Raw genomic sequence first — 57,671 nt, 5'->3', positions numbered from 1 at the left:
TGATAGATATCTTCCCTGTCCTTCGTTTTCCGCAAATGATACAGATAAATATAAGCCCCGTTTCCAAGCGCATACAAAAAGTAAAACACATTCTTCTCCGCACCAAGCGCGAGAAGAATAAATCCATAGCAGATGCCCGAAGCAATGAGCGTAAACCAGACAAACAGCCTGGAGCCGAAGGACTTAGCAAACTTCCAATAAATCGGCAGACATACCAGACTTGTAATAGCACCCAGTACATACTTCCCGTCACCAGAAAAACTCAGCCAGCTGCCGAAAAGCTTAAAAAACCCTGCAGACAAGATCGTGATTGGCAGAAAGAGCGCAAAAAGCACAAAGAAAGCAAACGCCGTCTTTTTAATGTGCAGCACGCGTTGAGACAGAGCCCCCAATCCGCCAAACAAAGCGGCAATTCCGCCAACAAGCATCGTTTTGGCCAACGGCGTAAACACTTCCCATTGGCTGGTTGCCAATGTAAGACCGCCAATCAACAACAGAATGACACCTGCTGCCATAAGCAGTGTCAGATTGCGCTCGCGTTTTTGTTCAGCACTCAGCGCTGGTTTTGGTGGAGCTGTCGGAACAGGCCTTGGCCTTGACTTTGGCAAAGGCTGAGCAGCCGGCGCAGTACTGGAGAGAATGGGCTGTTGATCGGGTTGAACAAAATCCTTTTCTTTCTCAAACTGTGGCTCCTGTTCCTCCCTCGTCTGTATAGATGGTTCTTTTCCTTCAGCAATTCGCCGCTGGTCTTTTTCGTAGCGATTGATCCCTTCCACCACTTTTAAATAATCGTCATACTTTATATATCCCTTTTCTTTTAGTTCGAATAAGTCCTTAATGATTTCTGAACCCTTCATGTCACACCTCGCTTTGCCTCATCTCCAGCAGATGAATCCTTATTCATTTTATGTATCCTCAACATTATACATCACTTTTGGAAATTAAATGGGTAGAAACGAAGGTGAAATTAGAGAAAATTAAAAAGTCTTAGAGACACTCTTCCCTAAGACAACTTCTTGCTACCATTGCATTTTTTATTAATTACCCTCTGGTTACGATCCTGCCCACCCGGTTGACCGTACGATAGACCATGATGCTGCAGAGTTCCAGGACAACACCTAAAAAGGATCTCCCATATCAGTATCCTCCCACTTGGCATCAAACAGCCAGCCGATGATGTAACTTAAAATCATCCATATGAAAAACGCCTAGCCAAAATTGCCCCAGCTTCCGCCGAACAAAGCGGTAAAGAATGTATAAATAGATAAAAAGCCTGTCCACATTAAGGGAAGCAGACAGACCAGGAATAAGGTGAAGCGAAAAATTGACCCTAAACAACCCATGCTTGTTTTCCTTTCCTAACACCTATGTAGTAAATCAATAACCCCAGAACAAAATTTATCTAGGGCTATGGTTCTTTTTTGCTTCTTCCAGCTTTTTTGCTTCTTCCAGCTTTTCCTTCCTCTCCAATTCGCTTGCAAACTGCCTCAAGTGATTCGCTTCACGCTTCAAAGCTTCTTTCAACTGCTCTCCCGTACCTGCTGCTGAATAATGGGTGCTTCCTGCCTCCGACATAATCTGCTGGTAGGTTTTCTTGCTTTTACTCTCCCAGCTCTGAGCTTTCGCAAGAACGTTTGTCCGTTCTCTTCCCAACTGATCCAGCTGGTTCATGGATTCGGATACTTTTCCCGAATACCAATCGAGCATTTCTGCCTGCATTCTGTACTTTTGTTTATCAAATAACATCCGTTTCACCGCCTGCCTTTTCTCTATCTTACTATTGTAAAGAAGGAATATTGCCTTATGAACTAGTCATTTTTACTAATATCTTGCATCTTTTAGATATTTTTACCTGTTACGCATGACATTTCTCCCATTCCCGCTGGATGGGCATTATAATCCTTGAATGTTAAAAACCAAATGAACTATAGTGGGTGATAGGAAATATTCCCCTGAATTTCGGCAGTTTTTAGCAAAAACTTTTGTCGAAAATAGTAGAAACGGTTTGTTTCCATCCTCTCTAAAAAGCACTAAACTATTATGGGAGATTAAAAGACTTGCTTATTTGAAGGGAGAACGATGATGTTGATCACCAAGGGCTTTCCGCAAAAAATGAACAGCGTAAATATAGCGGAAGCAGCGTTTACATATAATCAAAACAACCTTTTTTTGGTTAGGGGGAAATTGCATGCCTGAACCTACCCAAAAAAGCAAAAGGTATATGCCCGGCATAGACGGGTTACGAGCATTGGCAGTGCTGGCGGTGATCGCCTATCACTTGAACCTTGGCTTTGCGCCTGGCGGTTTGCTGGGTGTGGGTATCTTTTTTGTTTTATCCGGCTACCTGATAACAGACATCATTGCAACCGAATACCTCAAGACTGGAAAAATAGATTTCAAGAAGTTCTGGATCAGAAGAGCACGAAGACTGCTGCCGGCTTTGCTGTCCATGCTGTTCATTGTTATAGTGTGGATCCTCATGTTTGAGCGTTCCTTTTTGCTGGACCTCTGGGGCAACGTGCTCTCTGTTCTTTTATATGTAAGCAACTGGTGGCTTATTTTTCATAAAGTCTCCTATTTTGCCCAATTCGGACCGCCGTCACCACTTAACCATCTCTGGTCCCTGGCGGTAGAGGAACAGTTCTACTTAATATGGCCGCTTCTGCTTCTAACTGGCTTGCGGTTTATTGGTAATCGAAAAATCATCCTGCGGTTCATTCTTGGAGCTGCAGTACTTTCTGCCGTTTTGATGGCAGTTCTTTATACACCCGGACAGGATCCAAGCCGTGTGTACTATGGAACCGATACGAGAGCTTTTTCACTGTTTATTGGTGCCGCACTGGCTCTGATCTGGCCAAGCCGAAAGCTTTCCATTCATCTGCCAAGAGAACCCAGGATTGCGTTGGACATTTCAGGAACCATTGGCCTTGTTGGTATTCTGCTGCTGATTATGCTGACCAGCCAGTTTGATTCCTTTTTGTACCGGGGCGGCATGGTGCTGCTATCCATATGTACGGCTCTTCTTGTCGCAGCACTTGCCCACCCCGCAAGCAAGCTTGGGGCTATCATGGGGTGGCAGCCGCTTCGCTGGATCGGTGTCCGTTCATACGGCATTTACTTATGGCACTTTCCGGTCATTGTGCTCACCCAACCATCACAGGCGGCAGAGCACTCCTCTTGGCTTGGATGGGTACAGTTTGGGATAATTATTCTTTTAGCAGCCATTTCCTGGCACTTTATTGAAGAGCCTGTGCGGCGAAGTGCATTAAATACGGGTCAGGAAAAACGGGAAGTAACAGGATTTTCATGGAAAAGGGCCACCCTATTTCAGAAATCCATTCTGGGATGTTCAGCCGTTGCTGTTCTGATCATGCTATATACGGTTGTTGTGCCCGGCATTCAAAAACTTGAAGCTTCGCAGGAAAAAAAAGAAGCTCAAAAATATGTTCATCCTGTACCAGAAACACCTAAGAAAAAACCATCACATAATGAAAAGGAGCACCCTGAAAAGGATCCGAAGCCTTCACCTGCTCCAAAGCAAGAAGACCACAGAATTACAGTTATTGGCGACTCCGTCATGGTCAATGTGGCTCCTTATCTGAAGAAAAAATTCCCGGACGCCACGGTGGATGCAAAAATCGGAAGGCAGCTGACAGACGCGCCAAAAGTCATTGATCAGATGAAGGCAAAGGGCAGTCTCGGTGATACCATTGTGATCGGACTCGGAACAAATGGCCCTTTTTCTAAACAACAGCTGATCAGTGTACTGAATGATGCAGGCAAGGATAAGAACATTGTCCTTATTAACAGCAAGGTGCCGCGTCCATGGGAAAAAGAAGTCAACCAAACCATTCAGGAAGTGGCTTCCCATCATCCGCACACGAAGCTTGTCAATTGGAACCAGGCGAGCAACGGTCAATCATCTTATTTTTATGAAGACGGAGTGCATCTTAAACCAGAAGGTGCACTCGCCTACGCAAGACTGGTGGAACGGGCAGTAAATTAAAGTTTCAATTTTTAACAAACATGGAAGAAACTATCTATAGGAGGGATACAATGTTACCGAAAAAACGAGCAAATTTACTGATGACAGCTTCACTGCTCACAGGCTCCGTTTTAGGAACAGGCATGATCTCCTTTTACGACACAGCACATGCTGCATCTGCCACAGCGTCCGATCAGAGCACAGCGAAAAAGGAGGCTGCAGAAAAACTGAACACCATCTATTACAGTGCTTACTGTGAAAATGCTCGGTGATGAAATTGGTAGCGCGGACCACATCCGTCATCTTCCAAACACGGGAGAAACGAGCTACATTTATGAAACCGGTGATTTTGAACTGGAATTTATCATCGGCAAAGATGGAAAAGCAGATCATGTGAACCTGGTAAACCACCAATAAGAGAAAGAGCAACGGCCATTGAGGTCGTTGCTCTTTTTTTCATGTTCAATTCTTTTTATCAAAAAACATCCCGTCATCCGAAACCGAGGCATACGGATTGGCATAGTGCGCCGACTGGGTTTTCTTTTGGTTCATCAGCACAATATCTCGTTTAATTTCATTCAGCTGACGATCAAGTTCTGGTTCAAAGCCTTCATTCAATTGAAGAATGACGAGCCCGAGACGCTTTTCTTCCTCTGTAAAATGGGCCGGAATATTCTCCAGCAAGGCTTCCCGCTGATCAAGAAGTTCATTCACACGCTGGATATAAGGCTCGCGGTCGTCTTTCGGGAGTCCTTTCATCACATGAGCGCTCAACTGCTGGGTGATTTCAAGAAGATGTGAAATGGTTCCCATCAGACACGACCACCCTGTCCATATTGCTGGCGTCGGTTGATCTGGATAACTTCCTTCCACGTATCACGCAATTCCTTCACTAAACCTTCCACCTCATCCAAAATCTCTAAATTGCTTTGAATGTTGGCTTCGATCAGCCGGCGGTTCAAATAATCATACATCGGCAAAAGTATGCCGGAGACCGAAGAATCCATGTTCAGGGTGACCATCAGCTCCTGAATGATTTTTTGTGCTTTCAGGCAGTTGGTATTCTTTTCTTGGATGTTTTTATGTTGAATGGCTTGCTTTGATAGTTGTATAAACTTCAAACAGCCGTTATACAGCATCAGCGTCAGTTCACCGGGCGATGCCGTTTGAACTGAGTTGTTCTGATACGACTGATACGGATTGGGTAAACTCATGATCTTACTCCTTTATTGGGTGTTAGAATCAGCTGCTAAAAAACTGGGAGAGGTACGTGCTCTGCTGGTTCGAACGCTGAATCGCCTGCTCCATGGCCGTGAACTGGCTGTAATATCGGTCCTCAATTTGAGTCAGCCGCTTATTGAAGGCATCGATTCTTGTGTTCAAATCATTTAATTCCTTACCGATGACAAACTGATTGTTTACAAGCAAAGACGATCCCGCTTTATCCTTTATGCTGTTCATCGAATTATTTAGTGTATCGTACAAACGCTGCACCAAGCCGTTTTCACTGCTGACAGAGCTTGTTGCGGTAAACAGCTTTTCCACCGATGACGGATCATCCTCGATTGCTTTTTTCAATTTCGCTTCATCAAGGACGAGCTTTCCGCCTTCAAGATAATTGGCGCTTGTGGTAATCCCGATTTTCGCAAGCTGATTGTAGTTTGAACTGATCGAGCTGTCAGATACCGTTGCATACAGGTTTTGGCGCATGTCATTTAAGGCGGAATTAAGAACTGTATCGCCCTTAATTAAGCCACTCTTCGCCTTTTCATCCCAAAGCTCTGCCTGTTTGTCGGTCATTCCTTGCCGCTCTTCGTCAGAAAGCGGCTGGTAGCTTCTGTAGCGTTCTTCCGAGACTTTATCCTTGATCTTGGAAATCGTCTCATTGTACTTATCGACAAAGTTTTTGATATTTTTTACCACATCATCGGCATTATTTCCAACCGCAAGGGAAACCGTTCCTGTGTCAAAGGTTTGCTTCAAGGTAAAGGTAACGCCGTTCATGGCAAACGTATTGGCGTTTCTCTCCGTTCTGAGTCCATTGACCGTAAAAACGGCATTTTCTCCCCCGCTCTCTGTTGCCGTATCATCAAACCGGGCCGCAGACGTTAAAAATGCGCCTGATGTAATAATTTCATCACCAGCAGGATTGAAGTTCCCGGTTTGTGACCGGGTAAGTGTCATCCGGTCGGTCTGGGTATCATAAAACGCCGTTACCCCAACAGAGGTCGTATTTATTTGATTGATGACTGTATTTAAAGAGGTTGCTCCATTGACCGCAAAGGTTTGGTTGACAGCTTTTCCTTCGGTATTAAACGTTTGGAGACCAAAGGTAAAAAAGTTTTCTTTGTAGGTCGCGGATAGTTTTGCATCCTTTTCAATGTTGTCAGCAAATGAAAGCTTGCCAGTCTTTTCGTCTACATACACATTGTTGGAGCCACTCGTTAGAAGGCTTTTATCCGTCACAATACTGTAGGAGTCTTTTGTTCCATCTGCTTTTTCTACGGTTACGGAAGTTAAAGATCCCTGGGCGATGGAGGACTTTGTCAGCTGAAAATCTTTTGTTTCCCCGGAGGCTGTAAAGGTATCCGTATGATCAGGTGTAAAATAGGTAACAGACACCGAGCTGATTGCTGCCAGCTGCTCGCTGAACGTCAGCTTGCCGTCCTGTCCAACCATGACCTGTCCCGGTGTTTTCGGATCGGTAAACGAATCCACCACCTGAAAGTCCTTGCCGTTTACTTTGATGATGCTGCTGGAGATCAGTGAACTGTCGAGATTGGCTTGTTTCAACTGCAGCGTGTCGGTTGCAGAAGTTACTGCAATCGATTCCTTTTCTATGCTTCCCTGCCTCCAGTCAAAGCCCGTGCTGGTGCTGTCGGCATAGCTTGCGAATTTCGCCATTTGATCATACAGTCCGGCGTTGGCATTAATATTGTCAGAAGCGGATTTGGAAAGAGAGCCACCGTTTACCTTGGTTGCTGCACTCGCCAGCTTTTCAATGGAAGATATGTTGTATGATGCCTGATTGGCTGCTGAAGTGGCGGTTGCTGTCACTTTGTTTTCGTCTGAGGAAGTGACGGTCCTTGCCCGGTAGGATGACGTCAGTTTCATGGAGAAGGTCAGATCCTTCAAGGTCGAAAGCAGTGTATTCATCGACCGGTAGTCATCCCGCTGCCATTCCAGGATCTGTTTCTTTTGATTCAATTTATCAAGCGGCAGGCGCTGAGCCTTCATCATCTCTTTCACCATGGAATCCACATCCATCCCACTGGCCAGGCCGCTGATGCGCAATGTACTCATTCACTTCACCTCGCTTTAAATTTTCCGATTCACGAATATCCCCATAAAATCTAGCATATCGGCATACATGTCCAAAAACTTCTTGGAGGGGATTTCTCGCACCACTTCATTCGTCTGGTCGTCCACCACCTGAACATAATAATCGTTCAGCTTTTCGTGGAAAACGAATTTGGATGAGGTATGTGAGGGAATCAGATTGTTTACTCCCTCAATGATTTTCTCTAGTCCTTTTCTATCTACTTTTTCTGAGTCTGTGATAAATTGTTTGCTTTCTTCATTGATCGTGTTTTTGTCATGTTTGATATAAGTATTAATGGTTGATCCTATTGTTCTTTGAACCTCCACAGAAAAGCCTCCTAGTGCTCTTTACTCAATTATTGTTAATATCGGTTTTATAAATAAAAACTTAATATCTCTCAAAATAACTGGACTAAACTCCCACAAAAAATTAAACTGAATACAGGAACGCTTGTTCTTATTCCCTGTTAGGAGGTTAGTATATGGATCAGTTTTTAGGAATAGATAAGGCCACCAGAAGTTTATTAATTGGGAGTATTCTAGGGGATGGAGAAATTACAATAAGGTATAAAAACTCACGAAGAAAAAACCATAGTTATAGAGAACACTATGGTAAGAATCAAAAGGAGTATAGATTATGGAAACAACAACTGGCACCCCAATTGTTGTACATGACACCTAAAAGCCAAACTCTACGCTCAAAATCTTCCGTTCTTTTTACTGAATTGTACCCTCACTTTTATGACAAACTAGGTCAAAAACATATCCCTTTTAAACTCTTGGAACACTGCAATATGTTAATTGTAAGTGCAATTATATATATGGATGATGGTTCTCTCTGTATATCAAAACGAATTAATCACAATCAAAAGAAAATTTTTCTATCTCCCCATATTTCACTTTACCTTCAGTGTTACAGCAAAGATGAACTCGAAGGGCTAAATAAAAAATTATGGAATAAGTTAGGGTTAAGCTTGCGTCTAAGTAAAAGAAAAGATGGATTAGGCTATATTATTAAAACAACAACTATCGAAAATTCATTGAATTTCTTAAATAAAGTCGAAATGATAACGAAGACATGTCCTCCAATGTTTTATAAAACCAACTGGAATTATCGTTTTTCAATAGAAGCTTTCAAGCTAAAACTCCAATACCCAGACTATGAAACACTTTCGTCTTGTTCAAATAGACACCGGAATTATTCTATTAAAGAAATTGAAAAACTCATTCTCCTTAAACAACAAAAAATGAGTGACCAGCTTATTGCTACTACACTCGGTAGATCTTATTGGTCAGTGGTTTATAAAATAGCCGAACTACGTAAAAATGGCCATCTCCAAAGAGATGACCATCAATAATATTAACGAAGAAGTTGAAGAACTCCTTGCGGTTGTTGGTTGGCTTGCTTTGCCGCTTGCCTTTCGGTCACAGAATAGACTATATCTTCACCCTTTTATATCAGGGGCTGGGCACTTCGAACGGTTGACCGCCCTACGGATCTCATGTCATAGCTATCGCCTTAGACAGTACATCCTAGTCGTTGAACCTTCTCCATCCTTTCGGAACAGGAGCTTGGCTGCTGATTATCCATTGTATATCCGTCTCATTTTCAAACCTGACGCCTACCGTTTCCAGTTACGCTGTGGTTGAGAAAGCTTTAGGAAGTCCCAGCAATTCACCCAGTGATACTCTAGCTCGTTACCAAGCTAGACGCCCTATGAATCATTATCTCAAGAGTTGAAGTACACCTTGAGGCATTTGATTCGATTGAGCCAGCATTGCTTGTGCTGCTTGAGAAAGAATAGAATTCTTTGTTTGGTTCATCATTTCTTTCGCCATCGTGCGAACATTTACTTTCATAAATGACCAGACTATATCTTCACCCTCTAGCAATCTAGTAAGGGGTCGGGCACTTCGGATTCCCAATGCTGATGATACATTGTTTCACCTACGGATTTCATCATCATAGCAGTTGCCTTAGATGGTCTATCCTAGTCGTTGAACCTTCTCCACTCTTTCGAGACAGGAGCTTGGCTGCTGATTGCCCAATCTTTTCTTTTTTTTAGCCCTCACGTCTGTTGTTTCCAACTACGTTGTGGCAAGAAAAGCTTAAGGGGTTTCCAGCAATTCACCCGATTATAATCACTGACCGTTACCAGCCAGGACGACTGTGCTTGTCACTGCCTAGGCAGCTAAAGCATAATCTACGTCACGGATACGAGATTCCGCAGCAGTTAGGTTTTCGGAAGATGTATTAAGGTTGTTAATAGTGTGTTCTAGACGGTTTTGAGTAGAGCCTAGTTTAGAGCGTTCAGCCGAAACCTTTTGAATTGCCTCGTCAATTGCTTTCACAGCAACATTTGCCTGTGATTGTGTCGTAGCCTGTAGGCCCGATACACCAAGAGCAGAACTGCTCATATCATTAATATCTAAGCTGATGTTTTGGCTAGTATTTGCCCCAATTTGGAAGGTTGCACTCCCATTTGTTCGATTATCTGCAGCTGCAGTAGTCTCTGTAAAGGATGATAATGCATTCGTGGCGGAATTACGAATATTACCATTACTATCTTTAACAGTAATTGTAATTCCGTGAATAGCATTACTTACGCCATCAGCGTCTGCTGTAATATCAATATTTTTAGTTCCTACTGTTGCAGTTAAATCACCATTATCAATATCTGCAATTGTGTCATCACCGTTTAAAGAAATATTTGTAGTTGTACCATTCTTAACATATGATACTTCAACTGTATCTGTAGCTTGAATTCCTAAGCTATTTCCATTAGCATCAGTCAACGTATTAAAAGCATCTGCTCCAAGTGCAGTTAAGTTAGCACCAGCTGCCGCACGGACACTAGTATTTGTATTAACATTGGCATCGGCAGTAGTCGCTTTTCCCATTGAACCATCTAGAAGGTTCTTAGTATTAAATTGAGTAGTACTAGAAATACGGTCAATTTCTTTTGTTAATTGAGTCATCTCATCTTGAATATTATTACGGTCTTGGTCAGTATTCGTATCATTACCAGACTGAACTGATAATTCACGCATACGTTGAAGAATGTCATGTGTTTCATTTAATGCACCTTCGGCTGTCTGTACTAAGGAAATAGCATCTTGTGAATTTCGAGAAGCCTGATCCAACCCACGAATTTGTCCACGCATTTTTTCAGAAATTGCTAGGCCTGCTGCATCATCTGCTGCATTATTAATACGAAGACCTGAAGATAATTTCTCCATAGATTTAGATTGTGCATTAGATGCGCTGTTTAATTTGTTGAATGTGTTCAACGCTGCAATATTATGATTGATTTGCATTTAAATTTCCTCCTTGAAATGTGTCCCGCCCACGTCCTTGTGGTTGGGTGTGTTTTCAAACAAAAAAGACGATTGCGGCCGTCAAACATCTTTCTCGTTTGCTCACCATTTATATCGTCTTTAGGGGTTAAATGTTTAATAGTTTTTTATTTTTTGAGTGCCTTTAATTGATCCATAATATTCACGCTGGTGTTGGCCGCATCGCTGTTTTCCTGTTTGATCGAAAGATAGATTTCCTTGCGGTGAATCTCCACCTGCTTGGGGGCATTGATCCCTAACTTCACCTGATCTCCTTCAATTCCAAGAATAGTAATCTCTATATCGTCACCAATTTTGATCGCTTCATCTGTTCTTCGTGTCAGTACAAGCATTTCTACACACCCCGCTCTGCCGCTGCTTCGGCAAATAGTTGATGCCTTGGAGTATAGTTTCGGTCGTTTAACACAACCTGTTTCCCCTGGTTGTTTACCTTATTGATCACAACCGGTGCCTGCAGGTTCGCCGTAGACTCTGACAGTTTGTCCCGGAGTGTTACAATCACCTGAACAAACACATCCTGTTGCTCCTTGATTTCCAAACCTTCCACGACTGCATCTGGAAGAGTAAAGTCATAGTCTCCGAAATACATAAAGGGATCGGCAGTCACAAACACAAGGCCTGCTTTTTTTACCGACTGTAAAATAGAAAACGGCGTGTCCTCAAAAGGAAGAATAATAAACTCCCTTTCCTCTTCAAATCCGGGAATGCCATGCTCAAAGGTAATGATGTTGCTTTGTTCCATTTCAATTTCTCCATGAAATTTTGTTTTCAGCTTCATTTTTTCACCACTTTATTTTAATTGATTATTTTTTGGTTCTGCTATTTGAATGGATAATGTTGGGTACTGCTTCATTTCCGTGTGGACCTCGCCTGGCTTGTAGCTGTGCTGCGGACGATTGATGGTCGCTTTTATCACCGGCTTATTGACCTGCCAGTCGATATTGATTTTCGCTGGTTCAAAGTTTGTTTTTACACTAAAAGGCGAGGGCACAAACCCGATATTGAATTCGAGCATCGGGTCTTCACTGTTTTCTTTGGCCTGATCAGCAATGGGCAGGCCGCCATCTTCAATCCTCATCAGCTGGTCTCCCTGCTCTGCCATTCGCGACAGGCCTTCCAGCCAATCGCTATAACCTTGTTGCGCAAACTCCTCGATCCGCTTGGAAATCGGTTTTAAGTCCATATCCGCCCATGCCTGAGACTGGTCAATGCTCAGCTTTCCGGGAATCGTTTCAATCCGAAGATCAGCCTTTGGCTGCTGAATGCTGAGATCTGCAGGTCGCTGCTGGATTTCCTGGACCGGTAGAGTGGTTGTAATGGAAATTTGCGCTTTTGTTGATTGCATCGTTAGCTGTGGAATGGCCATCAAATCTCCTCCTTCAACAAGAAAGAGCTATCAAAGAGATAGCTCCATTTTAGCGTAAAAAGTCCAGCAGCGAAGGCTGAATAATGCGCGATCCTACGCCAAGAGCGGCACGGTACACACTTTCCTGTGATTTCATATCAGTGATGACACGCTCAATATCGGCATCCTCATTATCAGAAAGAATGCGGCTAGCGATCACTTCCTGCTCGTCCACCCGGTCTTCCATCAGCTCCAGACGGTTGCTTTTCGCTCCGAGTTCTGCCCGCTCTGCCACCACGTTGGTAATATGCCCGTCAAGCAATCCTAGAAAATTAGCGATTTCCTTGGAATAGCCATCCGGCGTATCCTGGTTGTTCAGTGCCTTTTCCAACGCCGACAAATCGCTGAACAACCCTTTCCCTGGTTCATCACTCGTTATGAAGATTTCCGTTCCCTTTACGTTTACCCCGAGTTGGATGCCTTTAGATAGCTCTATTTTCACATCGTCTGTATTGCTGGAAACCTGTGTTACCTCTCCATCTGTTACAGTAACAGGAGCTTTCGACGTTTCATTTCCGTTAAAAATGTACTTTCCGGAGACCTGTGTGTTGGCGATTGTTGCCAGATGCTCCTTTAGCTGCTGAATTTCTTCACCAATGGCAGCCTTTTGATTTTCCTCATAGGTGCCATTGGATGCCTGAACAGTGAGCTCGCGAATCCGCTGCAGGGCGCTTGTTGCTTTATCAAGAGCTGCATCCGTGCTTTCCACCCAGTTGTAGGCTTCAGAAAAGTTTCGCTTGTATTGCTCGACCTGCGTGAGGTTTGTGCGGTAGCTCATCCCCTTCATGGCCACAACCGGATCCTGCGATGCCCTCGTAATCTTCTTTCCTGTGGAAAGCTGATCCTGCAATCGCCCCATCTTTTCATAGCTGCCGCTTAAGTTGCGCAGCATGTTTCCTGACAGCATGCTTTGTGTTACTCGCATTTATGTGTCACCTACCTTCCTGAAACCCCCATGCCGTTAATGATTTTATCGAGCATCTCATCGACCATTGTGATCATGCGGGCCGATGCGTTATAGGCATGCTGAAATTGGATCATGTTCGTCATCTCTTCATCCAGTGATACCCCGCTCACCGACTGGCGGCGCTGGTCAACCGAAGTCGCAAGCGTATCGGCGTTTGCACTCATCCGGTTCGCCTGCTCGGCATCAACAGCCATCTTCCCGATTGCACTGGCATATTTTGATTTTAATTGCATCGTATCCATGACATTGCCCAAATTCAGGGCGTTATTACCGTCGCCTGTCGCCTGTGTCGATGCCGCGGCGATATTTTTCAGATCATCCATAATAGAGGTGGAAACCTTAATCCCTTTGGCGGCCCCTTTTACATCACTGCCCACCGTAAAGAAATCAAGCTGGGTTTGCGTGCCGCTGTTGATATCATTCAGGCTCCAGCCGCTTTGATGAACCTCATTAATTTCCTCGGCAAAATCAAATGCCAATTGATCCAGCTGATTCAGCATCTCGGGGTAATCGTTGTTATAAGCGGACGTCATTCCTTCCAGCTTTCCGCCTACATTGGTTGAAGTTATCGGGGTACCACCCAAAGTAAAGCCGGCGATGCTGCCGTCACTTTCCGAGATTCCGAGTTTTTGAGCGGCCGTGTTGCTGTCCACCAGCTTTCCTAATGAGGCTCCGGATGAATCCATTAATTCAATGGTATAGTTTCCTTCCGCAAGCTTGGATGAAGTATCACTGCTTGGAGTCTTGGTGACTTTGATATTCACCAGCTGAGACAGACGGTCGACGAGCCGGTCTCTTTCGTCATACAGATCATTCGGCAGGTAGCCGTGGGGTTCGATCTCACTGATCTGCTGGTTAATGCCACTGATCTGTTCAGCAATCGAATTCACTTCATTGACCGAAACATCGACCTGGCTTTTTATATCATCGCGAATGGAAAAAAGTGAGTTTGATAGATAGTTGAACGTTTCTGCGACGGCCACACCGCGTTGGCGGACAACCGAGCGTGCTCCGTCATCTCCCGGGTTTGCCGAAAGATCCTGAAGCGATTGCCAGAATTGGTCCAGTGTCTTTGACAACCCGTTGTCGCTCGGCTCATTCATGATATCTTCCATTTTCTCGAGCGCGTCGCTTCGTGCTCCCCAGTAGCCGGATTTTGTATTCTCTCCCCTGAACTGTACATCCAAAAAGTCTTCCCTCACACGCTGGATGGAGCCGGCTTCGACACCGGTTCCCATTTGTCCGGGGATTTGCGGCCGGTTTCGGGATGGAGCAGGGTAAGGCTCAGTCTGGTTAAAGTTGACCCGCTGCCGTGTATAGCCCGTTGTATTGGCGTTGGCAATATTCTGTCCGGTCACTTGAAGGGCGTACGATTGAGCGGTCATACCCCGCCGGGCGGTTTCAAGTCCGTGAAATGTTGATACCATGCATGTTCCTCCGTTCTAGGTTTTTGAATCGAATAACGTAAAACTGTTTCCTGCATAACCGTTAGTCTTGGAAGAACTGTATGTTAGTTTCTCGGGCTCGGGAATCAACATGTTCATCGACATGTTCACAAATTGCAGGGATTGGTGCAGCAATTGTTGATTCAATTGATTTTGCTGCTTTAAGAACAGGTATTCTTTCTTCAGCTGCTCCTGAAGGTCTTGAAGCTGTTGTATTTCTGCTGGCGCTGCCTGCTCGATCAGCTCAGACATCGTAAGTGTGCTGATTTGGTTTCGCTCTTCTTCAAGCGCCCTCAGCGTTTTGACATGCTCATTTTCTTTTTCAAGCAAAGCATCAAGTGCAGCCACGTCCCCTTTTTTCAGGATTTCCGTTTTTTCTGAAGCAAGATGGTTTAATTCTTTATGGACATAAAGCAATTTTTGCAGCATGGGAATCATTTGTGCGGATGCCATGATTTCCTCCTAGTTTTTCCAGTACTCATAAAATTTGCGGGCCACTTCCATCGGATCAGCATGGTACTGACCGGCCTCGATTCTGACTTTAATGTCTTGAAGCTTTTCCTGCCTGCTGGGTGGAATTTGCTCTGAGGATTGAAGTTCCTTTGCTTCTATCGAGATTTGAAGTTCATCACTCTTGTTCATCATTTCCTCATTTTTCATGGAGGAAGGCTGGTTTTGCCTTGTATATGGATTCATATTGACGTGATTTATGCTGTTAATCTTCATAAGTTACACCTCTTCTGCAGGATAAAAACTTCTGCTTGACTATTCTTTATATCGGCTTAAAACGAGAGAGATGAAGTTTTCGGGCAAAAATAGGAAGCATTGATCACTTAATGTGGTACGACTTTCCCAGTTTTTCATAATTTTTTTCCGTTGGACGGGTTTCCAGTTTTGTTCTGATATCATTTTTGCAGGATTGGCACAACCGTCCTTCCTGGATGGGCTGTTCACACATCTCGCACTCATAATAAAAATGCGGAAGATGCGCCACCTGAATTCTCCCCTGCCGGATGAACCAGGTGATTTTCGCTTCAGGAACACCTGTGTTTTCCTGGACTTCATGCAATGATGCCTGCCGATTCTCCTTTTTCCGGATATAGGAGGCTACTTTTTCAAACATCGTTTCTTCATTTCTGAAACAGGTGTCACAAAGCGGACGGAGATGCTTAACGAACAGATTTCCGCAGTTGGGGCAGTTCTTTAACTCTTTCACTCAAGTTCACTCCTCTGTAGCTTCTATCTGTTATATCGGAGTTTAAGATCGAAATTTCATAGTTCGTTCGCACCCTTCCTTCCGGCCAAAGCGATCAATAAATAAAAAAGTGCCGATTTCTCGGCACTTTTCACCTATTTGGCATTGGGGCCACTATCTCCCCACCGTCATAGACGAAGCCTCACATGCCCCAGCTTCCAACATCACTTTCGCCGCCTGGCGAATGGTGGCACCTGTCGTATAGACATCATCGATCAGAAGAACGCTCTTTCCCCTGATTCTTTCCGCTTCCTTTGATGCTTGAAAGATGTTCTCCTTGATATCCATCCGTTCCTTTCTCGACTTTTTGCTTTGCTTTTTTTCATGAATGACCCGTTCCAAAGGAAATAGTAATTCGCCTCCCAGCAGCTCGGCCAGAAGCATGGCCTGGTTAAAGCCTCTCTCATAATGCCTTTCCTCGCTCAATGGAATTGGAACAATCAGCCTTCCTCTGAATTCCTTTTTGTACAGCTTACGAAATGGCGCCCTAAACCCTTGTGCGAGCTCCGCATCTCCTCTGTATTTCAGCGTGCTGATGATCTGTTTTAAAAAGTCATTGTAGACATACAATGAGCGATTTTTCGTCAGCAGTCCGCTCCATTCCTTGCTTTCTTCCCAACGAATGCAGTCCGTGCAGCAGTGTTTCTGTCGATATTGCTCGGGAAATAAGATAAACGACCTTCCACAAATTTCGCAGTATTCCCCGTTAATCCTCTCTAAGGATGAAGAGCACTCTTCACAGAAAAGCATCGCTTCCGAAAGTCCGGCTATAAATGACCAGCCCACCGGTTCATAAAACGCTTTGTGGCAGTATAAACAAAAATTCACAGACCCGCCTCCCTGTTCATTTGTTCGATATGCCATTTCGCCTGGACCATGGCATTGGTTTTGCCATAGTGAAAAAACAGCACTTCTCCGGCAGGGTCATCCTTGCTGCGGCCGGCACGGCCGGCAATTTGAACAAGCGCACTTTCACTGAAAATCTCTTCTTCGGCCCCAAGGACTGCCACATCAGTAAATGGGACTGTGACACCGCGCTCCAATATCGTGGTCGTTACCAGAATTGGCGTCTCGCCATTCCGAAACCTCATTACTTTTTCCTTTCGATCGGGGTCCTCTGCATGGACACCTTCAATTAAAGGGTTTACTTTCTTCAAGATCGCTACGATCTGTTCCAACGTCCGGACAGAAGGCACAAAAAGAAACCCTTGCCTGTTCCTCTCTATCTGATGGCTAATCCAGCTCATCACATTTTGAGGAAGCTTGTTCTTTTTCAATCGTTTTTTCCAATGGCCACACCAGAGAAAACGGGGAACAGGCAGCGGAAATCCGTGATACCGCTTCGGGATTTTTACAGATGAAAGCTCACCATGTTCTCCCCGTTTTTTCATTTTCCTGTCAGGTGTAGCACTTAAATAAACCATCAGTGCTTCTTCCCTTTTGGCTTGCTGTACGGCATGCGCCAGAGTTTTATCATAGGAAAAAGGAAAGGCATCCACCTCATCGACAATGATCAAATCAAAGGCCTTGCGGAAACGGAACAACTGATGCGTCGTTGAAAGGATAAGCTGGGCACCGTCCATTTTATCCTTACTGCCTCCATAGAGACCCGACAAAGTAACACCAGGAAACACTTTTCTTAAACGGGGAATCAATTCAAGAACCACATCGGTCCTTGGAGTAGCGATACAGACCCGCTGTCCATCCTTCAACGCTTTTTCGATTCCTTGAAAAAGCACCTCGGTTTTTCCCGCTCCACACACTGCCCAGATCAGCAGCTCGTCTCTTACACCAATCTTCCCGACCAGCTTCTTAGTAGCCCTCTCCTGGGCAGGTGACAGCATACCGTCCCACACCAGTTCGCTATTCCTGCTCTCCCAGTTCAGATCAGGGCCGGACCAGGCAACGAGCGGTGTACACTGGCTGACCCGGCCCATCATGATACAGTTTCGGCAGTACACACATTGCGGTTCCTTGCAGCGATAACAGGAAAAGGAGGCAAACATATGGGGTTCACAGTTCCCGCACCGGTTGCATTTCCAATTTCCCTGTTCATCGTCTATTCCTTTGTTGTACTGAATATAGCCATTATTATAGTGCTGTTGTATCTCTTCCAAAGAGGGAGAAAGTTCATCCAATAGAAGGAGTTTGCCGGCAAGTTCTGCTTGAAGGGTGGGGTTAAAAGCGAAGTCTTCGTTCAAAGGGGGTGGGTCAAAATCGGGTAGATTGTAAAAGGAAGCGGGAGGAGGATGGTGGTCGAGCCGTGCCAAAGGTTCAGGAGCTATTCTGGTTTTTCCATCAACAAAAAAGGAGACAAACCTCATGACATAGTCTCCTGTTGATAAGGAATTTTCATAAAAATCCCTCCGTATAATGATTTAGTTTTTCATCCACGTAATGCCGAGCGAGCCTTCACCGAGATGGGTACCGATAACCGGACCAAAATAATCGACAGCTACACTGGCGTTTGGGTATTTTGCCTGAATTTCTCCGGCGATTTCTCTCGCTTCTTCCTCACGCTGAGCATGGATGACACTGACATGGAACTTTTCATCGGGACTGACAGATTGCTCCATCAGCTGGTGAATCCGGCCAATCGCTTTTTTCTTTGTACGTATCTTTTCAAATGGAACGATCTTTTTATCCTGAAAATGAAGGACCGGCTTAATTTGAAGAAGGTTCCCTACCAAAAGCTGAGCTGTGTTCATACGTCCGCCCCGGTGCAGATGGTTCAGGTCATTCACTACAAAGTAAGCTGGAATTCCCTGCGATTTGATTTCGTTCAGCTTCTCCATGATCTGCGCTCCGTCCGCGCCTTCATTGGCCATATCTACTGCTGTATAAGCGTAATGGGCTTGGGGGGCACAGCTGATTTCGGAATCAAACACATAGAACTTTATGTTCTCAACCATATCCGCCAAGCTGAGTGCACTTTGATAGGTACCGCTTATGCCGCTGGATAACGTAATCATGACCGCTTCATCATATTCCTTGGATAAAGCTTCTAGCGTATCCGCTAATTCACCGATCGAAGGCTGTGACGTTTTCGGAAGATTTCCTCCCTTACCAACCATCTCATAAAAATCATCTTTTTTGAGTTCCACTTCTTCTTTGTACGTTTCATTGCCAAAAATAACGTTGAGCGGAATCATTACAATGTTTTTTTCTTTTCTGACGTGCTCTGGTATGTAGGCAGTGCTGTCTGTAATAATAGCTACCTTATTCATTGTAATTTCCTTTCCTGTCAGAGATTTTTTTCATCCTCTCTTCTACGATAGTAGTTTACACGAAACAGGCGCCGGTTTCATCAAAACGGCGCATTTCTTTGTTTTTATTTAATTTCTCTGACTCGTTAACCCTTTCCTGCCTTCACTTCTTCCTTATGCATCAGCTGGCAAAGCGCCAGTGCACCGTAAATCGCCGACTGATCCTCCAAACCTGCGAGCACCAGCTCCGTCGGACATGGAACAAACTCTTCCAGCATGCTTCTGATCTTTCCGATAAACGACTTACCCGATAACGCGACGCCTCCGCCCAGAACGATGATTTGCGGATTGAGAAGAGCGGCTGCGTTGACAATGGCCATCCCCATATGAACGATCCCTTCACGGATGATGCCTTTGGCGAGTTTATCCCCTTCATCCGCCAGCCTGAAAACGTCTGTTGTACTAATAGTTTTAAGCTGTTCTTCCGAAGAACCGCCCTTGAGCCGTTTGGCTTCCTGGTAATGATGGGCTATAGCGACGCCTCCCATCTTGCTGCTCAAAAATCCATAGCCTTCTCTAATAGGGGTAAATCCGCCAGAGGCTGCCTCGGGATCACTGATCATATGTCCTACTTCACCTGATGCCCAGTGAGCACCTCTGTAAATTTCTCCGTTCACCAGCATGCCAGCCCCGATGCTTGTTCCGATCATGAACAGCAGAACGTTTTCCTTACCTTTTGCAGCTCCGTAATAGACTTCTCCCAATAATCCTGTATTCACATCATTATCTACATAAACCGGAACACCGAATAAAGCCTCAGCTTCCTGTTTCAATTTATAATCCTTCCATTTCAGATTGGGTGCGTTAAATACGATTCCTTTAGCAGGATCGATTACACCCGGCGCTCCAATACCTGCAGCCACTATGGATTCCCATGGGATATTTTTTTCCTCTGCCATCTCTTTCGTCTGTTTGGCCAGTTCCTCGAGGACACCCGACTCCACAAATTCCTGTGTGTGAAATTCTCGGCCCGCAAGAATCATGCCATCCGGTGTAAAAAGGGCACTTTCCACATTTGTTCCCCCAATGTCCACACCGATATAATATTTTTCTCCCATTTATGCACTCTCCCATTTTATTAATTTTTTCATAGAGTTTACCCGCATACGCTGTTTAAGAAACTGATCATGCTGCCATCCAACTTAAACGGCAAAATTAAAAAAAGGTGGCAATTTGTCACAAAAGGAAGGAAAATATCGAACCTGTAAGAAATAGTAAAATATATTCATTTGGAGGAGGGACTTTCCTACCATGGAGCATCATCTATACATCTCAGCCTTATCCGTAATCACAGCCGTCATTTATTCCTTTGTAGCTTTAGATTTTGCCCGAAGAAGTAGCCGTAAAACCAATTCCTCCCGCCGACTTTGGCTTCTCAGTGCATCCATCACCATGGGGATCGGAATATGGGGCATGCATTTTGTCGGGATGATGTCGATCAATATGTCACTGAAAGTCCATCATGATCTGTCTTATCTCCTTTTGTGCATGATATTTGCGATCGGGGGTGCTTGGCTGGCCTTTTATTTCGCAAAGAAGAACCTGTTCATTTCTGCAGTGATTATGGGGACAAGCATGATCGGACTTCATTATTTCGGCATGATGGCCATTTTCCCCACTGCGGCCATTCGCTACGATCTATCTGTCTTTTCTCTTGCCGCTGCATGTGCGTATCTCTTTTCAGGACTGGCAATGTACCGCCACTTTAAGACGGGCCGCCCTTCCTTCTTATCCCATTTTTTCAGCAGTGTGCTGATGGCTGCTGCAATGGCAGGATTGCATTATACAGCTGAAAAAGCCATGAACATGAAATCCCAGCATGTTCACCATATGAGCCACGATCCATCCCTTGGAAGTCTGACCTTGATCGCTACTGCGATTGTCGCAGTAGCCACTCTCTTTATTTCCTTGCTTTATATGATGGGAAAATGGAGCGACCAGCAGCTTAAGCTTAAGTCTGCCCTGCTGAAAGAAAGCAAACAGCAGAATCATTCCTTAATTGAACTTAATCCTGACGGCGTTTACATTATTAACAAAGACCGTACATTGACTGTGGTGAACCGTTCCCTTGAGGAACTTACAGGATTTACGTCTGAGGAATTGATCGGAAAAGCGTATACATTTCTTTTAGCGAACACAAATGCCCCCCGGATGGAGTCGCTGTTTCAGCGTACACTTGGCGGAGAGTCCCTGCAGGTTGAAACCCGCATCAGGCAAAAGAATGGAAATGTGTTTGATGCAGAAGTAACCAACATTCCTTATTATGTGGACAACGAGATCCGGGGAATTGTTGGAACGATGAAAGATTTGACGGTCGTACGGCAGGTCGAACAAAGAATCCGTGAATCAGAAAAATTAGCGGTTGTCGGAGAACTGGCTGCAGGAGTCGCCCATGAAATCCGCAATCCGCTGACCACACTCAAAGGGTTTACCCAAACCATGATGAACGCGCCTTCTTCTCCTGAAATGAAGAACTATTTAATTATTATGCTGGACGAGATTGAGTCCATTAATCTCATCACCAACGAGTTTATGGTACTGGCCAAGCCACACATGACCATCACTGCCTCCATTAATGTGGTTCCCCTCATCAAGCAGGTGACAACCCTTTTGACCAGTCAGGCAAATCTTACTAATGTCATAATAAACAGCAAGTTTCTCATTGAATGTGGGGAGATCAGGGGCGAGAAGAACCAAATCAAAAAAATGCTTGTCAATCTGCTTAAAAATGCCATAGAAGCCATGCCCGAGGGAGGTAACGTTACTGTAACGGCAACGGCAGGTAATACAGGAAATGTGCTCATCTATATTAAGGACGAAGGAATTGGAATGTCTTCTGGCGAGCTGCAGCAGCTGGGCCATCCGTTTTACACCACCAAAAAGAGCGGAAAAGGCCTCGGTTTATTCGTCAGTAAAAAAATCATTGAAAACCATAATGGAAGTGTGCGATTTAAAAGCATTCCGGGAGAAGGAACAATCGTAGAAATCTCCTTGCCCGGACTTGAAGAGACAATGAAAGCAGACAACACGCCATTTATCAGCTAGTAAAAGCTCTTTTCTAGAAAATGCTTAAATAAGGAACATCTTTCTCGGGGCTTCACCGAAAGCATCCTGAAGCGGAAATCAACAACTTCCAAGAGCAACAAAGAATATGAAAACAGCTAAAAAAAGCCAGGTTCACTTAAGTACCCGGCTTTCATCATATTTTTCCTTTATTTTACTTTCACCCAGCCACTTTTGATCGCTTCAACAACAGCTTGGGTACGGTCATTTACATTCATCTTTTGAAGAATATTGCTCACATGGTTCTTCACTGTTTTTTCGGAAATAAACAGGTCTTCTCCAATGCCGCGGTTGCTCTTTCCGTCAGCAAGCAATTGCAGAACCTCACATTCACGGCGGGTCAGGATGTGCAACGGCTTTCTGTATTCCACTTCCTGCAGCCCTATCGTGTTAGGGTTTGCATTATTGGTCTTTGTTGTTGTTGACAGTCGGCGGAACTCATTAAGCAGGTTATACGTAATCTTCGGATGAAGGTACGCTCCTCCTTCAGCTACAACCTTTACGGCTTCGATAAGAGAGTCTGCATCCATTTCCTTCAACAGATAACCTGATGCACCAGTTTGAACCGCATGGGACACATAGGTCTCATCGTCATGTATGGAAAGGATGATAACTTTTGTCTCGGGAGCTTTTTCAACCAGACGGCGTGTGGCTTCCACACCATTAATATTCGGCATGTTAATATCCATCAGCACGACATCCGGATGATGTTCGCTTACGATATCCTCAGCTTCGGAACCATCATCGCCTTCTGCGACAACAGAAAATTCGTCTTCCATATCGAGGATGCGTTTAACACCTTCTCTGAACAAACGATGATCATCAATAATAGCAATTCTTGTTTTTTCCGGTGCCTCTGCACTGGACTCATAAACATCTAGACTTCTCATTCTGAACCCTCCCGATCTCGTATAGGTATTTGAATATAAACCCCGGTTCCATAATTTAAGCGTGATTGAATCCTGAGCGTTCCCTCCAGGAGTTCCACGCGTTCTCTCATGCCAATTAATCCAAACGAATTGGTTTTTTGCTGCCCTTGGGCATCAAAACCTTTTCCGTCATCTTTTATAAATAAAGATACTTTGCGGTCTGTGAATTCTATTTTTACCGAAATGTTTTTCGGATCAGCGTGCTTGCATGAATTCTGGACAGCTTCCTGAATTAACCGAAATAACGCAATTTCCATCTTCGTATGAAATCTTCGTTCATTTCCCATTGACACAAGCTCGATTTCAATACCCGTACTTTCCTGGACGTTGCGCAGGTATTTTTTTAATGTTGGGATGAGTCCTAAGTCATCAAGCGCCATTGGACGGAGATCGTAAATGATTCTCCTTACTTCCCTTAGAGAGGCACGGACCATCTCGCGTAAGTCTCTGATTTCACTGACTGCTGCTTGTGTACCTTTTTCCTTGAACACCTTTTCCACCAGTTCAGAACGGATCAGCACATTGGCCATCAGTTGGGCAGGGCCGTCATGAATCTCGCGTGATACGCGGCGGCGCTCTTCCTCTTGTGCCTCAATGATCTGCAGACCGAACTCCTGTTTCTGTTTGGCATCTTCCACAAGCTCATTAATTTTTAAAAGATCCCCGCTTAAGTAATTCAGAACAACCGAAATCTGGCCGACAAGCGATTCCGCCTTCGACACGGTTTCCTTCAGTCCGTTTAAGCGTCTTTCTAGATCATCTCTTTTTTCACGTAATTGTTTCTCAGTCTGGCGGGCGATCGACATTTCTATCTGAATGGCGTTTGCACTTTCATAAGCCTCACGGATGTCGCCCTCGCTGTACTTTTCAAAATGCTTGCTGACTTGCGCAAGTTTTGATCTGGCGATTTTTGATTTCTCTTCCAGCAGATCCGACCGGTCGATAGCCTCAAGCGCTTTTTCTTTTACATCATCCAGCTCTTTGGCCAGCCGTAAAAATTCTTGTCTGGATTCTTCGCTGATATCAAAAACTTGGGTCTGGCTTACTTTAACGGTATTGATGGTTTCCGTAAGAATGCCATCTAAAAGCTTTGGGTCAATTTGTGTTTTAGCTGCCATCTTGTAAATATCCTCCAATTAAAACGATAAAGAAGAACAGACTTTAGTTCGAGAACCATCTTACCTAATTTACACTCGGGACTTTCTTACCACAAATCCAAATAAAAACATTTATTCCATATAATCTTCGGCTCAAAAAGGAATTTTATGTCTATTATTCAAAGAAATTTGTAGGAAAGACTATCCCGCCTTATAATGAAGGATAGCACTAAATCCCTTGTATTTGTAGCTTTTCAAGAGAATTTCCACGTTAAATTTTCATGACTTGCCCAATGGCTATTTTATTTCATTATAGAAACTGATTATTAAATTCATAAATAAGGAGCACCCTAATTATGTTATCCAACTATCTTACCGTGAAAGAAACCGGAGAACACGAGATTGTGATTGAGCGTTCCCGATTTATTGCCCATATCGCCCGTGCAGCTACAGAAGAAGAAGCCAACGGGTTTATCCAATCCATCAAAAAAAGGCATCACAGTGCCAACCATAACTGTTCAGCCTATCTGATTGGGGAGCACGACCAAATTCAGAAGGCAAATGATGATGGAGAACCGAGCGGAACAGCTGGTGTTCCAATGCTCGAAGTACTAAAAAAACGCCGATTAAAAGATGTCGTTGTTGTGGTTACCCGCTATTTTGGCGGAATTAAACTGGGAGCAGGCGGGCTCATCCGTGCATACGGAAAAAGCGTGAGTGAAGGACTGAACGCCATCGGTGTCGTTGAACGCAAACTGATGCAAATGGTTCATATAAAAATTGATTACACTCTTCTCGGAAAAGTCGAAAATGAATTGCGGTCCTCCCCCTACCTGATTAAAGAAATTAACTATCTGGAACAAGTCGAAATTGTAACGTATGTGGCCGCAGAAAACATACAAATCTTTAAAGAATACGTAATAAACCTTACAAATGCAAATGCTACAATAGAAGACGGCTCTCTGGAATATCTAGAAGAAAAAATTCTGTAAAACTATCCCCAATTAACTCAGATTATGTCGAAGACTATGGACTGTAGGGCAAAATTGTTGACAGACTAATCAGGGAATTTTCCCGTTAAAGTGAGGAATAAAACATGAGTTATTATAACGAAGAAAGGCAGCCGACACGGCTTGTCAGAAGGAAAGTCAGGAAACGGAAGCGCCGTCCATTCCGCCGTCTACTCCGCCTGATGCTCGTTCTTTTGGTATTCTTAATGCTTGGCGGCGTGGCATACGCCGGTTATTTGGCCTATAAAGTGAAAACAACAGCTGATGAAAGCTACAAAGGCCTGGCTAATGGCAATAAATCCGATCTTCGCATGGATAAAGTCGCTATGGGTAAAGACCCTGTTAATATCCTCTTAATGGGCGTAGAGAGTTACAAGGGTTCACCGGGGCACACCGATGCATTGATGGTGCTCACCGTTAACCCGGATACGAAAGAAGTAGCCATCACAAGTATCCCGCGGGATTCCCGCACATATCTGCCAGTAATTGGCCGCAAAAGCAAAATTACACACGCGTATGCGTACGGTAAGAAAGGCCATAAGGAACAGGCAACCATAGATGCTGTTGAAAATTTCCTTGATGTGCCGATTGACTACTACGTTCGTACCAACTTCCAGGGATTCAAAGAAGTGGTGGACTCTGTTGGCGGCATAGATGTCAATGTGCCGTTTGACTTTGATCAGAAAAATCTGAAAGGCAAGAAGCTTTACTTCCATAAAGGAAAAATGCATCTGAATGGTGATGAAGCATTAACCTACGTTCAAATGCGTAAACAAGATAAGCGCGGTGACTTTGGACGTCAGGACCGCCAGCGGCAAGCAATGGAAGCTGTTGCCCATAAGGCCCTCTCGATCAAATCCATTTCGCGCGCAGATAATCTGCTGCAGTCCGTCGGAAGTAATGTTCAAACGAATATTTCGCTTAAAGAATTGTTCGGTATGAGAAACTTCTACAGCAGCATCCAGAATAAAAAACTCGAACAAATCAAAATTGGCGGACAGGATGAATACATCAATGGTCAGTATTTCTTTGAACCAGATCCAGCCACTGTCCAGAAAGCCAGCGAACGAATTAAGGAAATCCTGGACTACAAAGGAAAAGGAGCTGCTTCATCGAACAGCAATGGTGACAGCAGTGAGCTTGGACAAGATTCTAATTAATAAGACAAAAAGCACCCGCCGGCCCGGCGGGTGCTTTTCGTTATTGTAGAGAATTCAGCAAAGCGTGTACATCGGCTGCCAATGATTTTTTTGCCTTTCTGGTAATCTCTTTCCCCACTGCTGCTGCGTTGATTTGTTTAATTGCTTTTTTCAAATACGCTGCAGCATTCGTATACTGTCCTTTCTCTTCAAAAACCTTAGCCACCTTTACATTCTGAATCAGGTCATTTTTCAAAGGATTCTTTAGTTCCCCGGCCTGCGCAAACGTTCGTAAAGAGGTTTCCAATTGATGAATATCACCTGCAAGGTCTCTTCCAAGCAGTTCAACCTCTGCTAATTTGGTGCTTGTGCTTTCCGCGAATTCCAGTTTGTAATAGTTGTACTTACCAGGATGCTTAATGGAGTAAACCTTCGTCTGAAGCCGCCATGAAAACTTCTCATTTGTCCTCTGATCCAGTATTGTCCAGTGTTTGCCGTCAGCGGAACCTTTGAGCATCCAGTTTGCCGGGTCGCCGTCACTTCCATCCGTTCCTGACGTCAAGGTGTACATTTGTACCCTTTTTGCCTCATTAAAGTTGTATTGAACGATTGGGTTTTCACCATTCAGCGTTGTTCTCGTTGATGACGTATTATCGAACAGAGCATCCAGTGTACCAGCATCCCCATCGCTCGCCTTCCCGCCGCTATGGTCGGTCAAGTCACTCATTGGATGCGGAGCAAGTCTTGATCCATCAGTGGAAGACGGTGTAATAGAAGCAGGAGCATCCTTTTTGCCGGTTCCCCATGAAGAAGGCTTTGGTCCCATATCAAAATCCAAACGTGCGCCATCTGCAAGGTCAGAATGGAGCAGGTAGGTTTTGCTGTAGCTTTTTCCGTTGATTTTTAATCCCTGGATATATTTATTTTTCTTGCTGTTCTTTGGCGCGTTGATGACTATTCTCTTGCCATTTTCCAGATGAACGGTTGCTTTCTTGTATAGCGGTGCGCCAATCGCGTATTCCGGGCTGCCCATCTTTAAAGGATAAAAACCGAGTGCACTGAAGATTTGCCAGGCCGACATTTCACCATTGTCTTCGTCCCCGGCATATCCTTGACCGATTTCGCTTCCGATGTACAGCCGCTCAAGCACCTCACGGACCTTCTCCTGCGTTTTCCAAGGCTGTCCGGCATAATTGTACATATACGTAATGTGATGTGCTGGCTGGTTGCTGTGGCCGTACATGCCCATTCGAACATCCCGCGCCTCTCTCATCTCGTGGATGACGCCGCCATAAGCTCCGGCATGCAGTGCGGTTTCCGGGGTACTGAAGAACTCGTCCAGTTTGTCTGCGAGCCCGTTTTTGCCTCCATACAGATTGGCCAGACCCTGTCCGTCCTGCGGAGCATGAAAGGCCATGTTCCACGCATTCGTTTCCGTATAATCTCCGCCCCAATCACGGGCATCAAAGTCTTGCGCAGACGTGCGCCACTCTCCATTTGCCTTTCTTCCCATAAAAAATCCGGTGTCAGGGTTAAAGAGGTGAACATAATTTTGTGCCCGGTTCATGTAGTATTTTGCATCGGCTTTATATTGGGCATGATCCGAAGCATTCTCGCCCGCTTCCTTGCCGAGTGCCTTGGCCAGGTTTGCGATGCCATAATCGTTGATATAGCCGTCCAATGACCAAGATAGTCCCTCACCAGTCGATGTATTGGTATAACCATCAAAAATAGACTGTGATATACCCTTTCTTCCGGTTCCTGCGTTCGGGCTGACAACGGAAGCGTTTTTGATGGCGGATTGATAGAAGCTCTTCACATCAAAGTTGTGAACACCTTTTAAATAGGCATCGGCAAATGCCACATCCGAGCTGGTGCCGACCATCAAGTTTGCATAGCCGGGAGAGGACCATCTGGATACCCAGCCGCCGTCGCGGTATTGCTGTACAAATCCGTCGATCATCTCCCCTCCCATGTTCGGAGTGAAGAGTGAATAGGCCGGCCATGCCGTGCGGTACGTATCCCAAAAACCATTGTTCACGTACGTTTTACCGTCCACAATCTTTGCTCCGGTTGCCTCAGGAGTGCTGCTGCCAGCAGACGGTGAAAACGGACTTGCATATTGATAGTGCGGGTTGTCCTTTGTGCCTGTGTTTTCAAAGCCGGAGTTCGGATACAAGAACAGCCGGTACATGTTGGAATACAACGTCACATGCTGGTCTTCACTGGCACCCTCCACCTCAATTTTACTCAACAGCTTTTCCCACTTTTGCTGAGCTTTTTCCTTTATGGACTGGAAGGTATCGTCCGACTGAATCTCCTGTTTCAGGTTTTTCTTGGCCTGGGCTATGGAAATCAGGGAGGTCGCAATTTTCATGGTGACTGCTTTCTGGTCTTTCGTATCGAACCTGACATATGCGGTTACATTATCCCTGCCTTCTCCTGTCAGCTTGCCGCTGTTTGTGATCGGCTGGTCAAACGTGGCATAGATGTACATGCGGGAAGCGCCGGCGGACAATCCGCTTTTCACATCCGAATAGCCGGTTACTTCACCTTTTTCTTTGTTGATTGAGATGCCTCCATTATTGTTTACATTGTCTAAAATAAGGCTGGAGGTGTCTCCTTTAAACGTATAACGCTGCATGGCCGCATGGTCGGTTGGCGCAATTTCTGCCTTTATCCCATTATCAAACTTCACACTGTAATAGTGGGGCTTTGCGGTTTCATTTTCATGCTTGAACGGAAGGGCTCTTGCCTTTCTGTCGGCATCCGGCTTTTCAGCTTCGGAAGCGGACGGCATCACCTGAAACGTCTGCCGGTCTCCCATCCATGGGCTTGGTTCATGGCTTAAGGAGAATGCCTGAATTTCCGGCTGGTTGTTTTCGTTATTGCTTTGGTTATAGCTGTATAGCCAGCTCGTGGATCCGGCGTCCGTAGCCGGTGTCCAGAAATTGAAGCCATGCGGAACGGCAATGGCCGGAAAGTTGTTGCCTCGTGAAAACGTGCTGTTGGACTGTGTTCCGCGCAAAATGTTGACGTAATCAGTCAGATTGTTGTAGCTCTTTTGCACAGGATTCCCGGTGATCTTGATATCATCCACGGTTCCCCGGAATATTCCCGGCCCTTTGGGGTTATCATAGGCAACCAAAATACGTTTAATCGTTTTGCCGGCCGCAACGGCACCGATGTTGGAATACTTATAGTTCCATTGATTCACATAAAGGGTTTTTGATTTTCCTTGCTCTTCTGGAGTTACCGGGATGCCGTGCTGATCCACCGCACCCAGTTCATGGAGGTAGGTACCATCGGCGAATGCGAGATCCACCGAGGCGTAGGAACTGGAGTAATCGTTCTGGTCGCTGTCTGTAAATTCCGGATGAATGAGATAAGAGAGTTGCGTTTTTGAATTGACTTTGATATTTACATCAAAAACTTTGTTGTATGAGTAGGCACGGCCCTTTTCAAGATGTGTGCCTGAATAGGTAAAGGCCTTTGTCCCGGTCCAGCCGGCTTTTGTTTTCGCCGTATAGGACGTCAGCGGCCCGCTGCTTGCCTCGGACTTCATATCGGCTGCTGGCGGCTCAGGAACGTCAATGCCGTTGGAGAGGGCAATTTCAGCCACCTGAGTCAGGCCGTCTCCCGAATTTTTTGTGATGTTAAGCCTGTAATACAAATAAGGAGTGTCATTGTCGAACGTGTAGAGTTTGCGTTCAAATCGCTTGGGGAAAGCCTCATCACTTCGTGTGTCCAGCACGGTCCAGTTCTTGCCATCATTAGATCCCTGTAGCTCCCATGCTTTCGGATCCCGGCCCTCATAATCGTTGGCCGATGTAACAGCATACTTTACCACCGTCTCCGGCCCGGACAGCTTGAACTGAAGCCAGCCTGTCGGTTCAAAAGCCAGCCATTTTGTATTGACATCCCTGTCAATCAATTTTTCCCCGATTTCGTTCGGTGGGTTTTCCGCACTGACCCGTACCTCCTCTACTTTGTTCGTAATGTCCCCTTGAATGCCGTCATACTGTATATTTCCGTCAATTCCCGATGACATTTTGTTGCCGTTTGGATCGGTCTCCACCGTATTTTCCCATGTTGGTTTTTGTTGATCATTTTCAAATGAGGTAAAAAAATCTTTCACTGCCTTTGTCTCCGGTTCAGCGTGTACCCGTGCAAGCCCTGGTGCATTCAGCATGCCGACCGCAATAGCAGAGGAAAGAAGCACATGCGCAACCGCCTTTCTTTTCAACTGAATCATACCTGGTCCTCCTTTTTAATAGTGACACTTATAAAGCGCGGGATCACTCACCTCCTGAAATAAAAATACTTCATATAACTGAAAGCGCTTACATATAGTATAAGAATAAACTCTTCCTGAAAAGGGACCAAATATCTGTATTATTTTAGGATTTTCTTCATTATTTTAAGGCAGGGGAGGAGTTGGTCTCCGTTTCAGGATGCTCGCTTTCCTCGGCCTTTGAAAATTTCTCCAAAGCAAGTGATTAAAACATAAAAATGCCAGGCTCTTGTAATGGCCTGGCACTTTCGTAGGTTATTTTGCTGTTAGTCTTTATCCGGACTGTTTACCTGCATGGTTCCGATAAATTTCTTGTACAGGTACAGCACCGGGCGGTATTTATGATGCACGAGACCGATGATTTCGGCAATTACTTCGAGCATGAGCAGCAAACCGATAACAATCACCACAGAGCCCCATAACGTACTGGATTCAAAAACTACGGCGGCTACGCTGAAAATGATGCTGAGTGCATAGATAACCAGCACGGTTTTTCGGTGCGACCATCCCAGGTTCATCAGACGATGATGCAGATGTCCTTTATCCGGAGCGGAAATCGGCGTTTTGTTTGCCATTCTTCGGATAATGGCAAAGGATGTATCAAACACCGGAACACCAAGTATGATAATAGGTACGACAAAACTGAAAAGCGTGACGCTTTTGTACAATCCCAGCAAGGATAGAATGGAAATGGAGTAGCCGAGAAACAGAGAACCTGCATCCCCCATGAATATTTTAGCCGGGCTGAAGTTGTACATCAGGAAACCTGCCGTTGAAGCAGCGATGATCAATGCCAATGTAAGGATCATCATGTTTCCGTTTAATCCGGCCATGATCGCAATGGTGATCATTACAATGATGGACACGCCTCCTGCAAGGCCATCCAGCCCATCGATCAGATTGATGGCATTGGTGATGGCAATGATCCAGAAAATCGTTGTGATGTATGCCCATGGACCTAAATGAAATGTACCAACAAAAGGTATGGTTATTAATTCAATGGTTAACCCGGTAGAGGCAACCAGAAGGGCGGCAAAAATCTGGCCGACCAGCTTCACTCGAGCGCTTAACTCAAATTTATCGTCAATCATGCCAATCATGACAATAAGAACAGCGCCAACGATGATCCCGGTTAGCTGCATTTCATACAGGCCCGAGACAAAATATCCAACTACCACTCCGAGGAAGATCCCAACTCCTCCCCAGCGGGGCATTATTTTATCGTGAACTTTTCGTTGATTTGGTTTGTCCGTCACACCCAGCCGAATCGCCAGTTTGATAATGAACGGCATGGCGATTGCGACCACTGCGAATGACACCACCGCAGCAATGATCAATTGAACATTCATGTTATCCCTCTTTTTTTAACTCTTCAATGGATTTTAAGCAAGTTCCACCCTGCTTATGTTGCCCAACAACGCCCCATGAAAATTCGCATTCATCTCTTCAGAAATTATATCTCGAAACCCCAATAAACAAAAGTAAAACTATGCTTACAATTTTGAGTCCTGCTTCATCCCTGGCTTTTTCGTTTAGCCATCTCTTCTTTATTCCACCAAATGAGAGAATTAACGCTACTTTTTAAAAATTTCTGGAAGCAGGAGCAGTGAAGCACTGAGAATTAATCCCACCAGGAGACCTAGTATAGCTTTTCGTTTCGGATTGGCATTCGTGTCTGTTGTATCTACTTTTTCAAGCAGTTTCGGATCTTTTATTTTTAGCATTCTTGTTTTGAGATCAAACAGATATTCTTCTTTTTTGATGGTGCCTTCGCCTGAAACCTCGGTTCCCTCCACCTTTTTAATCTGATGATCAAGGGTTGTTCTCCATTTTTCAGACTGATTGCCGCTCTCGTTCATAAAGGCTTTTACAACAGACTTCAACTGGGTTTTTGCTTTGTTTTTATTCTCATCACTCAAGCTCAGAGTAATGATGGTGTCGGTTTCAGGCACGACCTGAAGCTTTTCTTTCAGCTCCTTTTCCTCATCCTTGCTCAAGCCCTTGACCGACCGAAGAAACTCATTACTCAAAAGATACTCTTTCGCACTGTCTGGGGTATTCAGCGTTGAATTTTCTGCAGATCCCAGTTTTATTTTGGCATCGGCCTGGGAAGTGCCGGGTTCCCTGGACGCTAAAAAATAAGCAATCACAGTGGTTAATATCGGTATCAGCAGCAATAAAATAAAGAACTTTTTAAATCGGTGCCAGATGCTTTCTGTAATTTCTTTCATTTCCTTGTCCATACACTTACTCCCTTACTTCATTGGTCGGTATGACTCCTCATTTTGTTTCACTCTCCAGTAATTAATGAAACTCAAGGAGAATGCGAAGAGAAGCCAAAGATAGTTTAATGATATTTGTGAGCTTGGGCTGATGCAGGAAAGCGAAAAAGCGATCATGCCGCCAAGAAGCCCTTCACTGATCATTTTTTCATAGCGGGTATGAGATTGTCTGAAAATGCGAAAAAGCTGCAGGACGACCCACAAATACAAAAGCACATACCCAATAAAAATCAAGGCGCCGTAATTGACCAGGATTTCCATCCACCAGTTATGGACGTTTATGATTCCCTTTGTCGGGTATTCGGCAAAATGCATCAGATAGTATTTGGCGTTTCCTGAACCAATTCCAAATCCAAAGCTTTTCTCAAAAAATAACCATCCGTTTTTGATCAGGTTGGACCGGATATCCACCGAGGTGATTTCTGCTTCCGGAGCATTGGTGGTCAAGAGGGACACCAGCATGCCTTCCACTTTTGAAACAGCAGCCATAAGCTTGGACGGGTACACCATGGCCAAAGCAGCTCCCCCCGCTGCCCCAAGCAGGATCAGAACTTTTTTGACGTTCCGGTTCGTTAAAAAAACAAACCAGAAGAACAGCCCCAGTGGGATGGCAATAAAATTTGCCCGGGATGACGTGTAAACAAGTACATAAAGAGAAACAAGCATCACCGCTCCGCCTGCTGCTTTCAACAGCCATGATTTTGTGCGGTGCACAAAGGCCAGGGTCAGAAAAAAACTGACAGAGAGAAAACTGGCAAAATCGTTTTCGTTCACAAACACAGATGTCGGAATTCCCTTTTGATACTCTGCCACCTGATTGATTCTTGAGATGGCGAGATGGTTGTGTGTCATATGGTTCCAGAGCCCGATAACCGTCAGTACGGCAAACATCACGAGCCAGATCCAGTACACATGTATATATTCCTCTTCTTTATTCAGGAGAAATACCATGAAAAAGATAAGGGAAATACCAATGACGAGAAAGATCAGATCAACGGCCCCCATGGAAAAAGAGCGTGTCCAACTTAATGAAAACAGGGCATACAGCACCCAAAACAAGTGAAAATACAAAGCCGGCTTGATTTTCACCTTGTCCCATTGCAGTCCTTCCTTTTGAAAGAGAGCGAGGTAAAGGAAAACAGGCACCATGACCATATACAGCATCCTGTACGGAAACATGGTGACCGGGCCGGCCGGGATGCTGAGAATTCCGGCTCCCAGAAAGGAAGTGAAAACCAGGAGATAAAGCAGCAGTGTTGTAAAAGGAATCTCCTGGATGACCGGTCTGGCTGCAAGAAAAACGGCAATCAGTATGATGTAGCCCACAAGCGCGCCTGAAAGCAGAACCGGTGACTGGACAGGTACTTTGCCTAGCAGCCAGTTGCCTGCAAACACCGCAAACAGAAGCGCAAGGATCACTTGAGTTATTTTTGATTCAAGAATATTACGCAAATCCGGCATTTATTTCCCCTCTCCTCGCCTTCCTCCAAAGTTGTGTGTTCCTGGCTGTGGTTGAGGAAAACACTGCAGAAGGTTACACTTGGTTTTTGAGCAGCTGATCTTCAGGTACCGACCGGAACTTCCTGGCCGGATGTCCGGCTACCAGGTTTTCGCTTTCCACATCTTTGGTCACGAGGCTCCCGGCAGCAACTGCTGCTTCCTGTCCGATTACCTTCCCAGGAAGAATGGTTGAGTTGGCCCCAATTCTTCCTCCTTTTTTCACGGTAACCCCTTTAAAATGCTTAAAACGTTCCTTTGAACGGGCCATATAGTTATCATTGGTCGTAACGACCGCCGGGGCGATAAAAACCAGATCTTCCAATTCCGAATAAGCCGTAATGTAGGCATTGGTTTCAATCTTGCATTTCACACCGATCACACAGTCATTTTCAACGGCGGCTCCGCGCCCTATAATCGTTTTTTCACCCACCGTTACCCGCTCGCGCACGGTTGCGAGATCAGCAACAAAAACATCATCCCCAAGTTCCGCACTGGCATAAATGATAGAATTGGTTCCAATCGTTACACCTGAACCGATTTGTGCAGGCGGCAAGGTTTTTAACTCCGGCAAAGCCGAATTCTTTGCACGTGCCGGCTGTTTGCCGATCACGGCATTGTCCTGGATGATGCAGTTATCGCCGATTGTAACTCCGTCATAAATGACGACGTTATGCCCGATCATCACATTCTCCCCGAGCTGTACATGTTCTCCGATTACAACGTTTCTTCCCTGGCACACTGTCAATGGATTCACCTCTTTTTCACCTAGTCCTTTATTATGCGTAAGATGTTTCTTTTTTTGCTTTGGCAGGATGGTTGCTGAAATAAGCTGCGATCTGTTCGACCACATACTCCTGCTGCTCTCTTTTCAATTCCGGAAACATAGGAAGAGACAATACGGTTTCGGCTGCTTTTTCGGTTTCAGGCAGGTCGCCTTCCTTGTAACCAAGCTCACTGAATACAGGCTGAAGGTGAAGCGGCTTTGGATAATAAATCATCGAACCGATGCCCTTCTCTTTCAAAAATTCCTGCAAACCGCTGCGGTCAGGCACCTGAATCGTATATTGGTGGAAAACATGGTAGTTGTGTTCTTCCACAAAAGGCGTTACTACCAGATCCCCAAGCTTTTCGTTCAGCAATTCAGTATATACTGCGGCTTTTTCGCGGCGTGCTTCGCTCCATGTATTTAAATGAGGAAACTTCACATTCAAAATGCCGGCTTGAAGTTCATCCAGACGGCTGTTGTAGCCTAAAATATGATGATAGTATTTCGGTTTGCTGCCGTGGACACGAATCACACGCATGGTTTCAGCAATGTCGTCATCATTTGTTATGATCATGCCACCGTCTCCATAGCCTCCCAGATTCTTTGTTGGGAAAAAGCTGTAAGTTGCCGTCGTGCCAAGTTCTCCAACATTTTTTCCTTTGTATTTGGAACCGATGGCTTGTGCTGCATCTTCAATGATCGCCAGGTTATGCTTTTTGGCGATTTCAGCGATTGGTCCCATGTCCGCCATCTGTCCGTACAAGTGTACTGGTATGATGGCCTTCGTTTTTTCAGTAACTGCTGCTTCGATTTTCGCCGGATCAATATTGTACGTTTTTGGATCGATGTCCACGAATACAGGTACTGCACCAGCTCTTGCTACTGCTCCTGCAGTGGCAAAAAAGGTGAAAGCGGGTACGATGACTTCATCCCCTGCTTTCACTCCGCATCCAAGCAGGGAGATATGAAGGGCATCACTTCCGTTCGCTACCCCGACTCCGTATTTTGCAGAGCTGAAATCCGCAACATCCTGCTCCAGTTTTTTTACATTGTCCCCTAGGATGAAACGAGACCCTGACATGATTTCCTCCAGGCTTGCAAAAATCTCCTCTTTCAATGACTGATATTGCTCTGATAAATCAAGCATTGGCACTTTCATTCATGATCCCTCTTTCTGTGTAGTATTGGCTTAGTTTCTTGAAAACTGGTACGACGGAGTTTCCGCTTTACGTTCGCGATAAGCGCAAATATCCAGGAAACGGTCTGCCAGCTTTGTGATGTTATGTTTGTCGTTCACATACCGGTAGCTGCTGCGGGCAATTTCCGATTTTTCTTCCCCACTCAGGTGAAGCAGTTCAACCAGCCCGTCAGCAAACGCTCCCGGCTTTTCGGGAGGTACAGTTACCCCCGCTTTTGCTTCGGCTACGATATCATTGGATACATTGCCTGCAAAAAGGATCGGCTTTCCGACCAAAAGGTAGTCGTTCAGCTTATTAAGGGAAATCCCGTATTTATAGAGTGTGGTGTCCAGCATGGAAACCAGAAGAACATCCGCAAGGTCAAGCGTTGGCATGACTTCCTTTTTAGGAATGCCATCAAAAAAGTAGACATGCGGATATTCACTTGCCAGCTTCTTCAACTTGTCTTTTTCCGGCCCGTCTCCCACAAGTACAAAAGCTGCCTGGTCTGTCGGAATGAACTTCGCGCTCTTTACGACGGTTTCAAGGGAGTTCGCCACCCCATGGGAACCCACATACATGGCGACCTGCCCGTGCTTTTCTTTAATACTCTCAATTTCTTCGCGAAGAGAGCTATTGCCTTCCTTTTCTTCCATACGATCCATATTGATGCCATTTGGAATCACATGGATGATGCTCTCGTCCACACCCATTTCCTTGATATATTCTGCGGCTCCCGGCAGTGTGACGATGATTTGATCTGCTCGTTTATATACGAACTTTTCAATCGCTCCGAACATGAGAACAGCTGGATGGTATTTTGACATGGATCCGAGCTCAATTAAGGTTCTTGGCCATAAATCTCTGATCTCTACAATGTAGGAAGCTTTTTTCCACCGGCTTAAATAATAGGCAGCCAGGCAGGCAAACAAGTGAACCGAGGATCCCACAATGGCGTCCGGCCGTTCCTTCTTCATCATCCCTCTCCACAGGGCCATGAAGAAGAACGAGATCATGTTCAAAATCCGCATAACTCCGTTCCCTTGGTAAGGAAGAGTCCACAGCCACTCAAAAATGACGCCATTCACATTTTCTTTGTAATTTTTCTTGTGCTTGTTTCTCCACACAAACCGGTAAGCCAGAAAGCTGCTTGCGAAAATCCTGATTTTATGGTCTTTTTTTACCAGTTCATGGGCAATGTCATAGTGTCTGGTTATTCCTGTTTCCGACGGTTTTAACGCTACGTGATTTAAAATCCATACCTTCATCTGACTCACTCCATATTAAAGACCTGTTGCCGGCTCCTGCCAGCCTCTCATATAACGCAACCAGTTCCTGGCTTTCTTTTTCCCAGTTGTATTTCTCGATGACCGCTTTTCTTCCGTTCTCGCCCATCTGCCTTGCTTCCTCCGGATGATCCATCAGCCATTTCATCGCATTGGCTATTGCCTCAGCATCCAGCGGGTCCACACATAATCCGCATTTGTTGCCGATCACGAAATCCTCCCATAACGGAAAGTTGGAAGCGATGGACGGAATACCGGCAGCCATGTATTCAAACAATTTAATCGGATACGACACCATGTAGCGCGGCTCAGGCCGAATCAAAACTAGGCCTGCGGTGGATTGGGAAAGAACGTCTTTTACCTCGCTTCTTCCAAGCCATCCTTTATGGTCAACATGCTGCCATCCATCCTTCTGCTTCATTTCTTGTTCCAAAGCTGGAGGAGCAAACTTCCCAGCCAGAACCAATTCTCCTTCATCTCCCCGGCCATTGAGGAATTCAATGGCAAGCACCATTTCCTTTATCCCGCGAAGCTCAGTAATTCCGCCAATATACAGAAAGCTGTTATCTTTTCTTCTGTTACGGTCTGCCCTAGGCGAGTTTTCTATCAGTTCTTGCAAGATCGGAAAATTGTGAACCGTCACCGTATTCGCATTATAGGTTTTGAAGCGTTTGGTAATGGTAGGTGTTGCGGTTACGACGGCATCAAATTTAGCTGCTGCGAATTTTTCCATCCTTCTGACCGATACCGAGATATTTTTTCTGAGCGGCTTTGGAATCCACTGCTTGGACAATACCTGTTCCGGTACATCTTCATGAACGTCGTAGATTACCTTTTTGCCTTTTCTTTTCAGAAGAAGGCCAATGACCATGAGCTCGGGATCATGAAAGTGATACACCTCTGCATCAATCTCAATGGCCGCTCTGTAAACTGATTTTGCCGCGTCCACCATACGCTTATAACGGTTGCCTGAGGCTGACGTTATGCCAACTACTTTTACGTTATCTATGATTTTATTTTCGGTATTGGGAGCTACTAAATATACATCGTGTCCCGCAAGCGCAAGCGACCGGCATTCTTTTACAAAAATACGGATATCATCTGCGGGATGAACAGAAGTTAAATGACAGATTTTCACGGTGGTTCACTACCTTCAGTTTGTGAGTTTACCATTGGTATGGAAAACCAGACCGGATGGGCCTGGTTTTTTCTTTTGTGACTGTTTTCGTAACCTTGTTTCACTTAGGAGTAGGTTCTTTACGCAAATGTTCCTAAAGTATTTTTATAGCAGGTGGTACGATTTTACTTTGGAAGAGAGTTCTTTCATCGCGTTTCTTGTATCAAACAGCACCGGGCTGTGTTCAGCGATGAGTTCATAGTCAAATGCGCTGTGGTCGGTTGTCAGAAGAACAAGATCGGCATTCTCCAGCACCTCTTTGGACAGCTCGTGTGTTTCGACAATGCCTCCCATGTAGCGGAAGGTTTTGACGTGAGGATCAACTACCGTAAACCGGGCGCCCGCTGTATCAAGCTTTTCAAGAATCGGAATAACCGGTGATTCCCTCATATCCTCGATATCCTTTTTGTAGGCAACCCCGAGGATGACAATGTTGGCACCATTCATGGCTTTCTTTTCCTGATTGAGAATCTTCATGCTTCGCTCGAGTACAAAGTCGGCCATGCTGTTGTTGATTTCTCCAGCAGTTTCGATCAGGCGGGTATGATAGTTGTACTCACGCGCCTTCCAGGTAAGGTAGAATGGATCGATTGGAATGCAGTGTCCGCCAAGTCCTGGTCCCGGATAAAAGGCCATGAAACCGTATGGCTTTGTTTTCGCTGCATCAATCACTTCCCATACGTTGATGTTCATTTTGTCGCACAGGATGGCCATTTCGTTTGCAAGGCCGATATTGATATTTCGGAAGGTGTTCTCAAGAATTTTTTCCATTTCGGCAACAGAAGGGCTGCTTACTTCATGAACTTCGCCTTCCAGCACTGCCCGGTAAAGAGCGGAAGCAACTTTAGTACAAGCCGGGGTTACACCGCCGACAACTTTTGGTGTGTTTTTTGTATTAAACACTTTATTGCCCGGATCCACCCGTTCCGGAGAATAAGCGAGATGAAATTCTTTTCCGCACGTAAATCCGGAAGACTCAAGAATCGGGCGAAGCAATTCCTCCGTTGTACCCGGATAGGTTGTGCTCTCAAGCACAATGAGCATGCCTTCGTGGAGGAACTTCGCAATTTCTTTGCCTGAGCTTTCTACATAGGATGTATCAGGCTGGCGATAAATATCAAGCGGTGTTGGAACGCAGATAGCAACTGCATCCACTTCTGCGATCAGTGAATAGTCGGTGGTCGCCCGGATCTGCTTCGTGGAAGTGAGCATTGCCAGTTCCTCATCCACAACGTCTCCAATATAGTTAATGCCGTCGTTCACCATGTCAACGCGGCTTTCCTGGACATCAAAACCAATGACCTTATACCCTGCCTTCGCTTTTTCAACAGCGAGTGGAAGTCCCACATAGCCAAGTCCCACCACTCCGATGACTGCTTCTTTTGTTTGAATCTTGTTCAGCAATTGCTGTGTTACATCCCGTTGTGTTCGCTGTAGGGTTTCCATTAGTTTAAAACCTCCTGAGGTTGCATTTTTACCGGCTGATTGCTTTCGGATGATTCATACAATGCGAGGACCAGCTCCAGTGCTTTCTTGCCGTCCTCACCCGTTACAATGGGTTCACGGTTCTCTTGAACCGCTTCGACCATATCCTCGATGATGCATTGATGGCCCGGCTTTCCAAATGGGTCTGCCTTAATGGATTTCATAAGTTCCTCTGTTTCTAGTTCAGTTGTTCCTTCGACCACCCAGTGTTCCACGTTGACTGCGGTTGGTCCGCCAATTTTGATGCTTCCCTTTTCGCCGAAGATGGCGAGGGATTCTTCAAAGTTTTTTGGATAAATGGTGGTGGCTGTTTCGATCACACCCAGTGCCCCGCTCGTAAACCTGACGAGACCGGTGCACACATCTTCTGCTTCTATATCACGAATGCGGGTTGCGCTCATGCTGAATACCTCATGAACATCACCCATCATCCAGAGCATTAAATCCAGGTTATGAATCGCCTGGTTCATTAGAACACCGCCGTCCAGCCCTTTTGTTCCTCTCCAGGGAGCCTGGTCATAGTAAGCCTGGTTTCTATTCCACCGGACAGTAGCGTTCACGTGGCTGATTTTGCCAAGCTTCCCGCTCTCGATTACTTCCTTCAGCTTCTTCATTGCCGGACGGAACCGGTTCGGATGAACGACTGCAAGTTTTACGCCATTCTGTTCACACGCTTCAATCATTGCATTTGTATCGTTCAATAAAAGAGCAATGGGCTTTTCTACGACAATATGTTTTTTCGCTTCTGCTCCCTGAACGGCCAATGACGCGTGAAAGCCGCTTGGTGTGCAAATGTTGATGACATCTATATCCTTGTTGCCCAGCATTTCCGTATAATTCGTGTATGTTCTGGCATTATACGTATCTCTGTAGAATTCCATATTTTCCGGGATGGTGTCGCAGACAGCGATAAGTGCTGCTCCTTCTGCCCGTTCAATGGCTTCTGCATGTTTTTTCGCTATATGACCGCATCCTACAATTGCAAAATTAAGCATCGACAAAACTCCTTCATTCTGGCTTGCTTTTCACTAGATTTCTTCGTTCATTTTATAGTATTTCCAAGCAAATTCAGGTAAATTCTCGGTTAAGAGATTGTTAAGCCGATTTACAAAAACGCGCCGTTTTTACGGCCTTTTTCTTCAAAGGCTTACGCTGTCTGCGATTCGGGATTTACATATTCTTAATAAACAGAAATCAATCGGTACTCTTATCTCGAATTGCATATGAAAAAGCACCCTCCTAAAAAAGAAGAGTGCTATATATATATTCTTGCCTTGTATTCAATTATGTTAAATTCTCGGCGCGTTGCATTTGTCTGACCGTTTCCCGAATCCCTTCGGTCAGCGATATTTCGGGTTTCCAGCCGGAAATGCCCATGAACACTTGATTGTCCAGACAACTGCGGTAAATATCCCCTTCACGCGGCTCGCCATAAACCGGCTCAAGCGGACTGCCCATCTCCCTCGCCATAATCCGGTACAGCTCATTCACGGTAATTTCCTCATTGGAGCTTACATTGTAAATCCCGTTTTCCACCCGCAATGCAGCACAATTGGCACGCGCAATGTCTTCTACAAAAATAAAGTCTCGGGTCTGTCCTCCGTCTCCAAAAATGGACACTTGCTCCCCGTTGAGCAGTTTATCCAAAAAGATTTTAATGACTCCGCCTTCCCCGTCCTTTGTTTGCTTCGGGCCATAAATATTGGAATAGCGAAGAATAGAATAGCCAATACCATTCGCCTCACAAAAAGCCGAAACATACATCTCGCAGGAAGCCTTGGAGACGCCATACGGAGCGGTTGGCATTAGATGTTCACTTTCTTTGAGCGGCACTTGTTCATTGTTTCCATAAACCGCTGCTGTGGAGGCAAAGACAAACTTCTTTACTGAAAGCGAACGGGCCAATTCCAGAATCCGGACCGTTCCCTCAATGTTCAATTGCAAGTCGTTCACCGGATCGACTACAGAAGACGGCACACTGGTCTGGGCAGCCAGATGGATGATGGCATCAATCCCGTAAGGTTCAAGCACCTCATTTAGTGAGGAATCCAAAATATCGCCTTCAATGATCACATCCTCCATTTGGACATTGGATGTGCTGCCTGTCAGAAAATTATCCAGCAGAATCGGGTTGTACCCTTCATTTTTCAATGCCTTTTTCGTAAAAGTGCCTACAAAACCGGCACCGCCTGTTATCAATACATTCATGCGCTGTTCCCCCTGCTAATACCTGAGTTTTAGTTTGCGAATGACATTCTTATAGAGCCGCAAATCGCTTTTCTTTACGAGCAAAAAGCGGTGATATGGTTCGTTCGTGACTTTCTTGTAGAGAAAAATCTTGACCACAAAACTGACAAAATAGGTAATGGTCGCCGAAAGCGCTGCACCGTTAAGACCATACTTCGGTATAAGGACAACATTCAGCAGCAAATTAAACAGCACATTAAAAATGGACAGATACATGTTTAACTCCGGCTTTCCTCTACCCGCGATGTCGTTGGACAATATCTTTTCAACCGAAAGCAACGCTACACCCGGCAAGATGATCCGCAGCAAATTTGCACTATTTTCATATTGCTCGCCAAACAATGTGACGATCAGATCCTTTGCGATGAGTGTACCGGCCAATGCAATCACAAACGTAATCGCTAAAATATTCCGTGACACCAGCGAGGTCAGATGGTTTCGTTCTTCTTCGGTTTCGATGGCGGCAATTTTAGGGTAAAGGACATTTGACACCGATGCTGCAAAAATAGCAAGTCTTTCCCCGATATTCATCGCGGTGACATAAATCCCCACTGCCGAATCCACCATGAAGAAACCGATAAGAAAGATAACAATGCGGTAGTTCAGAAAACTCGCAAAGTTACTGATATGTGCCTTCAATCCATATTTAACGGATTTTCGGAAGTACTCCCATGAGAATCCCCGAATATCAAAGCGCAATTTATGCCTTTTTTTCAGCTGATAGACCATATAAACAACGTTAATCAAGTTCCCTGCAATAAACGCCAGGATTGCTCCTTCCAGACCAAGTCTGAAGATCAGCACAAATACAGCAACAAAGGCCAATATGCCAAGCTGGTTCACCACCATCGCGGTATTGAACAGCTTAAAATCCTGCAATCCCTGAAAGACCGTCTGAAAATATTCACGCAAAAACATGAATGGCAGGGCAAGCAGGCACAAGTACAAGAGAACATGCGGTGTCTCATTAAAGAACTTTTCGGAAAAAAAGAAGATGACGACCGCTCCAAGCCCTATGCTAACAAGGCTCAGCAATGTGCCGATGATAATATTGTTGTTATAGACAGTATTTAGCTTAACCTCCCCTTTACTGATGTAATAAATGGTGGAGGTGTTGATGCCCAGGGTCAAAAAGGTGAGCAATACCGTAGGAAGAAGGGTGATCAGCGAGTATTTCCCCTGCCCCGCAGGTCCCAGAATCCGGGCAAGCACTACCAGCAGGAGAATGCCGATTACGATATTGGTCACCTGTCTGGAAAACGTTAAGAAACTGTTTCTGACAAAGCTTCGGTTGTCGTCGCTCATATCAAGAACCGCTCCCATTCTTTACACTCATTAAAAAGCTGTGGTAATTCTTTTGAGCATTGTATTCCTGTTCCCATTTACCATATGCATACTCACGATAGGTTTGTTTTTGCTCAACGGGCAAAGCTGCAAATTTCTCGATATAACCCGCAAGTTCCTCTGCAGAGACATCAGATGGAATCAAGAAGCCGTTGCTCTCATCGACCAGCTCCCTCACTCCGCCAACATCCGTCGCAATGACAGGTATTCCTGTACTGAATGCTTCCATAATGGTCACCGGTATTCCTTCACTCGCACTGACATTAACAAAAAGGTCCACGGGGCTGGTTCGGTAAAATTCAAAGATTTGCTGTTGGGTCCAGTGCCCCTTGAAATCAATGGCAATCCGGCCATCCAGCTCTTCCTTTGCTTTTCTTTCCAGCTTTTCACGATCCTCCCCATCCCCTATATGGGTCCAATGGATCGGAATGGTTGTCTGCTTTAAAGCATCTACAAGCAGGTCCAGTCGTTTCACAGGCTTCACATACGAACAGGTTACAATCCGCAAGATCCCATCGGTGGATGGAGAAGACGTAAATCCTGGTTTTTCTGTACCCAAACGGTGAACAAGAAGATTCGCTCCTGCACCGGAATACTTGCCTTCCAAAAATCGTTTCCCATCCTCGGAAATCATGCTCACGGAATTTAACGCGTTAATCACTCTTTCCTGAAATGGAAGATAAGGAGGTGAATGCCTGTAATCATATACATCCCCGCCGTGAGCCCGTGAGACGGCGAGAAGTTCCGGATAGGTTTCCTTCAGCATGGCCAGCGCCACTGCGGCCGGCGTCAGCCAGTAGGAATAAAACACGGCATCATTTATGGCAAAGCCGGGATCATCGAGCCATTTTTTCTTTATTTCGTCACGGATCCTGAGAGCGTGACTGAGCCAATTGGCCAGCTGCATCAATCCTTTGCTTCCAAAAGCCCTGGCCTTCGGCAGCTCCGCTGAAAGCCAGCGGCGTCCCTGGGGGTCGGCGGTTACACTGTAAAAGGTATGAATATACTTTTTTGTGCCTCTCGGTCTTCCCGGTATGGAATGTAGCTGAATACGATCAGGTACCATACGCTTTTCACCACTGCCGTTGACTGAAGCAATATCTATTTTTTCAAATAGGTTCACCATATACTTCATTTCAGTTTCCAAGAACTGCTCCCCGGGCAGATAGGGATAACGGTTGGTTATAAGAATCATATGCTTTCTTGCTGTTTCCTTCACGTTTTGCAATGTGTTCACCATCCTTGGTATCCTTGCTGCTCTTTTCATTCTTTCCAAAACTGGCCCGTATAAGGCCGTTCACTTAATCTTTCGAAGGCCATTTCCTTTTGTGAAACCTTAACTTTCCTTAAAGCGGCCTGAGTTCTTATGATAGGGGTTGATTGTTAACGCACCTTAAATTTATTATGAAACTTTTGTAAAACAATGCGGAATAAGGCTTTACAGCTCCCTTATTCTTCATTAAAATGTAATATTCTTTATAATTTTTTTATTGAATTTACACAACTTTAAAGGTATCTTTATTGTATGCTTCCATAAATTTACGTTCCTTATGTCGAGGGTATTCGACAAGGGACGGGAAGATACTCTGTTGTTCCAGCAATAAAAACGAACCAAAATATTAACTCATATAGATAAAAGAAGAGACAAAAAGGAGAATATAATAGATGGACCGTCAACAAATGCGGAAAAAGAAGCAGAAAAAAAGACGCATTAAATTTATCGTCTTTCCACTGATTCTTATTCTTTTAGGAACAGTCGGTTTCGGATCTTATTTAACCTATAAATTAGCGAATGCTTCATCAAAAGCGCAAGAGACGCTTTCACGGGGAGAAAAATCGAATCTTCGTCTCAATGCTATTGATCCAGGCAAGGATAACTTTTCTGTTCTGATTGCAGGTATTGATGACAGTAAACACCGGAAGGGTAAAAAGGGATTTGAAGGCAACCGTACAGATGCCCTGATCTTAGCCACCTTCAATCGGGAACAGAAATCAGTAAAAATGGTCAGCATCCCGCGTGACTCTTACGTTCAGATACCTGGCCGGATCAACAAAGATAAAATCACACATGCCCATGCCTATGGCGGCATCGACCTGACTGTTGATACTGTGGAACACTTGTTTAACCTTCCAGTAGACTACTATGTACGTGTTAACTTCGATGCTTTCTTGCAAATTGTAGACACGCTTGGCGGCGTGGATGTGGATGTGAAAAAGAAAATTGTCGAGCAGGATAGCCAGGACCGGCCGAAAGCCATTACCATTGAACCCGGCAAGCAACGCTTAAATCCTGAAGAAGCGCTTGCTTATGCCCGTACCCGGCATGCAGACTCTGACATCATGCGGGGCGACAGGCAAAAACAAATCGTGGAAGCCATCATTAAAGAATCCACACAAATTAAGTCCATTCCAAAGTATGGTCAGCTGATTGAAAACGTCGGAGACAACATGTCCACCAACTTTACGCTGGGTAACATGATTGCACTCCTTAAATACGCAAAATCAATAAACAATATTGAATCGTTGAGCCTGGAAGGCAGCGATGCAAGGATCAATAATATCTATTATTATTCCTTAGACGAGCAATCAGTACTCGATGTTTCAAACAAATTGAAAGAACATCTGGACTACTCAGGAACAGGAACAACAGATACAGATACAAACAGCAGCACAGACAGCACTACAAATTAAGACGCTCAAGTAAGCTGGCCAATCATGGCCAGCTTTTTCTTTTTCCGTTTATTGAAATAACTGGATTATTACCCCTATTTTTCAAAATAGAGATCAATTGACATTTTTCGACTAATCCACTAAGATTTTAAGATGGTAGAGAACGGGTATAAGTAAGATGGATATAAATTTATTCTAAAATAACGATAGAAAACAGGGGGATTTAGAAATTGAGTAAAAATATCATAATTCGCGCCGGCATGGCGCCGTATGACAATTACGAACCAACGCAGATTATTGTCAACAATTCGATCGGCGGAAACGTAGGTAACTTGGTGTATCAATACAGTGTGTTCCGAACCCTAATGACAGAGGGGACTACTATAACACCAGACCATTATGATTTTAATCCCAAGTATGCCGATGAGATCAACGAAAAATACGATGCGTACATTATTCCTTTGGCAGATGCGTTTCGGGAGGACTTTGTTCCGTCATTGCGCAAATATACGAAATTGATCAAGAAACTTAAGATTCCAGTGGTAGTGATTGGTGTAGGCCTGCGCGCGCCATTTGAACCAAAACTCAATGAAGGCTTCTCTTTTGATGAAGATGTAAAAGCCTTTGTTAGTGCGGTATTGGAAAAGTCATCCATTCTGGGTCTGCGCGGCCAAATTACTTCTGACTATCTTTCAAGACTCGGCTTCCGGGAAGGAACCGATCACACAGTTATTGGCTGTCCTTCCATGTATGCGTACGGCCGGGAGCTGAAAATACGTGAAACAAATATTACACCAAATTCCATGGTAAGCGTCAACTCTTCACGCCTTTCACCTAAGAATGTGCTCGATTTTATTGACAGAAGCATGAACCAATTTCCAAATCATTACTTTATTCCGCAATGGATGAAAGAAATGGTGATGACCTATGTAGGCGCCCCTTCTGTATCCAACGCAAAGGACAGCTATCCGAACCGCATGTCCCACCCATTGTATCTTGAGGACCGTGTCCGTTATCCTCTCAATGCTACAGGATGGTTTGATTTCCTTAAACAGGCAGACTTAAGCTTTGGTGCCCGGCTGCATGGAAATATTGCTGCTGTTCTGGCAGGTACACCTAGCATCCTCATTCCAAAAGATGCCCGCATGAGAGAGTTGGCAGAGTACCACAACCTTACTCATATTATGGCCAACGAAATTACCGATCAAACCAATATCATGGACCTGGTCGAAACACTTGATTTCCAATCCGTCACCAAAAATCAGGGCAAAAACTTTGATCATTATATTGATTTCTTAAACAAAAACAATCTTGATCATATTTATAAAGAAACCCTTACTCCTTCTTCAGTACCGCTTGATGACAAAATGGATCAGTCTAAGGTTCGTCCTCCAATTGGCACCATTACAGGCTGCACAAAAGAGGAAATGGTTCAGCGGTGGGAAAGCTATTACCCTAAAGTAAATGCCAAAGAAGAAGCCAAAGCTGAGCAAACCAAGAAAAAACTAAATGCCAAAATCAGTGAAAAAGATAAAATCATTAAAAAGCAACGCGGAACACTAAATCGAAAAAGTGTAAAACTGGCCTTAAAAGTCGCCGATATCGTAAAATAACAAAAACGCCCCTAAAGCCGATTGGCTTTAGGGGCGTTTTTTTTACTTTAAGCAAAGAAACGGTCGACGATCCGACCAGCTGCGCCACCGTCTTCGAGGCTGCAGTATTTCTCATGAAAAGCCGTATATCGCTCACTGTAGTCATGCTTAATACGCTCAATATTTTTAATTGACTGCGTCACTTCGTCTGAGGTTCTCAGCAGCGGCCCGGGTGCTTCTTTTTCAAAATCCATGTAGAAGCCCCGCAATTGATCACGGTACATCTCAAAATCATACGTAAAGAAGAGAATCGGCCGCTTCATATTCGCGAAGTCAAACATGACCGAAGAATAGTCGGTGATCAATATGTCTGTCACCAGATACAGATCCTGGATATCCGGATAGCTTGAAACATTGTATACGAAGCTCTTGTAATCTTCAGGAATGGACACCTTGTTGCTGACAACCACATGCATACGAAGCAAAAGCACATAGTCATCTCCCAGTTCCCGCTGCATTTGTTCAAAATCGAATTGCAGTTCAAAGGTGAACTTGTTGTTTTTCGACGTTTGATTGTCCCGGAAGGTCGGTGCATACAGAATCACCTTTTTATCCTCCGGGATGCTCAACCGCTGGCGGATGCTGTCTGTCAGTTGGCTTCGGTCCTCCCTGTAAAAAATGTCGTTACGGGGATAGCCGATCTCGAGCATCTCGCCTTTATAGCGAAATGCACTTCTGAATGCCTGACTGGCATAAGCACTCGGAGAAATAAGATAGTCCCACGTCTTGGTTGCTTTATGCACACGCTCGACATATCCTTCGTCCCGGCCCTCCACCTGCTCAATATCAAAGAGCATCCTCTTAAGTGGTGTTCCGTGCCAGGTTTGGATATAGGTCGTTTGTTTCCGTTTCCCAAGATAGGTCGGGAAGTTCTGATTGTTTACCCAGTACCGTGCTTTTGCAAGATAATAATAATAGCTGGGACTAAGTCGTTTAACGACTTTCGTATCCGGGTCAATGAACGCACCCTTTTTGTTGTAGATCCAAACCTTTTTATAATTCAGCCCGCGTCTGAGGATTTCCTCATAAATGGCGCGAGGGCTGTCGGCATACTGCTTACCCACACCGCTCTCGAAAACAATCAGGTTTTCATCAACCGGAAGGATACGCTGTGCCACTTTATAAAAGACACGCATGGATGGAAAATAATATTTGCTTTTGCGATACCGCCGCAAAAAAGCCTGAATGAGTTCATCATCCTGAATAGAACGGATCCAATGCTTTTTCGCAGGAAATTCCGAGACTGCCTCATAAATCCGGTCATTATGATGCAGGTCCCTGTACTTTAAAAATTTATAGGATCGTCTGATGTATTGTTCTTCTGCAGCAAAGTGATTTTTTGCGTATTTTTTCACCTCTGTAAGAATCTCCTCTGCATCAAGTACGATTCTTCCCGGCAAATCATTTTCCAGATCAAGGTGAGACGGACGTTTTCCAATAAAACGGTTTTGGTCAAACTGATAATAGAGAATCGGTTTATGAAGGAAGCTGAAATCGAATCCGACCGATGAATAATCGGTAATCATCATGGCGCTTTCCTTCAGCAGCAGCTGAACATCCACTTCTCCCTGGCTGATGATTCGTACAGGAGAATCGGCAAAAAAGGATGTAAACTTCTGCATGTTCGGATGAAGGCAAAATACGATTTCAAAATTCAGCGAATCCGCTAATTCGTGCAGCTTCGGATGATTGATCAGCTCCCGATAGCGCTCAAAATACTCACTTTCAATGAACACTTCATCGGTTATAATCCAGTCTCTCCAGGTTGGAATAATCAACAATTGGCGCTTTTTCTCAACATCGTCTGCCAGCAGACTGTCAAACCTCGAAAGCCCGGTAATGGCTACTTCGTCAGGGTCGTAGCCAAAATCATGAACAATCATATTTTTTTCAAAGTCGGAGCTGACCAAAAATAAGTCTGTATCAAAGCCTGGCGCCCGTTTCCCATAGTTGGCCACCATATTTTTGGTTCCCATGACTCCATGCTGCAAAAAGATCTTTGTCGCTTTTATCGCTTTTTTATACTGTTTGGTCCGTAGCGGATACAAATAATCCGGGTGATGAGAACCAATTACCTTTTGTGCCATGAAGGTATGAAAAATGTGTTCCTTTGATTTAAAGTAAAGAATATTCCCCAGCTCTTCTACGTTTCTTAATTCCGGTGAATCCTGCTCAATCACATAATACACATTCTTCTCGGGATGCTGTTTTCGTACGTAGTTAAAAAAGTGGTATCCAGTGTCCTGTGCCTTATAGGGACGTTCTCCCACCAGCCATATGTTTCGTTTTTTGTAAAATGGCCTTAGAAGCCATGCCCAGCGCTTAATTTTTCTAAGATACCGGTAAGTGCTTTCCTCGAATTCATCCACTTGAAGGGAAAGGTTAAAACCTTTAAAGGTAAAGTAAGGCGCGAGGGCATACGTGCTTTCCCCTGCTCTGGCATAGCCGTCCCTCAAAAAATACTTCACCTGAAATCTTGGCCGGCCAATCCTGACCAGAACAGGTGGGTGAGGAAATCCAAAGCTCAGTTCAAAGAAGAAATCATAAATATCCTGGCTGTACATCGGGTCGTTAAACAACGGCTCGAAATCCACATTCACTCCATATCTGTAGCGGTGCATTCCAAACTTCAGCCGTGTTTCTTCATGCATCTTTTCGATTTCAGCAGGAAGCCGTTTTTCCACGTTGGTATCACGGCCTTTTAACAGCAGTTGAATGTTCTTGATTCCAGCATCCCTTGTAAAAAGTTTTCCATTAAAGGAAAGCTTGTCTTTTCGAAAGTACATCTCATCGATCTGCACTTTCGGCTTTATGTTCACCATTCCCCGAGTCACAAAGGAAACATTCCCTTTTTTTGTAACATAAAGATATGAACTTAAACCTTCTTCGGTTTGGTAGGGGACAAATTCCTTATAGTCCATTTCAGCAAAGCGGCCAAGGCGGATTGGATAGCAAATATCCTGTCCGCCATCTGCACGGGGATAAAAGACAGCCAGGTCCTGCTTCCCTTCCAGTAAGTCTTCCTTTACCTCTTCAGCAGGGCGCTGTATTCCAAGGTACAGATCAAAGTTTGCTCGTTCTTCACCAGGAAAAAGGGAATCAATGTCACTCACCCGGACTTCAAACGAAAAACGGGGGGATGGTTCTATTTCAGCTACCTTGATCAGCTCACCGGTATTGCGGGATAAAAACAGAAGCTCCCTGACCCGGACATGGGAATCTAAATATCCTTCAATGGCCACCTTCTCCCCGGTTTGCATGATCATCAACCATTGCTTAAATGTCTTTCTTTTGCGGACCTTTTTTTCCGGCCGCAGCATATGTATGATTCGATTTAAAATACCGGTTCGGTTTTTCATTCTTCCATTCTCCCTCATGTCATATCTCATTGGATCTCAGACGTATGTAAGCGCATACTTACAATCTATTAGAAAAAGGGTGCCTGACGTTTTATGAACGCAGCACCCGTTCTCTACATCCCGGACGATTACTTTGCAGATGAAGCTTGCAACTTGTCTCCAGGCTTGTTCTGGCCGCTCTGTTTGAGCTGCACTTGTTGTTTGAAGCGTTTCTTTTCTTCCTTCGACATGGCTTTGTATTCCTTCAGAAATTCTTGATACTTCGGAAGGATCTCTTTCATTGGTCCATAGGCACGAACTTCACCGTATTCCAGCCAAAGAATTTTTTCACAGAACTTTTTCACCTGGCCCATGGAATGGCTAATAAAGAAAATAGTCTTGCCACGCTCTTTGAATTCGTTCATTTTATCCAAACATTTATCAGCGAAGGTTTGGTCTCCTACAGACAATGCTTCGTCAATAACGAGGATATCAGGATCCACTGTTACCGAAATGGCAAATCCAAGACGCGACTTCATTCCGCTTGAATATTTCTTAACGGGCTGATCAATGAACTTTCCAATCTCAGCAAACTCGATGATTTCCGGTTCAAGGCGTTTGATCTCCTGCTTGCTGAAGCCAAGCATCAGGCATTTCAGCTCAATGTTTTCCCGTCCGGTTAGCTCGTTGTTCAATCCTGAGGCAATGGCGATCAGGGAGACTTCTCCATTTAATTCAATCGTTCCGGTTGTTGGCGGAATAATTCCGGATATGAGGTTGGACAAGGTTGACTTTCCTGATCCGTTCACACCGACAATCCCGATAACATCGCCCTGGTTCGCTTCAAAGCTGATATTTTGAATCGCATAAAAGTCCTCGCCGTAGCCATTCGGCAAAATAATATCAAGCAGCTTTTCAGCTGGCTTTTTATACATTTTATATTTTTTTGTGACATCGCGCACAATAACGGTTTGGTTACTCATGTCCATCTCTCCTGTATTCTTACAAGTAATCCACGAATCGGTTTCTTAACTTCACATGGAGTGCGGAACCTATTATGAACAGAACCAGAACAAAGCCCCAGAAATACAGCGTGTGTTCCCAATGTTCAAAAAACCATGCCCTGCTTAACAGAGCGTCGCGGTATCCTTCAACAATATAATTAAAAGGGTTCCCTTTTATAATCAGTTTAATGAATTCAGGCAGTTTGTCACCTTTCGGAACCCACAAAATCGGCGTAATGTAAAACAGCATCCGCATGATCGATTGCACAAACATCTGGACGTCACGCACGATCGTTGAAAGGGTTGACGTGATCAGGGAAAGGGAAAATACAAGCGCTATGGCAGCCATCATATAATAGGGAAGCTGCAGATAATACAGCGAGATCTTTCCGTGATCTGTGAACTGAAAGATGACGGCAATCACTGCGAGCAGCATCACATTCGGATAGAAGATGGAAAAGATCACATAGCTCGGAATGACACTCAACGGAAAATTCATCTTGGCGATAATTTTTATTCTTGTATAAATCGATTTGGAGCCGTTTAAGATGGCCGGACTGATAAAGAACCACACGATAATCCCGGCTACAAGCCATTGCAGGAAGGGAACTTCCTGACCGGCAGTTCCTACACTTTTTCCTTGCCGGATTCCCATCCCAAACACCATCCAATAGACGGCAACTTGGATAGCGGGATTAATGACCTCCCAAAGCATTCCCAAATAGTTGTTGTTATTCTTTATTTTAAGCTCATACATCGATAAACGAATCATGAGGTAAAAGCTGTTAATTTGTTCTTTTAGTACTTTAAAAGCTGAAATCATGTTTGTAATCCTCTCCCAAAGAGATTGGTTTAGAATACTTTTTGAACGGCTTTGTGAGAAGATTGTCCACTTTCCAAATAGCAAAATCGTTCATAAAAGTCATCAAAGATCTCTGATTGAATCTCAAATCCATCAGACTCAATTTTCTCTATGGCTGAAATAACCTCATCTGTTGTCTTCACTAAAGGTCCTGGTGCGTACGTTTCAAAATCAAAATAGAAGCCCCTTAATTTATCACGATAAGAATCAATATCATATACAAAGAAAAGCATCGGACGCTTAAGGTTTGCATAATCGAAAAACACAGAAGAATAGTCAGTCATCATGATATCTGATACGAGATACAACTCATTTATGTCTCCATGGTAAGAGAAATCAAAAACAAACCCTTCATATGGCGACAAATCAAAGTTCTCCGCCACCAGATAATGCATCCTTAACACTATAACATAATCTTCACCAAATTTATCCTTTAGCTGCAAGAGATCAAGCTCGAGGTCGAATTTATAGCGCCCTTTACCGTAGAATTGATCATCACGCCATGTAGGTGCATAAAGAATGACTTTTTTATCCTGTGGAAGTTGAAGTTTCTCTTTTAAGTCTTTAATATCATCTGGATTGTTCTTCGTGTAGAGTACATCGTTCCTGGGATATCCCACTTCCACCACTTCTTTTTGAAAATTAAACGCACGCCGAAAAATTTCGGTTGAGTAAGCATTTGGGGATAAAAGATAGTCCCATTTGCTTGATTCTTTATGAAAGTTGGCTTTGTATTTTTTTGTATTTGTTCCTGGCATATGGACCTCATCCATATCAGCTGCCAGACGTTTAAGCGGTGTTCCATGCCACGTTTGGAAATAAACCGTGTGTTTCGCCTTTGGAATCCATAGCGGCATTCGGCTGTTTGTTACCCAGTAACGTGCGCGCGCCATTTTAAACAGCCATTTGATTGAAAAACGTTTGGCATAAGGAATGCCTGCATTTTCAAACTTGCTGATGCTTCTTCCATCAACACTCCAAACCAGTTCCAGATCCGGACGGTTCTCTTTTAAGTATTCGTAGATCGCACGCGGATTACAACTGTACTGTTTACCAAGAAAACTTTCAAACATTACTAAATTTTTCTTAACCGGCAGATAGCCTGCCATTTTGAAGGCCACCATATATGCTTTTTTCGTCTTTTTATGCTGCTTTACCTTCGTAATTGTGCGCCTTACCTTTTTCTTCAGTTCTTGTAAAAGGCTGTACTTAACCACCTTAATAACAAGCGATCTCGTTTTTTTACGGGTAATGAGAGAGACCTTCTTTTTTCCTTCATACATATTGATGATAATGGACTTATTAATTCTTCGTTTAAAGGAAAGCAATTGAAGCGGATATGCCCGATCTTCTTGATCAGAGGCCGCCTCTTCCTCATCCTTCCATTTAAAATATAAACGGAAGGTCGAATTTTCATCCATATTGCAGAATTCTTTCACAGGAAGCAGTGCCTTAAAACCCATCGCCACATAAGGCTGCTGCTCCTGATAGTAGGGATTAAGGTCTTTGCGGGTTAGAGTCACAAAGGGGATCGCAAGTTCTTCAAATCCTTCGGGGCCCCTAATAACCAATGCTTTTTCCAATGCTTCATTTTCATCGGAGAACGGAGAAAAATAAAAGCCCTCTATAGTTACATTTCCTCTCTTATCAAGCTCTGCACTCTCAACTTTGATCAACGTACCGCGGTCATGGACTTTGAAGGAAAGGTTGCCTTTATTCGTCGTATATGGTGTTATAGCCTGTTTGGTCTCAGGGTGCACAACAGCACCGAGTTCCAGAAATGCGTGTTTCGTTCTCATACGGTATTTCTTTTCAATAATTCCATATTCTTCAAACGTCTCTTCCGATTCTGGTTCTTCTTCGCTATCATTTTCGATTACACTATCATTATCAGTCTCTGTTGAAGTTTCTTCTTCAGCAGTTTCACCTTCATCAATGTCATCTTCAGAGCTGGCATTTTCATGCTGCTGTTCGTCAGGAGACACCGCCTGTTTTGCATGAATTATCAGATATACATCCCAAACAAGACCTTTTCCAATTTCTAATTGATCTAACTGGGATTCAAAGACATAATACTGTTCATTTGCTTCTAAAACGGTGAACGGTACCTCCCATTCAAGACCCGTGTTACGTTCAACCATTAAAAGATGTCCTTCTAATGGTTCCTGAAAGACTGAACTGTTCTTTAAAAGATATTTTATAATAGCAACATTTTCATTGAATTCGATAGTATGAAGGATGCACTTTCTTTTTTTCGTTGGTGCAAAACCGTCTTGGATCTGTATGTTAACTTCCGCCTGCATTTACGTTTCTCTCTCTTTCTGCATCAAGAATATATTCAGCCAATAACCGGCTCGAGTGTCCGGAGTGATATTGGTTCCACTTAGCCGAAAATTGCTGAACTTTATTCATGTCATAACCCTTTTCTTTAATTACTTTTATCAATTCATAACTGTCAAAAACGATTGGTCCTGGGACCAAATTTTCGTAATTATCCCATAGCCCCCTGGATTTACAATACTCCTCAAGATCATATGGATAAAATATCATCGGCCGATTTAAAAGTGAAAATTCATATGGAATGGAAGAATAATCACTAATTAAAATATCTGTAATCAATAAAATCTCGTTGACGTCCCATCTGGAGGAATAATCGTAGACAAATCCTGGATAATGTGATTCTATATCCATCTTATGCGCGAGTACAGGGTGGCTTCGTATTAATAAAACATGATCATCGCCTAATTCACGATACATCAGATCAAGATCAAGCGGCAGTTTAAATTGATTTAAAAGATGATCACGATAGGTGGGTGCATACAAAATCACTTTTTTTCCTTTTAACGCGTTGTTTTCTCGATATAATTTTTCTTTAATGCCGCGTATTTGTTTTTCATCAAAAAAAAGATCGGTTCTAGGTACACCGGTCCGTAAAAAGTTTGAGGATGAAAGTTGGAAGGCTTCCTTAAATATATCAGCCATCGTATCAGATCCAACAACAACTTTGTGAAAGTTTTTGTAAACATTTAAAAATCGCTTACGAGCCTGCCGGCTTCTATAGGTGATGGACTCATCTTTCAATCCGAATGTTTTAATAGCGCCCGCAGCATGCCAAAGTTGAATGCATTCTGCCTCATCCTTAAATTTAATTGCTGAAAGGAAACCAAAATAATTATCCACAAGCACCACTTTGGCAGTGGCCAGGTGATAGGCCGATCTAGCTATACTTATTATTGAATTATCAAATTTAATAAGTTTTGCATCTGATTTATAAGGATTCAATTTAGGTATTGCATTTTTTTTAGCCAAAAAAACAATAGAGCTATCCGGCTGCATCTTTTTCAATTCTTCATAAAGAAAAACCGAATTGTCTCCAAACGAAACAACAAAGGTCACTTTATCTTTCCTGAGAGGAAAGAGTTTGAAAAAACCAAACTGAAGCTTGAAATAAAATAAATACAGCCAGATAGCGATTTCCTTAACCATTGTTCACCGAAAATAAATCCTTTTTAATCTGGGAAGTAGAGATTCCGATCGTACGCGGCAAGTAGATTACTTCGCAATAGTCCTTCAAGAAATCAAATTTCCCTTCCCAATCGTCTCCCATAACAAAGATGTCCACATTGTGATCCACTACGTCTCTTACTTTTTGATCCCAGCTTTTCTCCTCAATCACTTCGTCCACATAGCGAATGGACTCCAAAATCATTTTTCGATTGTCAAAGCTGTGGTATGATTTTTTATTTTTAATTGCGTTAAATTCATCTCCGGAAAGGCCCACAATCAGATAGTCTCCCAAATCTTTTGCCCGTTTCAGCAAATTGATGTGTCCCCAATGAAGCAAGTCAAATGTCCCATAAGTCAATACTTTTCTCATGGCCTTCACACTCCTACTAATTAGAATGAAAAAAATTTCCAGTCCGACGACTTCGGCCCATGTTTTAAATCTATGAAATAAAGGTAAATTTCACGTAAAGTTTTTTCAAGAGCCTCCGCAACAATAAAGCCTTACTTCATGGACAAAATACAAGGTGTATTTACAAAAAATTAATCATACTTTTACAAAAGCAGCTCATTCATGATATAATAATTCGTAAAAATACTTGCATTTTGGTACCCTTACTCATAATATAATCTTTAAGTTTTTTTTACAAGCTCTTAATGAAGTTTTTACATTTCCTTCTTTTTATGGAAATGGACCTATTCTAATAGGTTGATAGTAAGGTAGTTTAAGAGCCTACATACTTTCACGTATGAAAAAGTGAGGATCTGATGTTATGAAAAATACAGTAAATATACTAGGAATAAACTTTATAAATACAACCGTAAAACAATTCGTCCACACGC

50 protein-coding genes and 1 pseudogene (2 of these 51 only partly in view) are annotated in these 57,671 nt (G+C 44.2%); 10 read left to right on the top strand and 41 right to left on the bottom strand.

Annotated elements, in window-relative coordinates:
* Positions 1 to 857, bottom strand: the 5' portion of a protein-coding gene (locus DMO16_RS20435; RefSeq protein WP_129479833.1) for a hypothetical protein. The gene continues 2,530 nt to the left of window position 1, outside the view; the window shows 857 of its 3,387 coding nt (coding positions 1-857); the start codon lies at positions 855 to 857; its stop codon lies beyond the left edge, outside the window.
* Positions 858 to 1,398: 541 nt separating this feature from the next.
* On the bottom strand, positions 1,399 to 1,746 hold the full coding sequence (locus DMO16_RS20430; RefSeq protein ID WP_129479831.1) for a hypothetical protein: 348 nt from the start codon (positions 1,744 to 1,746) through the stop codon (positions 1,399 to 1,401).
* Positions 1,747 to 2,188: 442 nt separating this feature from the next.
* Here DMO16_RS20430 and DMO16_RS20425 point away from each other — a divergent pair, with 442 nt between their 5' ends.
* The 3 genes from DMO16_RS20425 to DMO16_RS25020 are packed head-to-tail and all read left to right on the top strand — an operon-like array spanning position 2,189 to position 4,402.
* Positions 2,189 to 4,006 carry an acyltransferase family protein gene (locus tag DMO16_RS20425; protein WP_129479828.1) on the top strand — a complete coding sequence of 606 codons (1,818 nt, stop codon included), beginning with the start codon at positions 2,189 to 2,191 and terminating at the stop codon, positions 4,004 to 4,006.
* A 50-nt stretch (positions 4,007 to 4,056) separates the two neighbouring features.
* A complete protein-coding gene (locus DMO16_RS25025) occupies positions 4,057 to 4,257 on the top strand; it encodes a hypothetical protein (protein ID WP_241840616.1) in 201 nt (66 codons plus the stop codon).
* Positions 4,232 to 4,402 (top strand): DUF4309 domain-containing protein, encoded by a 171-nt coding sequence (locus DMO16_RS25020; protein WP_241840615.1) that lies wholly within the window; start codon positions 4,232 to 4,234, stop codon positions 4,400 to 4,402. The genes DMO16_RS25025 and DMO16_RS25020 overlap by 26 nt, the downstream gene beginning before the upstream one ends.
* 45 nt (positions 4,403 to 4,447) lie before the next feature.
* On the opposite strand, the gene DMO16_RS20415 is transcribed toward DMO16_RS25020, so the two are convergent.
* The 4 genes from DMO16_RS20415 to flaG are packed head-to-tail and all read right to left on the bottom strand — an operon-like array spanning position 4,448 to position 7,633.
* Complete coding sequence (locus DMO16_RS20415; protein WP_129479826.1) at positions 4,448 to 4,798, bottom strand: hypothetical protein; 351 nt, start codon at positions 4,796 to 4,798, stop codon at positions 4,448 to 4,450.
* Positions 4,798 to 5,199 (bottom strand): flagellar export chaperone FliS, encoded by a 402-nt coding sequence (fliS, locus tag DMO16_RS20410; RefSeq protein WP_129479824.1) that lies wholly within the window; start codon positions 5,197 to 5,199, stop codon positions 4,798 to 4,800. Before fliS ends, DMO16_RS20415 begins: the two co-directional genes overlap by 1 nt.
* 28 nt (positions 5,200 to 5,227) lie before the next feature.
* A complete protein-coding gene (gene fliD / locus DMO16_RS20405; RefSeq protein WP_129479822.1) occupies positions 5,228 to 7,288 on the bottom strand; it encodes a flagellar filament capping protein FliD in 2,061 nt (686 codons plus the stop codon).
* 15 nt (positions 7,289 to 7,303) lie between these two features.
* Positions 7,304 to 7,633, bottom strand: a complete 330-nt coding sequence (gene flaG, locus DMO16_RS20400) for a flagellar protein FlaG (RefSeq protein WP_129479820.1) — start codon at positions 7,631 to 7,633, stop codon at positions 7,304 to 7,306.
* Positions 7,634 to 7,788: 155 nt separating this feature from the next.
* On the opposite strand from flaG, the gene DMO16_RS20395 reads away from it, so the two are divergent.
* Entirely contained in the window at positions 7,789 to 8,664 is an 876-nt protein-coding gene (locus tag DMO16_RS20395; protein ID WP_129479818.1) for a DNA endonuclease, read from the top strand.
* A gap of 367 nt (positions 8,665 to 9,031) precedes the next feature.
* Here the strand turns inward: DMO16_RS20395 and DMO16_RS20390 are convergent.
* From DMO16_RS20390 to DMO16_RS20325, 14 genes and pseudogenes are all read right to left on the bottom strand, one after another.
* A pseudogene (locus tag DMO16_RS20390) lies at positions 9,032 to 9,145 on the bottom strand (flagellin); the annotation flags it as partial.
* Between the two features lie 345 nt (positions 9,146 to 9,490).
* Complete coding sequence (locus DMO16_RS20385; RefSeq protein WP_129479816.1) at positions 9,491 to 10,624, bottom strand: flagellin; 1,134 nt, start codon at positions 10,622 to 10,624, stop codon at positions 9,491 to 9,493.
* A 146-nt stretch (positions 10,625 to 10,770) separates the two neighbouring features.
* Entirely contained in the window at positions 10,771 to 10,995 is a 225-nt protein-coding gene (gene csrA / locus DMO16_RS20380) for a carbon storage regulator CsrA (RefSeq protein ID WP_129479814.1), read from the bottom strand.
* Positions 10,996 to 10,997: 2 nt separating this feature from the next.
* Positions 10,998 to 11,441 carry a flagellar assembly protein FliW gene (gene fliW / locus DMO16_RS20375; protein ID WP_129479812.1) on the bottom strand — a complete coding sequence of 148 codons (444 nt, stop codon included), beginning with the start codon at positions 11,439 to 11,441 and terminating at the stop codon, positions 10,998 to 11,000.
* A gap of 12 nt (positions 11,442 to 11,453) precedes the next feature.
* A complete protein-coding gene (locus tag DMO16_RS20370; RefSeq protein WP_129479810.1) occupies positions 11,454 to 12,029 on the bottom strand; it encodes a DUF6470 family protein in 576 nt (191 codons plus the stop codon).
* A 49-nt stretch (positions 12,030 to 12,078) separates the two neighbouring features.
* On the bottom strand, positions 12,079 to 12,993 hold the full coding sequence (gene flgL, locus DMO16_RS20365; protein ID WP_129479808.1) for a flagellar hook-associated protein FlgL: 915 nt from the start codon (positions 12,991 to 12,993) through the stop codon (positions 12,079 to 12,081).
* An 11-nt stretch (positions 12,994 to 13,004) separates the two neighbouring features.
* Positions 13,005 to 14,462: a flagellar hook-associated protein FlgK gene (gene flgK / locus DMO16_RS20360; RefSeq protein WP_129479806.1), complete on the bottom strand. Its 1,458-nt coding sequence runs from the start codon at positions 14,460 to 14,462 to the stop codon at positions 13,005 to 13,007.
* A 15-nt stretch (positions 14,463 to 14,477) separates the two neighbouring features.
* Positions 14,478 to 14,933 carry a flagellar export chaperone FlgN gene (flgN, locus tag DMO16_RS20355; protein ID WP_129479804.1) on the bottom strand — a complete coding sequence of 152 codons (456 nt, stop codon included), beginning with the start codon at positions 14,931 to 14,933 and terminating at the stop codon, positions 14,478 to 14,480.
* Positions 14,934 to 14,942: 9 nt separating this feature from the next.
* On the bottom strand, positions 14,943 to 15,206 hold the full coding sequence (gene flgM, locus DMO16_RS20350; RefSeq protein ID WP_129479802.1) for a flagellar biosynthesis anti-sigma factor FlgM: 264 nt from the start codon (positions 15,204 to 15,206) through the stop codon (positions 14,943 to 14,945).
* A 103-nt stretch (positions 15,207 to 15,309) separates the two neighbouring features.
* On the bottom strand, positions 15,310 to 15,696 hold the full coding sequence (locus DMO16_RS20345) for a TIGR03826 family flagellar region protein (protein ID WP_129479800.1): 387 nt from the start codon (positions 15,694 to 15,696) through the stop codon (positions 15,310 to 15,312).
* A gap of 153 nt (positions 15,697 to 15,849) precedes the next feature.
* Positions 15,850 to 16,563: a ComF family protein gene (locus DMO16_RS20340; RefSeq protein WP_164988977.1), complete on the bottom strand. Its 714-nt coding sequence runs from the start codon at positions 16,561 to 16,563 to the stop codon at positions 15,850 to 15,852.
* Positions 16,560 to 18,059: a DEAD/DEAH box helicase gene (locus DMO16_RS20335; protein WP_129479796.1), complete on the bottom strand. Its 1,500-nt coding sequence runs from the start codon at positions 18,057 to 18,059 to the stop codon at positions 16,560 to 16,562. Before DMO16_RS20335 ends, DMO16_RS20340 begins: the two co-directional genes overlap by 4 nt.
* A gap of 54 nt (positions 18,060 to 18,113) precedes the next feature.
* Positions 18,114 to 18,962 (bottom strand): DegV family protein, encoded by an 849-nt coding sequence (locus DMO16_RS20330; protein ID WP_129479794.1) that lies wholly within the window; start codon positions 18,960 to 18,962, stop codon positions 18,114 to 18,116.
* Positions 18,963 to 19,087: 125 nt separating this feature from the next.
* A complete protein-coding gene (locus DMO16_RS20325) occupies positions 19,088 to 20,059 on the bottom strand; it encodes an ROK family protein (protein WP_129479792.1) in 972 nt (323 codons plus the stop codon).
* Between the two features lie 193 nt (positions 20,060 to 20,252).
* On the opposite strand from DMO16_RS20325, the gene DMO16_RS20320 reads away from it, so the two are divergent.
* On the top strand, positions 20,253 to 22,046 hold the full coding sequence (locus DMO16_RS20320) for an ATP-binding protein (RefSeq protein WP_129479790.1): 1,794 nt from the start codon (positions 20,253 to 20,255) through the stop codon (positions 22,044 to 22,046).
* A gap of 167 nt (positions 22,047 to 22,213) precedes the next feature.
* On the opposite strand, the gene DMO16_RS20315 is transcribed toward DMO16_RS20320, so the two are convergent.
* Positions 22,214 to 22,954, bottom strand: a complete 741-nt coding sequence (locus DMO16_RS20315; RefSeq protein WP_061971875.1) for a response regulator — start codon at positions 22,952 to 22,954, stop codon at positions 22,214 to 22,216.
* Complete coding sequence (locus tag DMO16_RS20310) at positions 22,951 to 24,111, bottom strand: sensor histidine kinase (protein ID WP_061971871.1); 1,161 nt, start codon at positions 24,109 to 24,111, stop codon at positions 22,951 to 22,953. Before DMO16_RS20310 ends, DMO16_RS20315 begins: the two co-directional genes overlap by 4 nt.
* A gap of 335 nt (positions 24,112 to 24,446) precedes the next feature.
* Here DMO16_RS20310 and DMO16_RS20305 point away from each other — a divergent pair, with 335 nt between their 5' ends.
* Both DMO16_RS20305 and DMO16_RS20300 read left to right on the top strand, forming a co-directional pair.
* Positions 24,447 to 25,082 carry a YigZ family protein gene (locus DMO16_RS20305; RefSeq protein WP_129479788.1) on the top strand — a complete coding sequence of 212 codons (636 nt, stop codon included), beginning with the start codon at positions 24,447 to 24,449 and terminating at the stop codon, positions 25,080 to 25,082.
* A 104-nt stretch (positions 25,083 to 25,186) separates the two neighbouring features.
* The gene (locus tag DMO16_RS20300) at positions 25,187 to 26,260 is read left to right on the top strand and encodes an LCP family protein (RefSeq protein ID WP_129479786.1); all 1,074 of its coding nucleotides are present in this window, start codon (positions 25,187 to 25,189) and stop codon (positions 26,258 to 26,260) included.
* Between the two features lie 40 nt (positions 26,261 to 26,300).
* On the opposite strand, the gene DMO16_RS20295 is transcribed toward DMO16_RS20300, so the two are convergent.
* The 13 genes from DMO16_RS20295 to DMO16_RS20235 all read right to left on the bottom strand — a co-directional run bounded on the left by DMO16_RS20295 (position 26,301) and on the right by DMO16_RS20235 (position 45,035).
* Positions 26,301 to 30,494 carry a GH92 family glycosyl hydrolase gene (locus tag DMO16_RS20295; protein ID WP_241840614.1) on the bottom strand — a complete coding sequence of 1,398 codons (4,194 nt, stop codon included), beginning with the start codon at positions 30,492 to 30,494 and terminating at the stop codon, positions 26,301 to 26,303.
* Positions 30,495 to 30,799: 305 nt separating this feature from the next.
* Entirely contained in the window at positions 30,800 to 31,882 is a 1,083-nt protein-coding gene (locus tag DMO16_RS20290; RefSeq protein ID WP_061971866.1) for a glycosyltransferase family 4 protein, read from the bottom strand.
* 225 nt (positions 31,883 to 32,107) lie between these two features.
* Positions 32,108 to 32,776 carry a hypothetical protein gene (locus DMO16_RS20285; protein ID WP_061971864.1) on the bottom strand — a complete coding sequence of 223 codons (669 nt, stop codon included), beginning with the start codon at positions 32,774 to 32,776 and terminating at the stop codon, positions 32,108 to 32,110.
* 12 nt (positions 32,777 to 32,788) lie between these two features.
* Positions 32,789 to 34,276, bottom strand: coding sequence for an O-antigen ligase family protein (locus DMO16_RS20280; protein ID WP_129479783.1), 1,488 nt, complete (start codon positions 34,274 to 34,276; stop codon positions 32,789 to 32,791).
* 73 nt (positions 34,277 to 34,349) lie between these two features.
* Complete coding sequence (locus DMO16_RS20275; protein WP_061971860.1) at positions 34,350 to 35,069, bottom strand: acyltransferase; 720 nt, start codon at positions 35,067 to 35,069, stop codon at positions 34,350 to 34,352.
* 22 nt (positions 35,070 to 35,091) lie between these two features.
* Complete coding sequence (locus DMO16_RS20270) at positions 35,092 to 36,240, bottom strand: DegT/DnrJ/EryC1/StrS family aminotransferase (protein WP_061971858.1); 1,149 nt, start codon at positions 36,238 to 36,240, stop codon at positions 35,092 to 35,094.
* A 30-nt stretch (positions 36,241 to 36,270) separates the two neighbouring features.
* Positions 36,271 to 37,527 carry a glycosyltransferase family 4 protein gene (locus tag DMO16_RS20265; protein ID WP_061971856.1) on the bottom strand — a complete coding sequence of 419 codons (1,257 nt, stop codon included), beginning with the start codon at positions 37,525 to 37,527 and terminating at the stop codon, positions 36,271 to 36,273.
* Positions 37,460 to 38,683 (bottom strand): glycosyltransferase family 4 protein, encoded by a 1,224-nt coding sequence (locus DMO16_RS20260; protein ID WP_129479781.1) that lies wholly within the window; start codon positions 38,681 to 38,683, stop codon positions 37,460 to 37,462. The genes DMO16_RS20265 and DMO16_RS20260 overlap by 68 nt, the downstream gene beginning before the upstream one ends.
* Before the next feature lie 144 nt (positions 38,684 to 38,827).
* Positions 38,828 to 40,168 (bottom strand): nucleotide sugar dehydrogenase, encoded by a 1,341-nt coding sequence (locus DMO16_RS20255; RefSeq protein ID WP_061971851.1) that lies wholly within the window; start codon positions 40,166 to 40,168, stop codon positions 38,828 to 38,830.
* A complete protein-coding gene (locus tag DMO16_RS20250; protein WP_129479779.1) occupies positions 40,168 to 41,202 on the bottom strand; it encodes a Gfo/Idh/MocA family protein in 1,035 nt (344 codons plus the stop codon). The genes DMO16_RS20255 and DMO16_RS20250 overlap by 1 nt, the downstream gene beginning before the upstream one ends.
* Before the next feature lie 289 nt (positions 41,203 to 41,491).
* Complete coding sequence (locus DMO16_RS20245; protein ID WP_129479777.1) at positions 41,492 to 42,415, bottom strand: NAD-dependent epimerase/dehydratase family protein; 924 nt, start codon at positions 42,413 to 42,415, stop codon at positions 41,492 to 41,494.
* Positions 42,416 to 42,430: 15 nt separating this feature from the next.
* Positions 42,431 to 43,759 carry a flippase gene (locus DMO16_RS20240; RefSeq protein ID WP_164988976.1) on the bottom strand — a complete coding sequence of 443 codons (1,329 nt, stop codon included), beginning with the start codon at positions 43,757 to 43,759 and terminating at the stop codon, positions 42,431 to 42,433.
* A gap of 1 nt (position 43,760) precedes the next feature.
* On the bottom strand, positions 43,761 to 45,035 hold the full coding sequence (locus DMO16_RS20235; protein WP_206738144.1) for a glycosyltransferase: 1,275 nt from the start codon (positions 45,033 to 45,035) through the stop codon (positions 43,761 to 43,763).
* 428 nt (positions 45,036 to 45,463) lie between these two features.
* Here DMO16_RS20235 and DMO16_RS20230 point away from each other — a divergent pair, with 428 nt between their 5' ends.
* Both DMO16_RS20230 and DMO16_RS20225 read left to right on the top strand, forming a co-directional pair.
* A complete protein-coding gene (locus DMO16_RS20230) occupies positions 45,464 to 46,489 on the top strand; it encodes an LCP family protein (RefSeq protein ID WP_061971841.1) in 1,026 nt (341 codons plus the stop codon).
* Between the two features lie 239 nt (positions 46,490 to 46,728).
* Entirely contained in the window at positions 46,729 to 48,081 is a 1,353-nt protein-coding gene (locus DMO16_RS20225) for a polysaccharide pyruvyl transferase family protein (protein WP_061972888.1), read from the top strand.
* Between the two features lie 47 nt (positions 48,082 to 48,128).
* Here the strand turns inward: DMO16_RS20225 and DMO16_RS20220 are convergent, their stop codons facing one another.
* The 6 genes from DMO16_RS20220 to tagD form a co-directional block, all read right to left on the bottom strand.
* A complete protein-coding gene (locus DMO16_RS20220; protein ID WP_164988974.1) occupies positions 48,129 to 51,479 on the bottom strand; it encodes a CDP-glycerol glycerophosphotransferase family protein in 3,351 nt (1,116 codons plus the stop codon).
* A 128-nt stretch (positions 51,480 to 51,607) separates the two neighbouring features.
* On the bottom strand, positions 51,608 to 52,441 hold the full coding sequence (gene tagH / locus DMO16_RS20215) for a teichoic acids export ABC transporter ATP-binding subunit TagH (protein ID WP_129479769.1): 834 nt from the start codon (positions 52,439 to 52,441) through the stop codon (positions 51,608 to 51,610).
* Between the two features lie 19 nt (positions 52,442 to 52,460).
* Positions 52,461 to 53,285: an ABC transporter permease gene (locus tag DMO16_RS20210; RefSeq protein ID WP_129479767.1), complete on the bottom strand. Its 825-nt coding sequence runs from the start codon at positions 53,283 to 53,285 to the stop codon at positions 52,461 to 52,463.
* 29 nt (positions 53,286 to 53,314) lie between these two features.
* Entirely contained in the window at positions 53,315 to 55,465 is a 2,151-nt protein-coding gene (locus DMO16_RS20205) for a CDP-glycerol glycerophosphotransferase family protein (protein ID WP_241840613.1), read from the bottom strand.
* Between the two features lie 145 nt (positions 55,466 to 55,610).
* Positions 55,611 to 56,810 carry a CDP-glycerol glycerophosphotransferase family protein gene (locus DMO16_RS20200; protein WP_129479763.1) on the bottom strand — a complete coding sequence of 400 codons (1,200 nt, stop codon included), beginning with the start codon at positions 56,808 to 56,810 and terminating at the stop codon, positions 55,611 to 55,613.
* Entirely contained in the window at positions 56,803 to 57,201 is a 399-nt protein-coding gene (tagD, locus tag DMO16_RS20195; RefSeq protein WP_061971829.1) for a glycerol-3-phosphate cytidylyltransferase, read from the bottom strand. Before tagD ends, DMO16_RS20200 begins: the two co-directional genes overlap by 8 nt.
* Before the next feature lie 400 nt (positions 57,202 to 57,601).
* On the opposite strand from tagD, the gene DMO16_RS20190 reads away from it, so the two are divergent.
* Positions 57,602 to 57,671 carry the 5' end (the start) of a WecB/TagA/CpsF family glycosyltransferase gene (locus tag DMO16_RS20190; protein ID WP_061971827.1) on the top strand. It continues 689 nt past the right edge of the window, so 70 of the gene's 759 nt are visible here — the first part of the coding sequence; its start codon is at positions 57,602 to 57,604; the stop codon falls past the right edge of the window.

This window comes from Fictibacillus sp. S7, from assembly GCF_004127935.1.
Lineage (GTDB): Bacteria > Bacillota > Bacilli > Bacillales > Fictibacillaceae > Fictibacillus_C > Fictibacillus_C enclensis.
This window is presented reverse-complemented; position numbering and strand designations above follow the sequence as displayed.

Bases quoted from the DNA above. Each gene is read 5' to 3' on its own strand.
- DMO16_RS20430 (WP_129479831.1), bottom strand. From the start codon at position 1,746: ATGTTATTTGATAAACAAAAGTACAGAATGCAGGCAGAAATGCTCGAT.
- DMO16_RS20425 (WP_129479828.1), top strand. From the start codon at position 2,189: ATGCCTGAACCTACCCAAAAAAGCAAAAGGTATATGCCCGGCATAGAC.
- DMO16_RS25025 (WP_241840616.1), top strand. From the start codon at position 4,057: ATGTTACCGAAAAAACGAGCAAATTTACTGATGACAGCTTCACTGCTC.
- DMO16_RS20415 (WP_129479826.1), bottom strand. From the start codon at position 4,798: ATGGGAACCATTTCACATCTTCTTGAAATCACCCAGCAGTTGAGCGCT.
- fliS (WP_129479824.1), bottom strand. From the start codon at position 5,199: ATGAGTTTACCCAATCCGTATCAGTCGTATCAGAACAACTCAGTTCAA.
- fliD (WP_129479822.1), bottom strand. From the start codon at position 7,288: ATGAGTACATTGCGCATCAGCGGCCTGGCCAGTGGGATGGATGTGGAT.
- DMO16_RS20395 (WP_129479818.1), top strand. From the start codon at position 7,789: ATGGATCAGTTTTTAGGAATAGATAAGGCCACCAGAAGTTTATTAATT.
- DMO16_RS20385 (WP_129479816.1), bottom strand. From the start codon at position 10,624: ATGCAAATCAATCATAATATTGCAGCGTTGAACACATTCAACAAATTA.
- csrA (WP_129479814.1), bottom strand. From the start codon at position 10,995: ATGCTTGTACTGACACGAAGAACAGATGAAGCGATCAAAATTGGTGAC.
- fliW (WP_129479812.1), bottom strand. From the start codon at position 11,441: ATGAAGCTGAAAACAAAATTTCATGGAGAAATTGAAATGGAACAAAGC.
- DMO16_RS20370 (WP_129479810.1), bottom strand. From the start codon at position 12,029: ATGGCCATTCCACAGCTAACGATGCAATCAACAAAAGCGCAAATTTCC.
- flgL (WP_129479808.1), bottom strand. From the start codon at position 12,993: ATGCGAGTAACACAAAGCATGCTGTCAGGAAACATGCTGCGCAACTTA.
- flgK (WP_129479806.1), bottom strand. From the start codon at position 14,462: ATGGTATCAACATTTCACGGACTTGAAACCGCCCGGCGGGGTATGACC.
- flgN (WP_129479804.1), bottom strand. From the start codon at position 14,933: ATGGCATCCGCACAAATGATTCCCATGCTGCAAAAATTGCTTTATGTC.
- flgM (WP_129479802.1), bottom strand. From the start codon at position 15,206: ATGAAGATTAACAGCATAAATCACGTCAATATGAATCCATATACAAGG.
- DMO16_RS20335 (WP_129479796.1), bottom strand. From the start codon at position 18,059: ATGAGGTTTGTCTCCTTTTTTGTTGATGGAAAAACCAGAATAGCTCCT.
- DMO16_RS20330 (WP_129479794.1), bottom strand. From the start codon at position 18,962: ATGAATAAGGTAGCTATTATTACAGACAGCACTGCCTACATACCAGAG.
- DMO16_RS20325 (WP_129479792.1), bottom strand. From the start codon at position 20,059: ATGGGAGAAAAATATTATATCGGTGTGGACATTGGGGGAACAAATGTG.
- DMO16_RS20320 (WP_129479790.1), top strand. From the start codon at position 20,253: ATGGAGCATCATCTATACATCTCAGCCTTATCCGTAATCACAGCCGTC.
- DMO16_RS20315 (WP_061971875.1), bottom strand. From the start codon at position 22,954: ATGAGAAGTCTAGATGTTTATGAGTCCAGTGCAGAGGCACCGGAAAAA.
- DMO16_RS20310 (WP_061971871.1), bottom strand. From the start codon at position 24,111: ATGGCAGCTAAAACACAAATTGACCCAAAGCTTTTAGATGGCATTCTT.
- DMO16_RS20305 (WP_129479788.1), top strand. From the start codon at position 24,447: ATGTTATCCAACTATCTTACCGTGAAAGAAACCGGAGAACACGAGATT.
- DMO16_RS20300 (WP_129479786.1), top strand. From the start codon at position 25,187: ATGAGTTATTATAACGAAGAAAGGCAGCCGACACGGCTTGTCAGAAGG.
- DMO16_RS20295 (WP_241840614.1), bottom strand. From the start codon at position 30,494: ATGATTCAGTTGAAAAGAAAGGCGGTTGCGCATGTGCTTCTTTCCTCT.
- DMO16_RS20290 (WP_061971866.1), bottom strand. From the start codon at position 31,882: ATGAATGTTCAATTGATCATTGCTGCGGTGGTGTCATTCGCAGTGGTC.
- DMO16_RS20285 (WP_061971864.1), bottom strand. From the start codon at position 32,776: ATGGACAAGGAAATGAAAGAAATTACAGAAAGCATCTGGCACCGATTT.
- DMO16_RS20280 (WP_129479783.1), bottom strand. From the start codon at position 34,276: ATGCCGGATTTGCGTAATATTCTTGAATCAAAAATAACTCAAGTGATC.
- DMO16_RS20270 (WP_061971858.1), bottom strand. From the start codon at position 36,240: ATGAAAGTGCCAATGCTTGATTTATCAGAGCAATATCAGTCATTGAAA.
- DMO16_RS20265 (WP_061971856.1), bottom strand. From the start codon at position 37,527: ATGAAGGTATGGATTTTAAATCACGTAGCGTTAAAACCGTCGGAAACA.
- DMO16_RS20255 (WP_061971851.1), bottom strand. From the start codon at position 40,168: ATGGAAACCCTACAGCGAACACAACGGGATGTAACACAGCAATTGCTG.
- DMO16_RS20250 (WP_129479779.1), bottom strand. From the start codon at position 41,202: ATGCTTAATTTTGCAATTGTAGGATGCGGTCATATAGCGAAAAAACAT.
- DMO16_RS20245 (WP_129479777.1), bottom strand. From the start codon at position 42,415: ATGAATGTATTGATAACAGGCGGTGCCGGTTTTGTAGGCACTTTTACG.
- DMO16_RS20240 (WP_164988976.1), bottom strand. From the start codon at position 43,759: ATGAGCGACGACAACCGAAGCTTTGTCAGAAACAGTTTCTTAACGTTT.
- DMO16_RS20230 (WP_061971841.1), top strand. From the start codon at position 45,464: ATGGACCGTCAACAAATGCGGAAAAAGAAGCAGAAAAAAAGACGCATT.
- DMO16_RS20225 (WP_061972888.1), top strand. From the start codon at position 46,729: ATGGCGCCGTATGACAATTACGAACCAACGCAGATTATTGTCAACAAT.
- DMO16_RS20220 (WP_164988974.1), bottom strand. From the start codon at position 51,479: ATGAAAAACCGAACCGGTATTTTAAATCGAATCATACATATGCTGCGG.
- tagH (WP_129479769.1), bottom strand. From the start codon at position 52,441: ATGAGTAACCAAACCGTTATTGTGCGCGATGTCACAAAAAAATATAAA.
- DMO16_RS20210 (WP_129479767.1), bottom strand. From the start codon at position 53,285: ATGATTTCAGCTTTTAAAGTACTAAAAGAACAAATTAACAGCTTTTAC.
- DMO16_RS20205 (WP_241840613.1), bottom strand. From the start codon at position 55,465: ATGGTTGAACGTAACACGGGTCTTGAATGGGAGGTACCGTTCACCGTT.
- DMO16_RS20200 (WP_129479763.1), bottom strand. From the start codon at position 56,810: ATGGTTAAGGAAATCGCTATCTGGCTGTATTTATTTTATTTCAAGCTT.
- tagD (WP_061971829.1), bottom strand. From the start codon at position 57,201: ATGAGAAAAGTATTGACTTATGGGACATTTGACTTGCTTCATTGGGGA.